Source organism: Streptomyces sp. NPDC025806, from assembly GCF_055558275.1.
Genome location: NZ_JBVHMU010000001.1, coordinates 613,908 through 669,628, shown reverse-complemented (window position 1 = coordinate 669,628; position 55,721 = coordinate 613,908). Strand labels below are relative to the sequence as shown.

At 70.5% G+C, this 55,721-nt stretch carries 52 protein-coding genes (2 of these 52 cut by a window edge); 20 read left to right on the top strand and 32 right to left on the bottom strand.

Features of this window, described 5'->3' with window-relative positions:
* From ACZ4E1_RS03030 to ACZ4E1_RS02975, 12 genes are all read right to left on the bottom strand, one after another.
* A protein-coding gene (locus ACZ4E1_RS03030; protein ID WP_467535204.1) for a SigE family RNA polymerase sigma factor crosses the window boundary here: on the bottom strand, positions 1-186 show its 5' portion. The gene continues 393 nt to the left of window position 1, outside the view; the window shows 186 of its 579 coding nt (coding positions 1-186); it begins with the start codon at positions 184-186; its stop codon lies beyond the left edge, outside the window.
* A gap of 167 nt (positions 187-353) precedes the next feature.
* A complete protein-coding gene (gene dapD / locus ACZ4E1_RS03025; RefSeq protein ID WP_467535202.1) occupies positions 354-1,343 on the bottom strand; it encodes a 2,3,4,5-tetrahydropyridine-2,6-dicarboxylate N-succinyltransferase in 990 nt (329 codons plus the stop codon).
* Between the two features lie 54 nt (positions 1,344-1,397).
* On the bottom strand, positions 1,398-1,961 hold the full coding sequence (locus ACZ4E1_RS03020) for a TetR/AcrR family transcriptional regulator (RefSeq protein ID WP_467535200.1): 564 nt from the start codon (positions 1,959-1,961) through the stop codon (positions 1,398-1,400).
* Positions 1,961-2,281: a DMT family transporter gene (locus ACZ4E1_RS03015; protein ID WP_188339613.1), complete on the bottom strand. Its 321-nt coding sequence runs from the start codon at positions 2,279-2,281 to the stop codon at positions 1,961-1,963. Before ACZ4E1_RS03015 ends, ACZ4E1_RS03020 begins: the two co-directional genes overlap by 1 nt.
* 155 nt (positions 2,282-2,436) lie before the next feature.
* Positions 2,437-2,775 (bottom strand): metal-sulfur cluster assembly factor, encoded by a 339-nt coding sequence (locus ACZ4E1_RS03010; protein WP_467535198.1) that lies wholly within the window; start codon positions 2,773-2,775, stop codon positions 2,437-2,439.
* Positions 2,772-3,230 (bottom strand): Fe-S cluster assembly sulfur transfer protein SufU, encoded by a 459-nt coding sequence (sufU, locus tag ACZ4E1_RS03005; RefSeq protein ID WP_399131315.1) that lies wholly within the window; start codon positions 3,228-3,230, stop codon positions 2,772-2,774. The genes ACZ4E1_RS03010 and sufU overlap by 4 nt, the downstream gene beginning before the upstream one ends.
* A 16-nt stretch (positions 3,231-3,246) precedes the next feature.
* A complete protein-coding gene (locus ACZ4E1_RS03000) occupies positions 3,247-4,503 on the bottom strand; it encodes a cysteine desulfurase (protein ID WP_399131316.1) in 1,257 nt (418 codons plus the stop codon).
* Entirely contained in the window at positions 4,500-5,264 is a 765-nt protein-coding gene (gene sufC, locus ACZ4E1_RS02995) for a Fe-S cluster assembly ATPase SufC (protein WP_399131317.1), read from the bottom strand. Before sufC ends, ACZ4E1_RS03000 begins: the two co-directional genes overlap by 4 nt.
* Positions 5,265-5,271: 7 nt before the next feature.
* The gene (locus ACZ4E1_RS02990; protein WP_015661280.1) at positions 5,272-5,589 is read right to left on the bottom strand and encodes a non-heme iron oxygenase ferredoxin subunit; all 318 of its coding nucleotides are present in this window, start codon (positions 5,587-5,589) and stop codon (positions 5,272-5,274) included.
* Positions 5,589-6,770: a Fe-S cluster assembly protein SufD gene (gene sufD, locus ACZ4E1_RS02985; protein WP_467535194.1), complete on the bottom strand. Its 1,182-nt coding sequence runs from the start codon at positions 6,768-6,770 to the stop codon at positions 5,589-5,591. The genes ACZ4E1_RS02990 and sufD overlap by 1 nt, the downstream gene beginning before the upstream one ends.
* 60 nt (positions 6,771-6,830) lie before the next feature.
* Positions 6,831-8,255, bottom strand: coding sequence for a Fe-S cluster assembly protein SufB (gene sufB / locus ACZ4E1_RS02980; protein ID WP_467535193.1), 1,425 nt, complete (start codon positions 8,253-8,255; stop codon positions 6,831-6,833).
* Positions 8,252-9,016: a helix-turn-helix transcriptional regulator gene (locus ACZ4E1_RS02975; RefSeq protein WP_467535191.1), complete on the bottom strand. Its 765-nt coding sequence runs from the start codon at positions 9,014-9,016 to the stop codon at positions 8,252-8,254. The genes sufB and ACZ4E1_RS02975 overlap by 4 nt, the downstream gene beginning before the upstream one ends.
* Before the next feature lie 194 nt (positions 9,017-9,210).
* Here ACZ4E1_RS02975 and ACZ4E1_RS02970 point away from each other — a divergent pair, with 194 nt between their 5' ends.
* From ACZ4E1_RS02970 to ACZ4E1_RS02955, 4 genes are all read left to right on the top strand, one after another.
* Positions 9,211-10,008, top strand: coding sequence for an AAC(3) family N-acetyltransferase (locus tag ACZ4E1_RS02970; RefSeq protein WP_467535189.1), 798 nt, complete (start codon positions 9,211-9,213; stop codon positions 10,006-10,008).
* A 132-nt stretch (positions 10,009-10,140) separates the two neighbouring features.
* Positions 10,141-11,064 (top strand): ABC transporter ATP-binding protein, encoded by a 924-nt coding sequence (locus ACZ4E1_RS02965; RefSeq protein ID WP_467535187.1) that lies wholly within the window; start codon positions 10,141-10,143, stop codon positions 11,062-11,064.
* Positions 11,061-11,828: an ABC transporter permease gene (locus ACZ4E1_RS02960; protein WP_467535185.1), complete on the top strand. Its 768-nt coding sequence runs from the start codon at positions 11,061-11,063 to the stop codon at positions 11,826-11,828. Before ACZ4E1_RS02965 ends, ACZ4E1_RS02960 begins: the two co-directional genes overlap by 4 nt.
* A gap of 91 nt (positions 11,829-11,919) precedes the next feature.
* Entirely contained in the window at positions 11,920-12,945 is a 1,026-nt protein-coding gene (locus ACZ4E1_RS02955; RefSeq protein ID WP_467535183.1) for a COX15/CtaA family protein, read from the top strand.
* Positions 12,946-12,997: 52 nt separating this feature from the next.
* Here ACZ4E1_RS02955 and ACZ4E1_RS02950 read toward each other — a convergent pair whose 3' ends face one another.
* From ACZ4E1_RS02950 to ACZ4E1_RS02940, 3 genes are all read right to left on the bottom strand, one after another.
* A complete protein-coding gene (locus ACZ4E1_RS02950; protein ID WP_467535182.1) occupies positions 12,998-14,122 on the bottom strand; it encodes an amidohydrolase family protein in 1,125 nt (374 codons plus the stop codon).
* Positions 14,123-14,244: 122 nt separating this feature from the next.
* Entirely contained in the window at positions 14,245-14,577 is a 333-nt protein-coding gene (locus ACZ4E1_RS02945; RefSeq protein ID WP_188339598.1) for a hypothetical protein, read from the bottom strand.
* A gap of 94 nt (positions 14,578-14,671) precedes the next feature.
* Positions 14,672-15,625, bottom strand: a complete 954-nt coding sequence (locus ACZ4E1_RS02940) for a heme o synthase (protein ID WP_467535181.1) — start codon at positions 15,623-15,625, stop codon at positions 14,672-14,674.
* A gap of 372 nt (positions 15,626-15,997) precedes the next feature.
* Between ACZ4E1_RS02940 and tkt the strand changes: the two genes are divergently transcribed.
* From tkt to pgl, 5 genes are read left to right on the top strand one after another with little or no spacing between them, the layout of a single operon-like run.
* Entirely contained in the window at positions 15,998-18,085 is a 2,088-nt protein-coding gene (gene tkt, locus ACZ4E1_RS02935) for a transketolase (protein WP_467535180.1), read from the top strand.
* 34 nt (positions 18,086-18,119) lie between these two features.
* Positions 18,120-19,238: a transaldolase gene (tal, locus tag ACZ4E1_RS02930; protein ID WP_467535178.1), complete on the top strand. Its 1,119-nt coding sequence runs from the start codon at positions 18,120-18,122 to the stop codon at positions 19,236-19,238.
* A gap of 4 nt (positions 19,239-19,242) precedes the next feature.
* Complete coding sequence (gene zwf / locus ACZ4E1_RS02925; protein ID WP_467535176.1) at positions 19,243-20,772, top strand: glucose-6-phosphate dehydrogenase; 1,530 nt, start codon at positions 19,243-19,245, stop codon at positions 20,770-20,772.
* The gene (opcA, locus tag ACZ4E1_RS02920) at positions 20,769-21,827 is read left to right on the top strand and encodes a glucose-6-phosphate dehydrogenase assembly protein OpcA (protein ID WP_467535174.1); all 1,059 of its coding nucleotides are present in this window, start codon (positions 20,769-20,771) and stop codon (positions 21,825-21,827) included. The genes zwf and opcA overlap by 4 nt, the downstream gene beginning before the upstream one ends.
* Positions 21,824-22,603 (top strand): 6-phosphogluconolactonase, encoded by a 780-nt coding sequence (gene pgl, locus ACZ4E1_RS02915; protein ID WP_467535173.1) that lies wholly within the window; start codon positions 21,824-21,826, stop codon positions 22,601-22,603. The genes opcA and pgl overlap by 4 nt, the downstream gene beginning before the upstream one ends.
* 58 nt (positions 22,604-22,661) lie before the next feature.
* On the opposite strand, the gene ACZ4E1_RS02910 is transcribed toward pgl, so the two are convergent.
* From ACZ4E1_RS02910 to uvrC, 11 genes are all read right to left on the bottom strand, one after another.
* Complete coding sequence (locus ACZ4E1_RS02910) at positions 22,662-23,168, bottom strand: DUF2087 domain-containing protein (protein ID WP_467535171.1); 507 nt, start codon at positions 23,166-23,168, stop codon at positions 22,662-22,664.
* A gap of 56 nt (positions 23,169-23,224) precedes the next feature.
* Positions 23,225-24,880, bottom strand: a complete 1,656-nt coding sequence (gene pgi / locus ACZ4E1_RS02905) for a glucose-6-phosphate isomerase (RefSeq protein WP_467535169.1) — start codon at positions 24,878-24,880, stop codon at positions 23,225-23,227.
* 155 nt (positions 24,881-25,035) lie between these two features.
* Positions 25,036-25,371 carry an RNA polymerase-binding protein RbpA gene (locus tag ACZ4E1_RS02900; protein WP_003976875.1) on the bottom strand — a complete coding sequence of 112 codons (336 nt, stop codon included), beginning with the start codon at positions 25,369-25,371 and terminating at the stop codon, positions 25,036-25,038.
* Between the two features lie 230 nt (positions 25,372-25,601).
* Complete coding sequence (gene secG / locus ACZ4E1_RS02895) at positions 25,602-25,832, bottom strand: preprotein translocase subunit SecG (RefSeq protein ID WP_018533286.1); 231 nt, start codon at positions 25,830-25,832, stop codon at positions 25,602-25,604.
* Positions 25,833-25,956: 124 nt separating this feature from the next.
* Entirely contained in the window at positions 25,957-26,745 is a 789-nt protein-coding gene (gene tpiA, locus ACZ4E1_RS02890; protein WP_467535167.1) for a triose-phosphate isomerase, read from the bottom strand.
* Positions 26,746-26,751: 6 nt separating this feature from the next.
* The gene (locus ACZ4E1_RS02885; RefSeq protein WP_467535165.1) at positions 26,752-27,963 is read right to left on the bottom strand and encodes a phosphoglycerate kinase; all 1,212 of its coding nucleotides are present in this window, start codon (positions 27,961-27,963) and stop codon (positions 26,752-26,754) included.
* Positions 27,964-28,092: 129 nt separating this feature from the next.
* Positions 28,093-29,100: a type I glyceraldehyde-3-phosphate dehydrogenase gene (gap, locus tag ACZ4E1_RS02880; protein WP_467535163.1), complete on the bottom strand. Its 1,008-nt coding sequence runs from the start codon at positions 29,098-29,100 to the stop codon at positions 28,093-28,095.
* Between the two features lie 696 nt (positions 29,101-29,796).
* Positions 29,797-30,792, bottom strand: coding sequence for a DNA-binding protein WhiA (gene whiA, locus ACZ4E1_RS02875; protein WP_467535161.1), 996 nt, complete (start codon positions 30,790-30,792; stop codon positions 29,797-29,799).
* Complete coding sequence (locus ACZ4E1_RS02870) at positions 30,783-31,820, bottom strand: gluconeogenesis factor YvcK family protein (RefSeq protein ID WP_467535159.1); 1,038 nt, start codon at positions 31,818-31,820, stop codon at positions 30,783-30,785. Before ACZ4E1_RS02870 ends, whiA begins: the two co-directional genes overlap by 10 nt.
* Entirely contained in the window at positions 31,817-32,827 is a 1,011-nt protein-coding gene (gene rapZ, locus ACZ4E1_RS02865; protein ID WP_467535157.1) for an RNase adapter RapZ, read from the bottom strand. Before rapZ ends, ACZ4E1_RS02870 begins: the two co-directional genes overlap by 4 nt.
* A 35-nt stretch (positions 32,828-32,862) precedes the next feature.
* A complete protein-coding gene (uvrC, locus tag ACZ4E1_RS02860) occupies positions 32,863-34,938 on the bottom strand; it encodes an excinuclease ABC subunit UvrC (RefSeq protein WP_467535155.1) in 2,076 nt (691 codons plus the stop codon).
* Positions 34,939-35,025: 87 nt separating this feature from the next.
* Here uvrC and ACZ4E1_RS02855 point away from each other — a divergent pair, with 87 nt between their 5' ends.
* A complete protein-coding gene (locus ACZ4E1_RS02855) occupies positions 35,026-36,057 on the top strand; it encodes a LacI family DNA-binding transcriptional regulator (protein ID WP_467535153.1) in 1,032 nt (343 codons plus the stop codon).
* A gap of 150 nt (positions 36,058-36,207) precedes the next feature.
* On the opposite strand, the gene ACZ4E1_RS02850 is transcribed toward ACZ4E1_RS02855, so the two are convergent.
* Positions 36,208-37,803, bottom strand: coding sequence for a glycoside hydrolase family 32 protein (locus ACZ4E1_RS02850; protein WP_467535426.1), 1,596 nt, complete (start codon positions 37,801-37,803; stop codon positions 36,208-36,210).
* 241 nt (positions 37,804-38,044) lie between these two features.
* Between ACZ4E1_RS02850 and ACZ4E1_RS02845 the strand changes: the two genes are divergently transcribed.
* The 3 genes from ACZ4E1_RS02845 to ACZ4E1_RS02835 are packed head-to-tail and all read left to right on the top strand — an operon-like array spanning position 38,045 to position 41,309.
* Positions 38,045-39,460 carry an ABC transporter substrate-binding protein gene (locus tag ACZ4E1_RS02845; protein WP_467535151.1) on the top strand — a complete coding sequence of 472 codons (1,416 nt, stop codon included), beginning with the start codon at positions 38,045-38,047 and terminating at the stop codon, positions 39,458-39,460.
* Positions 39,457-40,386: a carbohydrate ABC transporter permease gene (locus ACZ4E1_RS02840; protein WP_467535149.1), complete on the top strand. Its 930-nt coding sequence runs from the start codon at positions 39,457-39,459 to the stop codon at positions 40,384-40,386. Before ACZ4E1_RS02845 ends, ACZ4E1_RS02840 begins: the two co-directional genes overlap by 4 nt.
* 23 nt (positions 40,387-40,409) lie before the next feature.
* The gene (locus tag ACZ4E1_RS02835) at positions 40,410-41,309 is read left to right on the top strand and encodes a carbohydrate ABC transporter permease (RefSeq protein ID WP_467535147.1); all 900 of its coding nucleotides are present in this window, start codon (positions 40,410-40,412) and stop codon (positions 41,307-41,309) included.
* A gap of 77 nt (positions 41,310-41,386) precedes the next feature.
* Here ACZ4E1_RS02835 and ACZ4E1_RS02830 read toward each other — a convergent pair whose 3' ends face one another.
* Together ACZ4E1_RS02830 and ACZ4E1_RS02825 are read right to left on the bottom strand one after the other, a co-directional pair.
* Complete coding sequence (locus ACZ4E1_RS02830; RefSeq protein ID WP_467535145.1) at positions 41,387-41,818, bottom strand: Rieske (2Fe-2S) protein; 432 nt, start codon at positions 41,816-41,818, stop codon at positions 41,387-41,389.
* Positions 41,819-42,690: 872 nt separating this feature from the next.
* Complete coding sequence (locus ACZ4E1_RS02825) at positions 42,691-44,115, bottom strand: glycoside hydrolase family 32 protein (protein ID WP_467535143.1); 1,425 nt, start codon at positions 44,113-44,115, stop codon at positions 42,691-42,693.
* A gap of 274 nt (positions 44,116-44,389) precedes the next feature.
* Between ACZ4E1_RS02825 and ACZ4E1_RS02820 the strand changes: the two genes are divergently transcribed.
* Positions 44,390-45,775 (top strand): oligosaccharide MFS transporter, encoded by a 1,386-nt coding sequence (locus ACZ4E1_RS02820; RefSeq protein ID WP_467535142.1) that lies wholly within the window; start codon positions 44,390-44,392, stop codon positions 45,773-45,775.
* Between the two features lie 128 nt (positions 45,776-45,903).
* Positions 45,904-46,845: a carbohydrate kinase family protein gene (locus tag ACZ4E1_RS02815; protein WP_467535141.1), complete on the top strand. Its 942-nt coding sequence runs from the start codon at positions 45,904-45,906 to the stop codon at positions 46,843-46,845.
* A 204-nt stretch (positions 46,846-47,049) separates the two neighbouring features.
* Here the strand turns inward: ACZ4E1_RS02815 and uvrA are convergent, their stop codons facing one another.
* Complete coding sequence (uvrA, locus tag ACZ4E1_RS02810) at positions 47,050-50,091, bottom strand: excinuclease ABC subunit UvrA (protein ID WP_467535139.1); 3,042 nt, start codon at positions 50,089-50,091, stop codon at positions 47,050-47,052.
* Between the two features lie 288 nt (positions 50,092-50,379).
* Here uvrA and ACZ4E1_RS02805 point away from each other — a divergent pair, with 288 nt between their 5' ends.
* From ACZ4E1_RS02805 to ACZ4E1_RS02785, 5 genes are all read left to right on the top strand, one after another.
* Positions 50,380-51,105 carry a maleylpyruvate isomerase family mycothiol-dependent enzyme gene (locus ACZ4E1_RS02805; RefSeq protein ID WP_467535138.1) on the top strand — a complete coding sequence of 242 codons (726 nt, stop codon included), beginning with the start codon at positions 50,380-50,382 and terminating at the stop codon, positions 51,103-51,105.
* A gap of 9 nt (positions 51,106-51,114) precedes the next feature.
* Positions 51,115-51,771, top strand: a complete 657-nt coding sequence (locus tag ACZ4E1_RS02800) for an MBL fold metallo-hydrolase (protein WP_467535136.1) — start codon at positions 51,115-51,117, stop codon at positions 51,769-51,771.
* A gap of 137 nt (positions 51,772-51,908) precedes the next feature.
* Complete coding sequence (locus ACZ4E1_RS02795) at positions 51,909-52,781, top strand: ABC transporter substrate-binding protein (RefSeq protein WP_467535424.1); 873 nt, start codon at positions 51,909-51,911, stop codon at positions 52,779-52,781.
* Entirely contained in the window at positions 52,778-53,659 is an 882-nt protein-coding gene (locus tag ACZ4E1_RS02790; protein WP_467535134.1) for an amino acid ABC transporter permease, read from the top strand. The genes ACZ4E1_RS02795 and ACZ4E1_RS02790 overlap by 4 nt, the downstream gene beginning before the upstream one ends.
* On the top strand, positions 53,656-54,408 hold the full coding sequence (locus tag ACZ4E1_RS02785; RefSeq protein WP_467535133.1) for an amino acid ABC transporter ATP-binding protein: 753 nt from the start codon (positions 53,656-53,658) through the stop codon (positions 54,406-54,408). The genes ACZ4E1_RS02790 and ACZ4E1_RS02785 overlap by 4 nt, the downstream gene beginning before the upstream one ends.
* Before the next feature lie 40 nt (positions 54,409-54,448).
* Here ACZ4E1_RS02785 and aroQ read toward each other — a convergent pair whose 3' ends face one another.
* A complete protein-coding gene (gene aroQ, locus ACZ4E1_RS02780) occupies positions 54,449-54,922 on the bottom strand; it encodes a type II 3-dehydroquinate dehydratase (RefSeq protein WP_467535131.1) in 474 nt (157 codons plus the stop codon).
* A gap of 84 nt (positions 54,923-55,006) precedes the next feature.
* Positions 55,007-55,721, bottom strand: partial view of a calcium:cation antiporter gene (locus ACZ4E1_RS02775; RefSeq protein WP_467535129.1) — the 3' portion only. 386 nt of this gene lie beyond the right edge of the window; only the last 715 of its 1,101 coding nucleotides appear in the window; the start codon falls outside the window, past its right edge — the gene reads right to left on this strand; it ends in the stop codon at positions 55,007-55,009.

The window sequence follows — 55,721 nt, the reverse complement described above, 5'->3', positions numbered from 1 at the left end:
CGGGTCCTCCACCCTGTGCCAGCGTCCGGCGACCTTGATGAGCGCGTTCTGCAGCAGGTCCTCGCCGGCGTGCCGGTCGCCTCCGCTGAGCAGGACGGCGGTCTTCAGCAGCGCGGACGAGCGGTTCGCCACGAACTCCCGGAAACTCTCCGCGCCGCGGCGGTCCGGGTCCCTGTCTGCGTCCATCGCCACCTTCAATTCCCCCACCCATGTGATGCCTCTGCCCTTGATGACGACCGCGGCCGTCCCCCGCTATGCCCCCCGGCCCGAAGAAATTTTCCCCGAGCCGCACGGGACGCACGACGGCCCGCGCCGAGTCCCGGCGCGGGCCGCTGTGGTCAGGCGTGACGGTGTCAGTTGTGGCTGTGCAGGACCTCGTTGAGGCCGCCCCAGACCGCGTTGTTCGGGCGGGCCTCGACGGCGCCGGTGACCGAGTTGCGGCGGAAGAGGATGTTCGAGGCGCCGGACAGGTCGCGGGCCTTGACGATCTCGCCGTCGGGCATGGTGACGCGGGTGCCGGCCGTGACGTACAGACCGGCCTCCACGACGCACTCGTCGCCGAGCGCGATGCCGACGCCGGCCTCGGCGCCGACGAGGCAGCGCTCGCCGATGGTGATGCGGACGTTGCCGCCGCCGGAGAGGGTGCCCATGGTGGAGGCGCCGCCGCCGATGTCGGAGCCGTCGCCGACGACGACACCGGCGGAGATGCGGCCCTCGACCATCGAGGTGCCGAGGGTGCCCGCGTTGAAGTTCACGAAGCCCTCGTGCATGACGGTCGTGCCCTCGGCGAGGTGCGCGCCGAGGCGGACGCGGTCGGCGTCGGCGATGCGCACGCCCTTGGGGGCGACGTAGTCGGTCATGCGGGGGAACTTGTCGATGCTGGTCACCGCGAGGTGCAGGCCCTCGGCGCGGGCGTTGAGGCGGACCGTCTCGACGGCGTCGACCGCGACGGGGCCGAGCGAGGTCCAGGCCACGTTGGCCAGCAGGCCGAAGAGGCCGTCGAGGCTCTGGCCGTGCGGCTTGACGAGGCGGTGGCTGAGCAGGTGCAGGCGCAGGTACGCGTCGTGCGCGTCCAGCGGCTTGTCGTCGAGGGAGGAGATGACCGTGCGCACGGCCACGACCTCGACACCGCGGCGGGCGTCGGGCCCGATCGCCTTCGCGGCGCCCTCGCCGAGCAGCTCGACGGCCTTCTCGGCGGTCAGCCGCTCGGAGCCGGCCGGGCCGGGCTCGGCGACCAGCTCGGGGGCGGGGAACCAGGTGTCGAGAACGGTGCCGTCGGTGGTGACGGTGGCGAGGCCTGCGGCGACGGCGCCGGTGGTACGCGTAGCAGTCGTGTCGGTCATGGGCCCAACTTAATCGGCGCGGCCCCGCGGAGGCGAACCGGTGCCCCGCCCGTCTCAGCTGCCGGGCGCACCGGCGGCGCGGGGCGGAATCAGCCGGTCCAGCATCGTGCGCGCGAAGCCCGGGTCGTAGGTCCCGTCGGTCAGCAGGACCTGGAGGCAGATGCCGTCCATGAGGGCGACGAGGGCACGGGCGGTGACGGGGTCGGTCCGCTCGGCGATGACCTCGGCGAGGCCCGTGCACCACTCGGCGGCGACGGGGCGCAGGGCGGGGCGGCGCAGGGCCGCGAGATACAGCTCGTACTCGAGCTCGACGCCGACCCGGTCGCCGGCCAGCCAGTCGCCGAGGACGTCGGCGAGTTCCGCGGCGAGGTCGGTGCGCGGGTCCTGGAAGGCACCGTGCGTGGCGACGACCTTGGCGAAGCCCTCGTTGGCCTGCCGCAGGGCGGCGACGAGCAGCTCGTCGAGGGTGCGGAAGTGGTAGGTGGTCGAGCCGAGCGGCACGTCGGCCTCGGCGGCGACGGTGCGGTGGCTGAGCCCGGCGATGCCCTTGGCGCCGACGACCCGGATCGCGGCGTCGATGATCCGCTGGCGGCGCTCGGGGTCGTAGCGGCGGGCCATCAGTGCGCCCCGCCCAGGTTGAGCAGCACGACCCCGCCGATGACGAGGGCGATCCCGGCGACCTTCGCCGCGGTCAGTCCCTCGCCGAGGAAGATCATGCCGATCGCGGCGATGACGGCCGTGCCGACACCGGCCCAGATCGCGTAGGCGGTGCCGATCTGCACGGTCTTGAGGGTCTGCGCGAGCAGCGCGAACGCGACGACGTATCCGGTGACGGTGATGAGCGAGGGCCAGAGCCTGCTGAACCCTTCGCTGTACTTCATGGCCGTCGTGGCGGCCACTTCGGCGGCTATCGCGCCGGCGAGCAGTACGTAACCCATGTGTACGAGGGTACACATGGGTTACGTACGGGCGTACACAAGATAGGCCGGGCCGGGAAACGCCGGACGGGCCCGGCTCCCTCGATGAGGGAACCGGACCCGTCCGGAAAGCACGTACGGATCAGCCGTCGAAGCCGATCGGACGACGGAGCCGATCAGACGTTGAAGCCGAGCGCGCGGAGCTGCTCGCGGCCCTCGTCCGTGATCTTGTCCGGGCCCCACGGCGGCATCCAGACCCAGTTGATCCGGAGCTCGTTGACGATGCCGTCGGTGGCGGACTTCGCCTGGTCCTCGATGACGTCGGTCAGCGGACAGGCCGCGGACGTCAGCGTCATGTCGATCGTCGCGATGTTCGCGTCGTCGATGTGGATGCCGTAGATGAGGCCCAGGTTGACCACGTCGATGCCCAGCTCGGGGTCGACGACGTCGTACAGGGCTTCCTTGACCTCCTCCTCGGAGGCCGGCTTCATCTCCACAGCCGTGTTGTCACTCATGCGGTCTTCGCCTCCTCCGCGAAGGCCTGGGCCGTCGCGTCCTTCCACGCCATCCAGCTCAGGAGGGCGCACTTGACCCGGGCGGGGTACTTGGAGACCCCGGCGAACGCGACCGCGTCCTCCAGGAGCTCCTCCATCGTGTCGTCCGGCTCGATCTGTCCCTTGGACTGCATCAGCTCCAGGAAGGTCTCCTGGATCTTCCGCGCGTCCGCGAGCTCCTTGCCGACCAGCAGGTCGTTCAGCACCGAGGCCGAGGCCTGGCTGATGGAGCAGCCCTGGCCCTCGTAGCTGACGTCCTCGATGGTCTCGCCCGTGTACTTCACGCGCAGGGTGATCTCGTCGCCGCACGTCGGGTTGACGTGGTGCACCTCGGCGTCGCCATCCCGAAGACCGCGCCCGTGCGGGTGCTTGTAGTGGTCCAGGATGACTTCCTGGTACATCGAATCCAGCTTCACGTTCCCAGCCAGCCCCTCAGCCGAAGAAGTTCCGTACGTGCTCCAGGCCGTCGACCAGAGCGTCGATCTCGCCGGGCGTGGAGTACAGATAGAACGACGCTCGCGTGGTCGCAGGAATTCCGTACCGCAGGCAGACCGGCCGCGCGCAGTGGTGGCCGACCCGGACCGCGATGCCCTGCTCGTCGAGGACCTGGCCCACGTCGTGCGGGTGGATGTCACCGAGCGTGAAGGAGATCGCGGCGGCCCGGTCCTCGGCCGTGGCCGGACCGATGATCCGCAGGTCGGGGACCTCCTGCAGCCGCTTCACCGCGTACTCGGTGAGCGCCTGCTCGTGGCGCAGGATGTTGTCCATGCCGATCGAGTTCAGGTAGTCGATCGCCGCGCCCAGACCGATGGCCTGGGAGATCGGCGGCGTGCCCGCCTCGAACTTGTGCGGCGCCGGCGCGTACGTCGACGAGTGCATCGACACGGTCTCGATCATCTCGCCGCCGCCGAGGAACGGCGGCAGGTCCTCGAGCAGCTCCTGGCGGCCCCACAGGACGCCGATGCCGGTCGGGCCGCACATCTTGTGGCCGGTGAAGGCCACGAAGTCGGCCTGCAGCGCCTGCACGTCGAGCGGCATGTGCGGCGCGGCCTGCGAGGCGTCGATGAGGACCAGCGCGCCCACCTCCTGGGCGCGGCGCACGATGGCCTCGACCGGGTTGTGGGTGCCCAGGATGTTCGACACGAGCACGAAGGAGACGATCTTCGTCTTCTCGGTGATGACCTCGTCGATGTTGCTCAGGTCGAGACGGCCGTCGTCCGTCAGACCGAACCACTTCAGCTTCGCGCCGGTGCGCTGCGAGAGCAGCTGCCACGGAACGATGTTGGAGTGGTGCTCCATCTCCGTGATCACGATCTCGGTCTCGTGATCGACCTTGTACGGCTCGTCGGCCCAGCCCAGCATGTTGGCGACGAGGTTGAGCGACTCCGAGGCGTTCTTCGTGAAGATGACCTCGTCGCGGCTCGGCGCGTTGATGAACGCGGCGACCTTGTCGCGCGCGCCCTCGTACAGCGCCGTGGCCTCCTCGGCCAGCACGTGCACGCCGCGGTGGACGTTGGCGTTGTGCTGCTCGTAGTACTCGGTCAGGACGTCGAGGACCTGGCGCGGCGTCTGGCTGGTCGCCGCGTTGTCCAGGTACACGAGCTTCTTGCCGTCGTGGAGCACCCGGTCGAGGATCGGGAAGTCCTTGCGGATCGCCTCGGTGTCGAGGAGGCCCGGCAGCTGTGTCACGCGGATACGCCACCCTTCACGTACTTGTCGTAGCCCTCGGCCTCGAGCTGGTCGGCGAGCTCGGCACCGCCGGACTCGACGATCCGGCCACCCGCGAAGACGTGGACGTGGTCGGGCTTGATGTAGCGCAGGATGCGCGTGTAGTGCGTCACCAGGAGGGTGCCGACCTCGCCGTTCTCACGGACGCGGTTGATGCCCTCGGAGACGATGCGCAGCGCGTCGACGTCCAGGCCGGAGTCGGTCTCGTCGAGGATCGCGATCTTCGGCTTGAGGAGCTCCAGCTGGAGGATCTCGTGGCGCTTCTTCTCACCGCCGGAGAAGCCCTCGTTCACGTTGCGCTCGGCGAAGGAGGGGTCCATGGAGAGCTTCTCCATGGCCTCCTTGACCTCCTTGACCCAGGTGCGCAGCTTGGGGGCCTCGCCGCGCACGGCCGTGGCCGAGGTGCGCAGGAAGTTGGAGACGGAGACACCGGGGACCTCGACCGGGTACTGCATGGCGAGGAACAGGCCGGCGCGGGCGCGCTCGTCGACGGACATCTCCAGGACGTCCTCGCCGTCGAGCGTGACGGTGCCCTGGGTGATCGTGTACTTCGGGTGACCCGCGAGGGAGTAGGCGAGGGTCGACTTGCCGGAGCCGTTCGGGCCCATGATGGCGTGCGTCTCGCCCTGCTTCACGGTGAGGTCGACGCCCTTGAGGATCTCCTTCGTGGCGTTGTCGGCCTCGACGGTGACGTGCAGGTCTCGGATTTCAAGCGTTGCCATGGGTGCCTCAGGACTCCTGGGTGAGGGAGACGAGCACGTCGTCCCCTTCGATCTTTACGGGGTATACGGGGACGGGGCGCGTCGCGGGAAGGCCGGACGGCTTGCCGGTGCGGAGGTCGAACGCGGAGCCGTGCAGCCAGCACTCGATCTGGCAGTCCTCCACCTCGCCCTCGGAGAGCGACACGTTCGCGTGCGAGCAGATGTCGTGGATCGCGAACACCTCGCCCTCGGTGCGGACGACCGAGACCGGCGTGCCGTCGAGTTCCACCCGCTTCGGGGTGTCCTCCTCCAGCTCGCTCAGTCCACAGGCGCGTACGTAGGTCATCAGACCGTGGCCTCCAGCTCGGCCTCGATCTTCTCGAGCAGCCGCGCCTCGATGTCCTCGACGCCGATCTGCTGGACCAGCTCGGCGAAGAAGCCGCGCACGACCAGGCGGCGCGCCTCGTCGGCCGGGATGCCGCGGGCCATCAGGTAGAAGAGCTGCTCGTCGTCGAAGCGACCGGTGGCGGAGGCGTGACCGGCGCCGACGATCTCGCCGGTCTCGATCTCCAGGTTCGGCACGGAGTCGACGCGGGCGCCGTCCGTCAGCACCAGGTTCCGGTTCATCTCGTACGTGTCCGTGCCCTCGGCGGCGGCCTCGATGAGGACGTCACCGATCCACACGGCGTGCGCCTGCTCGCCCTGCAGCGCGCCCTTGTACACGACGTTCGACTTGCAGTGCGGGGTGTTGTGGTCGACCAGGAGGCGGTGCTCCTGGTGCTGGCCGGCGTCGGTGAAGTAGAGGCCGAGCAGCTCGGCCTCACCGCCGGTGGCCGCGTACTGCACGCGCGGGTGCAGACGGACGACGTCACCGCCGAAGGTCACGACGACGGACTTGAAGGTGGCGTCACGGCCCACGAGCGCGTTGTGCTGCGCGACGTGCACGGCCTTGTCGTCCCAGTCCTGGACGGAGACGACGGTCAGCTTCGCGCCGTCGCCGAGCAGGTAGTCGACGTTGGCGGCGAGCACGGCGTCACCGGTGTGGTCGAGGACGACGACGGCCTCGGCGAAGGCGCCCAGCTCGATGACCTGGTGGCCGAAGGCGACACCGCCCTCGCCGTGCACGGCGATGCGGATGGGCTCGGCGAGCACCGTCTCCTTGGGCACGGTGACGACGGACGCCTGCTCGAAGGCCGAGTAGGCCTGCGCGGCGATCCGGTCGACGGGCGTGCCGGCCTTGCCGACGCGGGCGTCGTCCCGGCCGACAGTCTCGACGGTGACACCGGCCGGCGCCTCCACGTCGACCTTGATGCCGGTGCCGGTCGCGACGGCGGTGCCGTCGTGCAGCCCGCGCAGCCGCTCCAGCGGCGTGAACCGCCACTCCTCCTCGCGGCCGTGCGGGACCGGAAAGTCCTGCACGTCGAAGGACGGGGGCGCGCTCATGCGCGTGGCGACGGTCGACTCGGCGGCCACCGCGATGGTTCCGGCGGTGGTCGAACCGGCCGGGATGTTCTGAGCCTCAGCCATGGCTGTCGTAGCGCTCGCTTTCTTACGGGTAAGTGGCTTGACGAGAGACGGCGGCGGGCGTCAGCCCACCGAGCCTTCCATCTGCAGCTCGATCAGCCGGTTGAGCTCGAGCGCGTACTCCATGGGCAGTTCCTTGGCGATCGGCTCGACGAAGCCGCGCACGATCATCGCCATGGCCTCGAACTCGCTCAGGCCGCGGCTCATCAGGTAGAAGAGCTGGTCCTCGGAGACCTTGGAGACGGTCGCCTCGTGGCCCATCGACACGTCGTCCTCGCGGACGTCGACGTACGGGTACGTGTCGGAGCGGGAGATGGTGTCGACGAGCAGCGCGTCGCACAGCACGTTCGACTTCGATCCGGCCGCGCCCTCACCGATCTCGACGAGACCGCGGTACGAGGTACGGCCGCCACCGCGGGCCACCGACTTCGACACGATGTTGGACGAGGTGTTCGGCGCCATGTGGACCATCTTGGAACCGGCGTCCTGGTGCTGGCCCTCGCCCGCGAAGGCGATGGACAGCGTCTCGCCCTTGGCGTGCTCGCCCATCAGGTAGACGGCCGGGTACTTCATGGTGACCTTGGAACCGATGTTGCCGTCGATCCACTCCATGGTCGCGCCCTCGTACGCCACGGCGCGCTTGGTGACCAGGTTGTAGACGTTGTTCGACCAGTTCTGGATCGTCGTGTAGCGGCAGCGGGCGCCCTTCTTCACGATGATCTCGACGACCGCGGAGTGCAGCGAGTCCGACTTGTAGATCGGCGCGGTGCAGCCCTCGACGTAGTGGACGTAGGCGTCCTCGTCGACGATGATCAGCGTCCGCTCGAACTGGCCCATGTTCTCCGTGTTGATACGGAAGTAGGCCTGGAGCGGGATCTCGACGTGCACGCCCTTCGGCACGTAGATGAAGGAGCCGCCGGACCACACCGCCGTGTTCAGCGCGGCGAACTTGTTGTCGCCGGCCGGGATGACGGTGCCGAAGTACTCCTTGAAGAGCTCCGGGTGCTCCTTCAGGGCGGTGTCGGTGTCGAGGAAGATGACGCCCTGCTCCTCCAGGTCCTCACGGATCTGGTGGTAGACGACCTCGGACTCGTACTGGGCCGCGACACCGGCGACGAGGCGCTGCTTCTCCGCCTCCGGGATGCCGAGCTTGTCGTACGTGTTCTTGATGTCCTCGGGCAGGTCCTCCCAGGACTCCGCCTGCTTCTCCGTCGAGCGCACGAAGTACTTGATGTTGTCGAAGTCGATGCCGGAGAGGTCCGAGCCCCAGTTCGGCATGGGCTTCTTCTCGAAGAGCTTCAGGCCCTTGAGGCGCAGCTTCGTCATCCACTCGGGCTCGGACTTCTTGCCCGAGATGTCCTTGACGACGTCCTCGTTGATGCCGCGCTTGGCAGAGGCACCGGCCGCGTCGGAGTCCGCCCAGCCGTATTCGTACTTGCCCAGGCCCTCGAGCTCGGGGTGGGCCGTCTCCTCGATGGGGAGAGTCATGCGGGGTTCCTCCCGGCGGTGCTTGCAGATGCGTTGGTGATGGTCTTGGGGGCGCCCTTGGGGATGAACGTCGTGCAGACGCCGTCCCCGTGGGCGATGGTGGCCAGTCGTTGTACGTGGGTGCCGAGCAGTCGGGAGAACATCTCGGTCTCCGCCTCGCAAAGCTGCGGGAACTGCTCCGCCACGTGGGCGACCGGACAGTGGTGCTGGCAGAGCTGCTCGCCGTGTTGCGGGAGGGGCGCGCTGCGCGCAGTGGCAGCGTACCCGTCGGCGCTCAGCGCCCTGGCCAGGGCCTGGGCCCGCTCCTCGGGCTCCACCGCCTCTACGGCCGCCTTGTACGGCGCGGCCTGCGCGGCGATCCGGGCCCGGGCGAACGCGACGACCGCCTCGTCACCACCGGCCTGCTCCTGGATCCAGCGCAGGGCGTCGGCGGCGAGCTTGTCGTAGGACTGGTCGAAGGCGTCCCGGCCGCAGTCCGTCAGGGCGAACACCTTGGCGGGCCGGCCGCGGGTGCGCGCACCGTAGACCCGCTGCTCCTTGGCCTCCACGACATCGTCGGCGACGAGGGCGTCGAGGTGGCGACGGACGGCGGCCTGGGTGAGGCCGAGGCGCCCGGCGAGGTCGGCGACGGTGGAGGGGCCGTGGTCCAGGATGGATCGCGCGACCCGGTTGCGCGTCGATCGATCGCTACGAAACCCGGTCGCGAGCTCCTCGTGAGGGGCCCCCGCAGGAGCCTCCTGAGCCTCGCCGACGTTTTTCACAACGCCATTGTTGCGTAATTCCTCAGAGCCTGACAAGCGGCGTGGTGACGAGCACACGGTGCCGTGCATCACTTAGGTTTGCCTAAGTGGACACGTGGCGTGACCTGCGGAAACGATCTTTGATCGATCAACCGCGCGGCTCCCGCCCGGAAATCCCCTGGTCCGCGGCGCCGCCGGCGCGCAGACTGCCGATCATGCCCGCACCCCTGCCGACCGGCCCTCTCGTCACCCGCGACTCCCTCACCGCCGACCTGCGCACGCTCGGCGTCGAGCCCGGCGAGATCCTCCTGGTCCATACGTCTCTCTCCCGTCTCGGATGGGTCAACGGCGGCGCCGTGACCGTCGTACGCGCCCTGCTCGACGCCCTCGGCCCCGAAGGCACGCTCGCCGTGCCCACGCAGTCCGGTGACCTCACCGATCCGTCGATCTGGAGCAATCCGGCCGTCCCCGCCGACTGGTGGCCCACCATCCGCGCGACCATGCCCGCCTACGACCCCCGGACCACGCCCACCCTCGGCGTCGGCGTCGTCCCCGAGGCCGTGCGGACCTGGCCCGGCGCCCTGCGCAGCGCGCATCCCCAGACCTCCTTCGCCGCGCTCGGCGCCCGCGCCGCCGAGATCGTCGAGGGGCACGCCACCGACTGCCGGCTCGGCGACCGCAGCCCGCTCGCCCGCCTGGAGGAGCGGGGCGCGCGGGTGCTGCTGCTCGGCGCCGGGTTCGACGCGTGCACCAGCTTCCACCTCGCCGAGTACCGCCTCCCCTCCCCCGCGACCGAGGACGCGGGGCGCCCCGGCCCGGCCGGCTGGGAGCACGTCACCGAGGTCACCATCTCCAGCGAGCGCTTCGACGAACTCGGCGCCGCCTTCGAGCAGGACTCACCCCTGGTCACCCAGGGCCACGTCGGCGCCGCCGAGGCCCGACTCTTCCCGGTCGCCGACGCCGTCGCCTACGCGACGAAGTGGCTCGCCCAGAACCGCCCGGCCACCCCCTGACGGCCCCTGCCCGTCACACCCCCCTCTCCTCGATCCCCTCCGGTCCCGCCCGCTCCCGCCCGATCCCGTCCGGTCCCCCTCCGAGCGCCCCAGCGGCGGGGGCCGTCAGCACCGTCCTTAGACTTGGCCACCATGCGAAGCGAGCCTGTCGTCCACCTCACCGGACTGGTGAAGCGGTACGGAAGCAAAACCGCGGTCGACGGCCTCGACCTCACGACAGCCCCCGGCATCACGGCTGTCCTCGGCCCCAACGGCGCCGGCAAGACGACCACCGTCGAGATCTGCGAGGGCTACCGCAGGCCCGACGCCGGCACCGCCCGGGTCCTCGGCCTCGACCCCGTCAAGCAGGCCTCCCAGCTGCGCCCGCGCATCGGCGTGATGCTGCAGTCCGGCGGCGTCTACTCCGGCGCCCGCGCCGACGAGATGCTCCGCCACGTCGCCAGGCTGCACGCCCACCCGCTCGACGTGGACGCCCTGATCGAGCGTCTGGGTCTCGGCAGCTGCGGCCGCACCACCTACCGGCGCCTGTCCGGCGGTCAGCAGCAGCGCCTCGCTCTCGCGATGGCCGTCGTCGGCCGGCCCGAACTGGTCTTCCTCGACGAACCCACCGCCGGCCTCGACCCGCAGGCCCGCCGCGCGACCTGGGACCTGGTCCGCGACCTGCGGGCCGACGGCGTCTCGGTCATCCTCACCACGCACTACATGGACGAGGCCGAGCAGCTCGCCGACGACGTCGCGATCGTCGACGCCGGCCGCGTCATCGCCCAGGGCTCCCCGGAGCAGCTGTGCCGCGGCGGCGCCGAGAACACCCTGCGCTTCTCCGGCCGCCCCGGCCTCGACGTGGCCTCCCTCCTCAAGGCTCTGCCCGCCGGCTCGGCGGCCGCCGAGCTCACCCCGGGCTCCTACCGCGTCTCCGGCAAGGTCGACCCCCAGCTCCTGGCGACGGTCACCTCCTGGTGCGCCCAGCACGGCGTGATGCCCGACAAGATCTCCGTCGAGCGGCACTCCCTCGAAGACGTCTTTCTGGAACTGACCGGCAAGGAGCTGCGCGGATGAGCGCCGGTACGTACACGCCCGCCCCGGGAGCCGCCCCGCTCCCCCGCATGATCGCCGCACAGGCCGCGCTCGAGACGAGGATGCTGCTGCGCAACGGCGAACAGCTGCTGCTCACGGTCGTCATTCCCACCCTCCTGCTGGTTCTGTTCTCGTCCGTCGACATCGTCGACACCGGTTCCGGCAAGGCCGTCGACTTCCTGACCCCCGGCATCCTGGCGCTCGCCGTCATGTCGACGGCCTTCACCGGGCAGGCCATCGCGACGGGCTTCGAGCGCCGCTACGGCGTCCTCAAGCGGCTCGGCGCCTCGCCGCTGCCCCGCTGGGCCCTGATGACGGCCAAGACGCTCTCGGTCCTGGTCACCGAGGTGCTCCAGGTCGCCCTGCTCGTCGCCATCGCGTTCGGCCTCGGCTGGTCACCCCACGGCAATCCGTTCGCCGTGCTGCTCCTCCTCGTGCTCGGTACGGCCGCCTTCTCGGGGCTCGGTCTGCTGATGGCCGGCACCCTCAAGGCGGAGGCCACGCTCGCCGCCGCCAACCTCGTCTTCCTGCTGCTGCTCGTCGGCGGCGGGGTCATCGTGCCGCTCGACAAGTTCCCGGACGCCGCGCAGTCCGTGCTCGGCCTGCTGCCGATCTCGGCGCTGTCCGACGGCCTGCGGGACGTCCTCCAGCACGGAGCGGGCATGCCCTGGGCCGACCTGGGGATCCTCGCCGTCTGGGCCGTCGCCGGGCTCGGTGCGGCGGGCCGCTTCTTCCGCTGGGAGTGAGCCGCGCGGCCGGCCGGCACCCCTGGATCCGGCCGCCGTCCCGCAGAACCGAGAGACACCTCACGTCCGGTTCGCACCCCCTCGTGAACAGATGCACAAGGGCGGCGCCTACGATGGGCCCGTGCCAAAGCTGACTCGCGCCGACGCCGCGCAGGCGGTGCGCAACCCGCTCGCCTTCATCGCCGCCCGCTGGACTCCGACCCAGCAGATCGTGCAGCGCGCGACCATGTCCGCCGTCGTCATGACCGTCCTCATCGTCGTGACCGGCGGGGCCGTACGTCTGACCGGCTCGGGCCTCGGCTGCCCGACCTGGCCCAAGTGCACCGACCAGTCGCTGACCGCCACGAGCGAGATGGGCTTCCACGGAGCCATCGAGTTCGGCAACCGCATGCTCACCTATGTGCTGTGCGCCGCGGTCGGCTGGGCCATCATCGCGGCCCGCTCGCAGAAGCCGTGGCGCCGCTCGCTGACCCGGCTGGGCTGGACCCAGTTCTGGATCGTCATGGGCAACGCCGTGCTGGGCGGCATCGTCGTCCTCGTCGGCCTCAACCCGTACACGGTGGCGGCCCACTTCATCCTCACCACCGCCCTCCTCACCGTCGCCGTACTGATGTGGCAGCGCAGCCGCGAGGGCGACGGCGAGCCGCGTCCGCTGGTCGGCCAGTCGGTCAAGCAGCTGGTCTGGTTCATGATCGCGGCGTCCGGCGCGCTCATCGCCGTCGGCACCGTCGTCACCGGCGCGGGCCCGCACGCGGGTGACTCCAGCGACGTCAAGCGGATGCCGCTGGACTGGGAGACGGTCACCAAGGCGCACGCGGTGCTGGCCTGGATCGTGGTGACGCTGACCTTCGCCCTGTGGTTCGTCCTCAAGGCGGTCGACGCCCCCCGCGGGCCGCTGCACCGCACCCGCGACCTGTTCCTGATCCTGCTGGCCCAGGGCGTCATCGGCTACGTCCAGTACTTCACGGACCTCCCCGAGATCCTCGTCGGCCTGCACATGCTGGGCTCGGCCCTGGTGTGGATCGGCGTCCTGCGCGTCATCCTCTCCCTGCGCGAGCGCCCCCAGACGGCGGTGGACCTCCCGGCCCAGGCCGACCCCGAGCTGTCCTCCGTCTGACCCCGCGGCGCTCGGCGCGAGCGGCACGAAAGGCACCTCACCCGGGACTCGGTCAGCCGGCTGCGTCCGTAGTGTCGAGCCCGTACACCCGCCGCGCCGTGCCCGCGGAGATCATCCCCGCCACCCGGTGGGCGTCCGTCGCCGACCACGCGCCGTCGGCCACCCAGCCCCCGAGCACCCGGCCCAGCGCCTCACGGAACGAGCGGGCGCCCACGACGTGCAGCTCGGGGATTCCCCGGGCCCCGCTGGAGAAGAGCAGCTTGCCGAACGGGGCCAGTTCGAGGATCTCCGCGAGCACACCGGCGGCCCGCGCCCCCGTCCGGGCCAGCGCCGGCCCCAGATCCGCGTAGACGTGCGGGAAGACCCCGGCCAGATGCGCCGCGTGCCGGTGGTACGGGTAGCCGTGCAGCAGGACGAGGTCGGTGCCGAGCCCGGCCGTGGCCCGCGCGAAGTCCGCCAGGAGGACCGGGTCGGTGCGGTCGATGCGCAGCCCGGCGTCGCCGAGCCCCGCGTGCAGTTGGAGCGGTCGTCCTGTCGCCACGGCGATCCAGAGCAGATGCCGCAGCAGTACCGGATCGGTGAGGGGGCCGCCGACCGTGCGGGCGGTGAGCCAGCGGCCCACCGCTCCCCGCACCTCGCCGGGCCCGGGCGGCTGCGGAGCCAGGGCCAGGCCGTGGCGTACACCGGCGACGGAGGTGAAGGCGACCGCTTCGGCGGCGGCTCCGTGCACCGACTCGGCCAGGTTCGCGAGGAAGGACTCGACGGATCCGGAGGTGTCCGCGACCTGCTCGGCCAGCAGTTCGAGGCGGACGATCTCGTGGGCCTCGGCGGCGCCGGTGGAGGCCATCTCGGCGGGCCCGGTGAGGTCGTCGGGCAGGCCGGTGTCGACGAGATACGTGGTGATGCCGCTGCCGCGCAGCAGCCTGCGCCCCGCTTCCAGGACGCCGAGTTCGCGCCGTCTGGCCAGGTAGCGGGCGGGCGCGCAGTGGGGTTCCAGGCCGAGCAGCGGCGGGCACCAGCGGCGGACCGCGAACCCGGTCTGGGTGTCGAAGAAGGTGGTGCCGGGGGCGGGCGGTCCCTCGCCCCGGGCGAGATGGGCCTCGAACGTGCCGAGGCCCAGTTCCGTGCGCAGCACTCCGTGGCAGTACTGATCCACCAGGGTCGGCGTTTCGATCATCCGGGGCTCCCCGTATGCGGACCGCGCTTCTCACCGCGCTTCTACAGTCCTAACGGGTGAACGGGCGCCTGGTGTTGCTCGACCACCGGTCGCACACCTGCGCCCATGACCACCGGACGGGTTCAGCCGATCTGCATGCCGGCCATGCGCTTCCACTCGTACGGGCCGGTCTCGACCTTGGCGGCGAAGTCGCCGTCGAAGTCCTCGTGGAGGGTGATCCCGGCCTTCTCGACGGCCTTCTGCGCGACCTCGTAGGTGTCGGCCACCAGGTTGCCCCAGCCGCCGTCGCCTCCGACGAGCGCGATGCGCGTGCCGTGCTCGCCGATGTACGCGAGCTGTCCCTCGGCGCCGCCGTGCGCCTTGGCGAACGCGCCGATCTGCTTGGCCAGCTTGGCCGCCCGGCGCTCGTCCTTCGCCGCCCGACCGGGCGCCTCAACCGCTTGAGTCTCTGCCATGAGCAGGATGCTACCGGCGAGTAGCCAAACAGGCGATGGGTGGGGCGCGTGGCTTAGGCCACGCGCCCCACCCATCGGAGCACAGGAAGGCGGGTCAGCGCAGGAACGGGTCCACGGCCACCGCCACGAAGAGCAGCGACACATAGGTGATGGACCAGTGGAAGAGGCGCATCTCCTTGAGCTTGCCCCCGGTGACCTCGGCCTTGGCGCGGTTCTGCAGACCGTGCGCCTCCCAGAGCCAGAAGCCGCCCGAGAGGAGCGCGACCACCGTGTAGAACCAGCCCGTGTAGCCGAGCGGCGTCAGCAGCAGCGACACCGCGACCATCACCCAGCTGTAGATGACGATCTGCTTGGCCACCACCTTGTTGGAGGCGATGACGGGCAGCATCGGCACGCCCACGCGCGCGTAGTCGTCCTTCACCTTCATGGAGAGCGGCCAGTAGTGCGGCGGCGTCCAGAAGAACATGACGAGGAAGAGGATGACCGGCGCCCAGGACATCGAGTTCGTGACCGAGGACCAGCCGATGAGGACCGGAAGGCAGCCGGCGATGCCGCCCCACACGATGTTCTGCGACGTGCGGCGCTTCAGGATCATCGTGTAGACGACCACATAGAAGAGGAGCGCGCCCAGAGAGAGCCACGCGGACAGCCAGTTGACCGCGAAGCCGAACAGGAGCGTGGAGATCACCGCGAGGGAGACGCCGAAGACCAGGCACTCCTTCGGGCTCACCATGCCGGTGACCAGAGGACGCTGCGACGTGCGCTCCATGAGAGCGTCGATGTCGCGGTCGTACCACATGTTCAGCGCGTTGGCGCCGCCCGCGGAGAGGTAGCCGCCGAGGCAGGTGACGAGCACCAGCTTCAGGTCCGGCACACCCTGCTCGGCGAGGAACATCACCGGAACGGTGGTGATGAGCAGAAGCTCGATGATCCGCGGCTTGGTCAGCGCCACGAACGCCTTGACACGGGCCCCGATCGGCCGTCGGCCTTGGCTGCTGCTCGTCCCGAGCGCTCCCGCTGGACGGGATTCGACGGCCGTCACGCACACCCCTGACAGAGACTCCAGCGAGCCCCCGTTGCGGACCCCTTGAAGTGAAGTCCCGGTAAAGGCTCGCGCGTACCACGCCACTGTAGACGTTGCCTATACCCGGCCCTTCGCGGGGGTCGGGTCGTGTTGGGCCGCATGCCGTAAGGAGAGCGTGTCGACACAGAGAGAAGGGGAGTTGATCGAGCCCTCGTTCGAGCGGCCCTCTTTTCACCTGAGAAGCCCCGCGGATCCCTGCCAGGAGGCGGACCCGACAGAGTCCCGGCAGTCTGTAATGACTCGAAAAAATGCGTGTTCCAGCAAGGGTAGGCTCGACAACGCCCGGTGAGACCGACATCACCGGCATTGACCTGTGGAGAGGAGCCCTGACTCAGGGTGAGCACCAAGCCGACCACCACTGACCTCGAGTGGACCGATGTGGACCAGCGGGCCGTTGACACCGCTCGCGTCCTGGCCGCCGACGCCGTACAGAAGGTCGGCAACGGCCATCCCGGTACGGCGATGAGCCTGGCACCGGCCGCGTACACCCTCTTCCAGAAGGTGATGCGGCACGACCCGGCGGACGCCGACTGGGTGGGCCGCGACCGCTTCGTGCTGTCCGCGGGCCACTCGTCCCTGACCCTCTACATCCAGCTGTACCTGGCCGGTTTCGGCCTGGAGCTGGACGACCTCAAGGCCTTCCGCACCTGGGGCTCCAAGACTCCGGGCCACCCGGAGTACGGCCACACGACCGGTGTCGAGACGACGACCGGCCCGCTCGGCCAGGGCGTCGCCAACGCAGTGGGCATGGCGATGGCCGCCCGCTACGAACGCGGTCTGTTCGACCCGGAGGCGCCGCAGGGCACCTCTCCGTTCGACCACTACATCTACGCGATCGCCGGTGACGGCTGCCTCCAGGAGGGCATCTCCGCCGAGGCGTCCTCGCTCGCGGGCCACCAGCGCCTCGGCAACCTGATCCTGCTGTGGGACGACAACCACATCTCGATCGAGGGCGACACCGAGACGGCGGTCTCCGAGGACACCGTCAAGCGCTACGAGGCCTACGGCTGGCACGTCCAGCGGGTCGAGCCGAAGGCGGACGGCGACCTGGACCACGCGGCGATCTTCGCGGCGATCCAGGAGGCCAAGAAGGTCACCGACCGGCCGTCCTTCATCGCGATGCGCTCGATCATCGCCTGGCCCGCCCCGAACGCGCAGAACACCGAGGCCGCGCACGGCTCGGCGCTCGGCGCCGACGAGGTCGCCGCCACCAAGCGCGTCCTGGGCTTCGACCCCGAGCAGAGCTTCGAGGTCGCGGACGAGGTCATCGGGCACACCCGCAAGGCGCTGGACCGCGGCGCCCAGGCCAAGGCCGAGTGGGAGAAGTCGTTCCAGGAGTGGCGCACGGGCAACCCGCAGCGCGCCGCCGAGTTCGACCGCATCCAGGCGGGCGAGCTGCCGGCCGGCTGGGAGGAGAAGCTCCCGGTCTTCGAGGCGGGCCAGGGTGTCGCGACGCGTGCCGCGTCCGGCAAGGTCCTCCAGGCGCTCGGCCCGGTGATCCCCGAGCTGTGGGGCGGCTCCGCCGACCTGGCGGGCTCGAACAACACGACGATCGACAAGACGTCGTCGTTCCTCCCCGCGGACAACCCGCTCCCCGAGGCCGACCCGTACGGCCGCACGATCCACTTCGGCATCCGCGAGCACTCCATGGCCGCGGAGATGAACGGCATCGCGCTGCACGGTCACACGCGCATCTACGGCGGCACCTTCCTGGTGTTCTCCGACTACATGCGCAACGCGGTCCGTCTGTCGGCCCTCATGTCGCTGCCCGTCACCTACGTGTGGACGCACGACTCGATCGGCCTCGGCGAGGACGGCCCGACGCACCAGCCGGTCGAGCACCTCGCCGCGCTGCGCGCCATCCCGGGTCTGAACGTCGTGCGCCCGGCCGACGCCAACGAGACGGCCATCGCCTGGCGCGAGATCCTGCGCCGCGGCAAGAAGCAGTACGGCGTCTCCAAGCCGCACGGTCTGGTGCTGACCCGTCAGGGCGTGCCGACGTACGAGCCGAACGAGGACACCGTCAAGGGTGGCTACGTGCTCGTCGAGGCGTCCAAGGAGACGCCGGACCTGATCCTGATCGCCACCGGTTCCGAGGTGCACCTCGCCGTCGAGGCGCGCGAGACCCTGGAGGCGGAGGGTGTCGCCACGCGCGTGGTGTCGATGCCGTCCGTGGAGTGGTTCGAGGAGCAGGACCAGGGGTACCGGGACAGCGTCCTGCCGCCGTCGGTGAAGGCGCGGGTCGCGGTCGAGGCAGGCATCGGCCTGACCTGGCACAAGTACGTCGGGGACGCGGGCCGCATCGTTTCCCTGGAGCACTTCGGTGCTTCGGCGGACGGCAAGGTCCTCTTCCGCGAGTTCGGTTTCACTGCGGAGAACGTGGTGGCCGTGGCCCGGGAATCCCTCGACGCGGCCCAGCGCTGACGCTCGTACACGACCTGTAGGAGATGCAATTTCCATGACAGACGCACTGAAGCGCCTCTCCGAGGAGGGCGTCGCGATCTGGCTGGACGACCTGTCGCGCAAGCGGATCACGTCCGGCAATCTGGCCGAACTGATCGACCAGCAGCACGTCGTGGGCGTCACCACCAATCCGTCGATCTTCCAGAAGGCGATCTCGAGCGGTGACGGTTACGAGCAGCAGCTCACCGACCTCGCCGCCCGCAAGGTCACCGTCGAAGAGGCCCTCCGCATGATCACGACGGCGGACGTCCGTGACGCCGCCGACATCCTGCGCCCGGTCTTCGACGCGACGGGCGGCCAGGACGGCCGGGTGTCGATCGAGGTCGACCCGCGGCTCGCGCACAACACGCAGGCGACCGTCGCCGAGGCCAAGCAGCTCGCCTGGCTGGTGGACCGGCCGAACACGCTGATCAAGATCCCGGCGACCAAGGCGGGCCTGCCCGCGATCACCGAGACGATCGGCAAGGGCATCAGCGTCAACGTGACGCTGATCTTCTCGCTCGAGCGCTACCGCGAGGTGATGGACGCCTACCTCTCCGGTCTGGAGAAGGCCAAGGCGGCCGGCCTGGACCTGTCGAAGATCCACTCCGTGGCGTCCTTCTTCGTGTCCCGTGTGGACACCGAGATCGACAAGCGGATCGACGCGATCGGCACCGACGAGGCCAAGGCCGCGCGCGGCAAGGCCGGTCTGGCCAACGCGCGCCTCGCCTACGAGGCCTACGAAGAGGTGTTCTCCGGCGACCGCTGGGCCGCGCTCGACAAGGCGCAGGCCAACAAGCAGCGCCCGCTGTGGGCCTCCACCGGCGTGAAGGACAAGGCGTACAAGGACACCCTGTACGTCGACGACCTGGTCGCCCCGGGCACGGTGAACACGATGCCGGAGGCCACGCTGGACGCGACGGCCGACCACGGCCGGATCACCGGCAACACGATCGCGGGCACGTACGACCAGTCCCGCGCGGAGCTGGCGGCCGTCGAGAAGCTGGGGATCTCGTACGACGAGGTCGTGCAGCTCCTCGAGGACGAGGGCGTCGAGAAGTTCGAGTCGGCCTGGAACGATCTGCTCGCTTCTACCGAGGCGGAGCTGAAGCGCCTCGCCCCTTCGGAGGGCTGATCCCTTGACCGCACACGGAGCCAATCCGCTCCGTGACGCCGCAGACCGACGGCTCCCGCGCATCGCGGGGCCGTCGGGTCTGGTGATCTTCGGTGTCACGGGCGATTTGTCACGTAAAAAGCTGATGCCTGCCGTTTATGACCTCGCGAACCGTGGTCTGCTGCCGCCGGGCTTCTCCCTGATCGGGTTCGCCCGCCGTGAGTGGCAGGACGAGGACTTCGCGCAGGAGGTGCACGACGCGGTCAAGCAGCACGCGCGTACGCCGTTCCGCGAGGAGGTCTGGCAGCAGCTCATCCAGGGGATGCGGTTCGTCCAGGGCAACTTCGACGACGACGAGGCGTTCGAGCAGCTCAAGTCGACGATCAACGACCTCGACAAGTCGCAGGGCACGGGCGGGAACTTCGCGTTCTACCTCTCCGTACCACCCAAGTTCTTCCCGCAGGTCGTGCAGCAGCTGAAGAAGCACGGCCTGGCGGACGCACCGGAGGGCTCCTGGCGCCGCGCGGTCATCGAGAAGCCCTTCGGCCACGACCTCGCGTCGGCCAAGGAGCTGAACGCGATCGTGCACGAGGTGTTCGACCCGGACCAGGTGTTCCGGATCGACCACTATCTGGGCAAGGAGACGGTCCAGAACATTCTGGCGCTGCGCTTCGCCAACCAGATGTTCGAGCCGATCTGGAACCGCAGCTATGTGGACCACGTGCAGATCACGATGGCCGAGGACATCGGCATCGGTGGCCGCGCGGGCTACTACGACGGCATCGGCGCCGCCCGTGACGTCATCCAGAACCACCTGCTCCAGCTGATGGCGCTGACCGCGATGGAGGAGCCCGCCTCCTTCGACGCGGACGCGCTCGTCGCCGAGAAGGCCAAGGTGCTCGGCGCGGTCCGGCTGCCGAAGGAACTGGGCCGCGACACGGTGCGCGGCCAGTACGCGGCCGGGTGGCAGGGCGGCGAGAAGGCCGTCGGCTATCTCCAGGAAGACGGCATCGACCCCAAGTCGAAGACCGACACCTACGCGGCGATCAAGCTGGAGGTGGACAACCGCCGCTGGGCGGGCGTCCCCTTCTACCTGCGCACCGGCAAGCGCCTGGGCCGCCGCGTCACCGAGATCGCGGTCGTCTTCCAGCGCGCCCCGCACTCCCCCTTCGACCACACGGCGACGGAGGAGCTCGGGCAGAACGCGATCGTGATCCGCGTCCAGCCGGACGAGGGCATCACGGTGCGCTTCGGCTCGAAGGTGCCGGGCACGTCGATGGAGATCCGCGACGTCTCGATGGACTTCGCCTACGGCGAGTCGTTCACCGAGTCGAGCCCGGAGGCGTACGAGCGGCTGATCCTGGACGTCCTGCTGGGCGACTCCAACCTCTTCCCGCGCACGGAGGAGGTCGAGCTGTCCTGGAACATCCTCGACCCGATCGAGCAGTACTGGGACACGCACGGCAAGCCGGCCCAGTACCCGGCCGGCACGTGGGGGCCCGCCGAGGCGGACGAGATGCTCGCACGAGACGGACGGAGCTGGCGCCGGCCATGAAGATCGACCTCACGGACACCACCTCCAGCAAGATCAACAAGGCGCTCGTGCAGGGCCGCCGCGCCATCGGCACCCCTGCCGTCGGCATGGTCCTGACCCTCGTCATCGTCACCGACGAGGAGAACGCCTACGACGCGCTGCGGGCGGCCAACGAGGCGTCGCGCGAGCACCCCTCGCGCACCCTGGTCGTCATCAAGCGCGTCTCGCGCACCCCGCGCGACCGCACCACGTCGCGACTGGACGCCGAGGTGCGCGTCGGCGCCGACGCGGGCACCGGCGAGACCGTCGTCCTGCGCCTGTACGGCGAGGTCGTCCACCACGCGCAGTCGGTGGTCCTGCCGCTGCTCCTGCCGGACGCCCCGACGGTCGTCTGGTGGCCGGTGGACGCCCCGCTGGACCCCGCGAAGGATCCGCTGGGGGCGCTGGCCCAGCGCCGCGTCACGGACACGTACGCGACCGAGCAGCCGGTGCAGGAGCTGGAGGCCCGCGCGGCGGCCTACTCCCCCGGCGACACGGACCTGTCCTGGACCCGGATCACGCCGTGGCGCTCCATGCTCGCCGCCGCGCTCGACCAGGTCAGCTGCGAGGTCACCTCGGTCGAGGTCGAGGGCGAGGAGTTCAATCCGAGCTGCGAGCTGCTCGCGATGTGGCTCGCGGACCGGCTCGACGTGCCGGTGCGCCGCACGCAGTCCTCGGGCCCCGGGCTCACCTCGGTGCGCATGGAGTCGTCCTGCGGGCCGATCGTGCTCGACCGGGCCGACGGCACCCTCGCCACGCTCTCCATACAGGGGCAGCCGGACCGCGCGGTCGCGCTCAAGCGCCGCGAGACGTCCGAGCTGATCGCCGAGGAGCTGCGCCGCCTCGACCCGGACGACACGTACGCCGCCGCGCTGCGCTACGGGGTCGCCCGGCTCGCGGATCCGGCGGACGAGCCCGCTGACGGGCCCGTGGCGGAGCAGGCTCCGGCCGACGGGGGACCCGTACGGAAGAGGGCCGCGCCCTCGGGCAGGGCGGCCACGAAGAAGGCTCCGGCCAAGAAGGCGGCGGCGAAATGAGCGCGGCACCCCAACTCGTCGTCCACCGCGACAAGGAGCTGATGGCGCAGGCAGCAGCGGCCCGGCTGATCACCAAGATCGTCGATGCCCAGAGCGCCCGCGGCTCCGCCTCCGTCGTGCTGACCGGCGGCCGCAACGGCAACGGACTGCTGGCCGCCCTGGCCGCCGCGCCCGCGCGGGACGCGATCGACTGGAGCCGGCTCGACCTGTGGTGGGGCGACGAGCGCTTCCTGCCGGACGGCGACCCCGAGCGCAACTACACGCAGGCGCGCGAGGCGCTCCTGGACAGCGTGCCGCTCGACCCGCGCCGCGTGCACCCCATGCCGGCGTCGGACGGCCCGTTCGAGGCCGACGCGGCGGCCGAGGCCTACGCGGCCGAACTGGCCAACGCGGCCGGTCCCGAGGACCACGGGGAGGTGCCGACCTTCGACGTGCTGATGCTCGGCGTCGGCCCGGACACCCATGTGGCCTCGCTCTTCCCCGAGCTGCCCGCGGTCCGCGAGAGCGAGCGCATGGTCGTCGGCGTGCACGGCGCGCCCAAGCCGCCGCCCACCCGGATCACGCTCACGCTGCCGGCGATCCGCTCCGCGCGCGAGGTGTGGCTGCTCGCGGCCGGTGAGGACAAGGCGAACGCCGCCGCGATCGCCCTGTCGGGCGCGGGTGAGGTCCAGGCGCCGGCGGCCGGCGCGTACGGCCGCTCGCGCACGCTGTGGCTGCTCGACGCGGCGGCGGCCTCGCAGCTGCCGCCCTCGCTGTACCCGCCGGCGATCGCCTGACGGTGACACCGTCGTCGAGGCCCCGCGCCCCTCGGAGTCCGCTCCGGGGCGCGGGGCCTCACGCGTGCTGCGGCACCCGGTAGTCGGAGCCGTCCTTCGCGCGGACGAGGAGGCCGTCGATGACGCAGTAGCGGCGCAGGGCCGCGGTGTCGTCGTGGACGGTGCGCAGCGCCTCGTTGACCTCGGTCTCGCTGTAGGTGCGGTCCGCCTCGAAGAGGGTGTCCGTGAGGTGCACGAGCAGGTCGTGCCGCACGGTGGGGCGGACCGGGATCGCGGTGAGGCGGCCTCGCGCGAAGAAGCCGGCGAGGTGCCGCGGGACGCCCGTGGCGGAGTCGGCGGTGCGGGCCCTGCGGAAGACCTCGGGTCCGGCGCGCAGCGAACCGTCGTCGAGGCGCTCGACCAGGCCCGCCGTGAGGAGTCTGCCCAGGTGACGGCGGGCCGCCGGGGATTCGGCCTCGCTCGGCGGGAGGTCGTCGAGCACGATCCGTGCGTACAGCTTCAGTCGTTCGGCGTCGGCCAGGGCCGACATGAGGTGGTCCACGGAAGTGCCTCCCGGCAGGGTCACGGACCCGCAGTCTGGCCCGCCGGACGGCACTCGCGCACCCGATTAACCCAACTCCGTCAGCGCCCGCGCAGTTCCCGGTACTTGGCGACCAGGGCCTTGGTCGAGCCGTCGAGTCCGGGGACGTCCGCGCCCTCGGTCAGGGCCGGTTCGACGCGCTTGGCGAGGACCTTGCCGAGTTCCACGCCCCACTGGTCGAAGGAGTCGATGTTCCACACCGCTCCCTGGACGAACACCTTGTGCTCGTACAGGGCGACGAGCTGGCCGAGCACGGACGGGGTCAGTGACGTGGCCAGGATCGTCGTGGTGGGGTGGTCGCCCTTGAACGTCTTGTGCGGGACCAGTTCCTCGGGCACGCCCTCGGCGCGCACCTCGTCCGGGGTCTTGCCGAAGGCCAGCGCCTGGGTCTGGGCGAAGAAGTTGGCCATGAGCAGGTCGTGCTGGGCGACGAGGCCGGGCTCCAGATCGGCGACGGGCTCGGCGAAGCCGATGAAGTCGGCGGGGATCAACTTCGTGCCCTGGTGGATCAGTTGGTAGTAGGCGTGCTGTCCGTTGGTCCCCGGGGTGCCCCAGACGACCGGCCCGGTCTGGTACGTCACGGCCTCGCCGTCCCGCTGCACCGACTTGCCGTTCGACTCCATGTCGAGCTGCTGGAGGTACGCGGTGAACTTGGACAGATAGTGCGAGTACGGCAGCACGGCGTGCGACTGGGCGCCGTGGAAGTTGCCGTACCAGATGCCGAGAAGGCCCATCAGGAGCGGCACGTTGGACTCGGCGGGCGCGGTGCGGAAGTGCTCGTCGACGAGGTGGAAACCGTCGAGCATCTCGCGGAACGCGGCGGGGCCGATCGCGATCATCAGCGACAGGCCGATGGCGGAGTCATACGAATAACGTCCGCCGACCCAGTCCCAGAACTCGAACATGTGGGACGTGTCGATGCCGAACTCGGCGACCTTCTCCGCGTTCGTCGACAGAGCGACGAAGTGCTTCGCGACGGCGTCCTGGCCGGCCCTCAGTCCGGTCAGCAGCCAGTTGCGAGCCGAGGTCGCGTTCGTGATCGTCTCGATCGTGGTGAACGTCTTCGAGGCGACGATGAAGAGGGTCTCGGCGGGGTCCAGGTCGCGCACCGCCTCGTGGAGGTCGGCACCGTCCACGTTGGACACGAAACGGACCGTCAGGTCGCGGTCGGTGAAGGAGCGCAGCGCCCCGTAGGCCATCGCCGGACCGAGGTCGGAGCCGCCGATGCCGATGTTGACGACGTTCCGGATGCGCTTGCCGGTGTGGCCCGTCCACTCCCCCGACCTGACCCGGTCGGCGAAGGCGGCCATCTTGTCGAGGACGGCGCGCACGCCCGGCACCACGTTCTCCCCGTCGACCTCGATCACGGCACCGGCCGGGGCGCGCAGCGCGATGTGCAGGACGGCACGGTCCTCGGTGAGGTTGATCTTCTCGCCGCGGAACATGGCGTCGCGGAGGCCGAAGACGTCGGTCGCGGCAGCGAGGTCGCGCAGCAGGCGCAGCGTCTCGTCGGTCACGAGGTGCTTGGAGTGGTCGATGTGCAGGTCGCCGACCTCGAGGACGGAGCGTGTCCCGCGCTCCGGGTCGGCGGCGAACAGCTCGCGCAGCCGGACCTCGCCCAGCTCCTCACGGTGCTTGACCAGCGCCTGCCACTCGGGCGTCTGGGTCGGTGCTGCCTGCTTGTCGGACGCGTTCATGTCTGACTTCAGCCTTCTCTCGTACCCGCGTGCGTGTGATGCCCCGCAACTGTCGACCAACCTAGTTGATCAGGGCGGTCCGGGCCTTCCGGCGGCGCGCTCGGCGGCATGCGAAGAGGCCGGGCACCCTGTCGGTACCCGGCCCGTACGGCTGGTCAGATCTCGCCCCGCAGTTTCGCGAGCGCCTCGGCGAGGATCGCCTCGCCGTCCGCGTCGCTGCGCCGCTCCCGGACGTACGCGAGGTGCGTCTTGTAGGGCTCGGTGCGCGGCGGGTCCGGCGGGTTGTCCCGGTCCTGTCCGGCCGGGAATCCGCACCGCGGACAGTCCCAGGTCTCCGGCACCTGCGCGTCGGAAGCGAAGCTCGGCTGCGTCTCGTGCCCGTTGGAGCACCAGAAGGAGATGCGCAGGCGTGGCGCGGACTCGCCGCGCTCGGCCTCGCCCATCGGCCCCGCCCCGACCCGACTTCCTCGGATCGCGTTGCCACTTGCCACGGTCGTAACTCCCTGCCTGATGGTGCCGCGAAGCGTGTCGGCTCGCTTCGCCGCGGAGCGCCTCAGTCTACGTAAGGCCCAACGCGCGTCCAGTGATTGGAGTTACATCCCCTCGCACAGACGCAATGCCCCATGATAGGCCGCGCCGTTGAGCGCGCACCCTACATGGGGCATTGCGTGAGGAATGTGAGATGCCGACCCGGTCGGGCCGAAGCCCGGGTGACCGAAGGTCAGTTGTTGATCTTCATCAGGATGCCGAGCACGACGATGCACGCGAACCAGAGCAGACCGATCACGATCGTGATCCGGTCCAGGTTCCGCTCGGCGACCGAGGAGCCGCCCACGGAGGACTGCATGCCGCCACCGAACATGTCGGAGAGACCGCCGCCCTTTCCCTTGTGCATCAGCACAAGGAGCATCAGCAGCAGGCTGAAGACGATCAGGGCGATCGAGAACCCCATAACCACAGCTGGACCAACTTCCTCGGACTTGTCAGGCGGACGGGGCCGGGTGGCAGCCACCCGGCCCCGCAAGGGTACGACGTAACGCCGCTAGCGCATACTCACCAGTCGCGCCGGGGCGCGATCACTGCTCGCGGAACCGGACGATCTTGACGAACTCGTCGGTGTCCAACGCGGCACCGCCCACGAGGGCACCGTCGATGTCCGGCTTCGCCATGATCTCCGCGACGTTACCGGACTTGACCGAGCCGCCGTACTGGATACGGATCTTGTCGGCCGCGTCCTGCGAGTACAGCTCGGCGAGCTTGGCACGGATCGCCGCGCAGACCTCCTGCGCGTCGTCGGCGCCGCAGACCTTGCCGGTGCCGATGGCCCACACGGGCTCGTAGGCGATGACGATGGTCTCGGCCTGCTCGGCGGGCAGGTCCTTGAGGCCGCCCTCGACCTGGGCGAGCGTGTGCGAGACGTGGTCGCCCGCCTCCCGCACGTCCAGCTCCTCGCCGACGCACAGGATCGGGGTCAGGCCGTGCTTGTAGGCGGCCTTCACCTTCGCGTTGACGATCTCGTCCGTCTCGGCGTGGTACTGCCGGCGCTCGGAGTGGCCGATCGCGACGTACGTGCACTTGAGCTTCGCGAGCATCGCGCCCGAGATCTCGCCGGTGTAGGCACCGGAGTCGTGCGCCGAGAGGTCCTGGGCACCGTACTTGATCTTGAGCTTGTCGCCGTCGACGAGCGTCTGCACGGAGCGCAGGTCGGTGAACGGCGGCAGGACGGCGACCTCGACGGCCTCGTAGTCCTTGTCGGCGAGCGCGAAGGCGAGCTTCTGGACGTGCGCGATGGCCTCGAGGTGGTTGAGGTTCATCTTCCAGTTGCCCGCCATCAGCGGCGTGCGGCCCTCTACGGGTGCAGTCATACGGGGTCAGTCCTCCAGTGCGGCGAGACCGGGAAGCGTCTTGCCCTCGAGGTACTCGAGGGAGGCGCCGCCGCCGGTCGAGATGTGGCCGAAAGCGTTCTCGTCGAAGCCCAGGGTACGGACGGCCGCGGCGGAGTCGCCGCCGCCCACCACGGTGAAGCCCGGGGAGTCGATGAGGGCCTGGGCGATCGCCTTGGTGCCCTCGGCGTAGTCGGGGTGCTCGAAGACGCCCATCGGGCCGTTCCAGAAGACGGTCTGGGCGTCCGCGAGCTTCGAGGCGTACAGCTTGCGCGTCTCGGGGCCGATGTCCAGGCCCTCCTCGTCGGCCGGGATGGCGTCCGCGGCGACGGTGGTGGGGTTGGCCGGGGTCTTTTCCTTGAGGTCGGGGAACTCGCCCGAGACCAGGACGTCCACCGGGAGCACGAGCTCCACGCCGTTCTTCTCGGCGCGCTCCATGTACTCGGTGACGGCCGGGATCTGGTCCTCCTGGAGGAGGGAGATGCCGACCTCGTAGCCCTTGGCCTTCAGGAAGGTGTACGCCATGCCGCCGCCGATGAGGAGACGGTCGGCCTTGCCGAGCAGCTGGTCGATGACGGCCAGCTTGTCGGAGACCTTGGCGCCGCCGAGCGCGACCACGTAGGGGCGCTGGACGTCGTCGGTGAGCTTCTTCAGGACGCCGACCTCGGTGGCGATGAGGTAGCCGGCGTAGTGGGGCAGCCGCTTCGGCAGGTCGTACACGGAGGCGTGCTTGCGGTGGACGGCACCGAAGCCGTCGCCCACGTAGACGTCGGCCAGGGCGGCGAGCTGGTCGGCGAACTCGCCGCGCTCGGTGTCGTCCTTGCTCGTCTCGCCCGCGTTGAACCGCAGGTTCTCGATGACGGCGACCTGGCCGGGCTCCAGCCCGTTGACCGCGTCGTGGGCGGCCGGGCCGACCGTGTCCTGGGCGAAGGCGACCGGCTTGCCGAGGAGCTCCGCAAGGCGCTCGGCGGCGGGCAGGAGCGAGAACTGCGGGTCCGGGGCACCCTTGGGGCGGCCCAGGTGCGAGGCGACGATCACCTTCGCGCCGGCGTCGGCGAGGGCCTTGACGGTGGGCAGGACGGCGCGGATGCGGCCGTCGTCGGTGATCAGGCCGTCGGCCAGCGGCACGTTGAGGTCGGCGCGGACGAACACCCGCTTCCCGTCGACCGATTCGGCGAGAAGTTCCTCAATGGTCTTCATGACTCGTTTCCTTGTGAGGGCTGAGGCTTGAGGCTGACGCGCGAAGGGTCCGGACGGTCGCGCGGCGTCGCGCGGGTCCGGACCCTTCGCTCACATCTGAGTGCCTTGCTGCTCTAGAACCTTAGAGGCTCAGAGCTGACTGCCGACGAAGACCGTCAGGTCGACGAGGCGGTTCGAGTAGCCCCACTCGTTGTCGTACCAGCCGATGATCTTGACCGTCTTCCCCTCGGCCATGGTCAGCAGGGAGTCGAAGGTGCAGGAGGCGGGCGTCGAGACGATGTCCGAGGACACGATCGGGTCGGCCGTGTAGTAGAGCTTGCCCTCGAGGGGGCCCTCCTGGGAGGCCTTCTCGAACGCGGCGTTGACCTCGTCCTTGGTGACCTCGCGGTCCAGCTCGACGACCAGGTCGGTGACCGAGCCGGTCGGGACCGGGACGCGCATGGCGAGACCGTCGAGCTTGCCCTTGAGCTGCGGGAGGACCAGGGCGGTCGCCTTGGCGGCACCGGTCGTGGTCGGGATGATGTTCTCCGCGGCGGCGCGGGCGCGGCGCAGGTCCTTGTGCGGGAAGTCCAGGATGCGCTGGTCGTTCGTGTACGCGTGGACGGTCGTCATCAGACCCTTGACGATGCCGAAGTTCTCGTCGAGGACCTTCGCCATCGGCGCCACACAGTTCGTGGTGCACGACGCGTTGGAGATGACGTCGTGCTTCGCCGGGTCGTACTTGTCCTCGTTGACGCCCATCACGATCGTGATGTCCTCGTCCTTGGCCGGGGCCGAGATGAGGACCTTCTTGGCGCCACCGGCCAGGTGCTTGGCGGCGTCCTCGCGCTTGGTGAAGATGCCGGTCGACTCGATGACGACGTCGACGCCCAGGTCGCCCCACGGGATGTCGGCGGGGTCGCGCTCCGACAGCACCTTGATGGTGTGCTCGCCGACGGTGATCGTGTCGGCCGTGTGGGACACGGGCTGCTTCAGCGTGCCGAGGATCGTGTCGTACTTGAGCAGGTGTGCGGTCGTCGCGGTGTCACCCAGGTCGTTGACAGCCACGATCTCGATGTCCGCACCCTGCTCGAGAAGTGCGCGGAAGTAATTGCGACCGATGCGGCCAAAGCCGTTGATGCCTACGCGGATCGTCACGAACCGATCTCCTCGTTGGTACGCCGGTTTTCGACGCCGGCGAGTTGTATGGGATGTCCCCGACCGCCTCCGACCCTACCTCCCATAAGCGATCTGAGTGACATCGAGCGCAGCTATAGCGGATACCGAGATACTTACTCACCAGTAACGTTCGAGTGGCGCTATTTCCGGGGATATTTTTCGGCCCCCGAGTCGCTAATTGAGCGCACACCCATTCCGATGAGCGCTTTTTCCAGCGGTGCGCCGTCGGCGCGGGCCGCCCGTAGACCGCCCGTGCGCCACACGGCCGTCCGGCGCATCACGGGTTGCGGATTTCACGGTTCCGGTGAAGCGGACGTGACACACAGGCGACGGACCGGAGTTCCTCGGGAACGGGATCGAGTACCGGAGGACCACGGACCGGGCCCCGCCAATTCGCCACCCCCGGGCACCCTTCCCCGAACTGGCCTTAAGGCGCCGCAAAGCGCCACTGAGGCCCCATGGGCCACTCTCATCACGCCGCTATTCCGTCGCATCTGAAGTAATCCCCGCTCACTTGCGCACCAAAGGGTGAACCGGCGATCGGCGCACACGTGACACCTCGCAAAGTTCGCAGACGCGAATCAGCGGGCGGGGCTCGGGAACGCGAAAGCCGGTGGCGGCGCCCTCGTGGGGCGCCGCCACCGGCTCGTGGAGCTTCGGGTCAGCGGGAGAGGCTCAGCCCGCCAGGTTGTCCGCCATGTCCATCTCCTCGGTCAGGTTCGACTCCGTACCCGGGATGCCGAGGTCCTGCGCGCGCTTGTCCGCCATGGCGAGCAGCCGGCGGATCCGGCCCGCGACCGCGTCCTTGGTGAGCGGCGGGTCGGCGAGCGCGCCCAGCTCCTCCAGGGAGGCCTGCTTGTGCTCCATGCGCAGCCGGCCGGCCGCCGCGAGGTGCTCGGGCACCTCGTCGGCGAGGATCTCCAGGGCGCGCTGCACGCGGGCCCCGGCGGCGACGGCGGCCCGGGCCGAACGGCGCAGGTTCGCGTCGTCGAAGTTCGCCAGCCTGTTCGCCGTGGCGCGGACCTCGCGGCGCATCCGCCGCTCCTCCCAGGCCAGCACCGACTCGTGGGCTCCCATACGGGTGAGCAGGGCGCCGATCGCGTCGCCGTCACGGACGACGACGCGGTCCACGCCGCGCACCTCACGGGCCTTCGCCGCGATGGACAGCCGGCGGGCGGCGCCGACCAGGGCCAGCGCGGCCTCCGGGCCCGGGCAGGTCACCTCGAGCGAGCTGGAACGGCCCGGCTCCGTCAGCGAGCCGTGCGCCAGGAACGCCCCGCGCCAGGCCGCCTCGGCGTCGCAGGTGGCCCCCGAGACCACCTGCGGCGGAAGACCGCGGATCGGGCGGCCTCGGCCGTCCACGAGCCCCGTCTGCCGGGCCAGCTGGTCGCCGCCCGCCACCACCCGCACGACGAAACGCGAGCCGCGGCGCAGCCCGCCGGGTGCCATCACAATCAATTCGGAACTGTGTCCGAAGATCTCGAGAATGTCGCGCTTGAGCCGCCGGGCGGCCATCGCGGTGTCCAGCTCCGCCTCGATCACGATGCGGCCGCTCACCAGGTGAAGGCCGCCGGCGAACCGCAGAATGGCCGACACCTCGGCCTTCCTGCAGCAGGTCCGGGTGACGGGGAGCCGGGCAATCTCGTCCTTCACCGCTGCCGTCATCGCCATGGGCCGATCCTTCCATGCATCCGAAAAATACGGTCGTACGCGGCGGCCAACAGCTCCGGATCGTGCCTCGGAGTTCCGTCGGGCCTGGCCACCGGCGCCAGCTCGACCGCGGCACCGAAGCGCTCCTTGGCGGCGTCGGTGAGGGACTCACGATCGGGCACGGCGGCCTCGTCGGCCAGCACCACGTCCAGGGCGAGTTTAGGGGCGTGTCGTCCCAAAACCTCCAAATGACGCTGCGGTGAGAACCCTTCGGTTTCTCCGGGCTGCGGCGCGAGGTTCAGCGAGAGGACCCGGCGGGCCTTCGTCTCGACCAGCGCGTCCAGCAGTTCCGGCACGAGCAGGTGCGGGATCACCGAGGAGAACCAGGACCCCGGGCCGAGCACCACCCAGTCCGCGTCGAGCACCGCGGCGACCGCCTCCGGGACGGCCGGCGGGTCGTGCGGCACCAGGTGCACGGACTGGACCTCGCCCGGCGTGAGCGCGACCGTGGCCTGTCCGCGGACGGTGTCGATGTCGTCCGGGCGGCCCGGGTCGTGCCCCTTGACCAGGGCCTGGAGCTCCAGCGGCACCGCGGACATGGGCAGCACGCGCCCCTGCGCGCCGAGGAGCTTGCCGACCAGGTCGAGGGCCTGCACATGGTCCCCGAGCTGCTCCCACAGGGCGACGATCAGGAGATTGCCGACCGCGTGCCCGTTCATCTCCCCCGGCGACTGGAAGCGGTGCTGGATGACGCGGGACCAGGTCTGGCCCCAGTCGTCGTCACCGCACAGGGCCGCGAGGGCCTTGCGCAGGTCGCCGGGCGGCAGCACGCCGAGCTCGTCGCGCAGGCGCCCGCTGGACCCGCCGTCGTCGGCGACCGTCACGACCGCCGTGAGGTCACCCGTGATGCGGCGCAGGGCGGCCAGCGACGCGGACAGACCCATGCCCCCGCCGAGGGCGACGACCTTGGGCGTCGCGCCCCTGCGGCGGGCCGGCGTCGTGCGTCTGCTGCGCAGCCGGCTGGTGAGCCGCAGCGTACGTCCCGTCATTCGCGGCCCATGTCCCGGTGGACGACCACGGTCTCCACACCCTGCGCGGCGAGGCGGGCGGCGAGCTTCTCCGAGGTGGCGACGGAGCGGTGCTTGCCACCGGTGCAGCCGACGGCGATGGTCACGTAGCGCTTGCCCTCGCGGCGGTAGCCCGCCGCGATCAGCTGGAGCAGCTCCGTGTAGCGGTCGAGGAACTCCTTGGCGCCGGGCTGCGAGAAGACGTAGTTCGACACCTCCTCGTTGAGGCCGGTGAAGGGGCGCAGCTCCGGGACCCAGTGCGGGTTCGGAAGGAAGCGCATGTCGACGACGAGGTCGGCGTCGACCGGCAGGCCGTACTTGAAGCCGAACGACATGACGGTGGCCCGCAGCTCGGGCTCCTCCTCGCCCGCGAACTGGGCGTCCATCTTGGCGCGCAGCTCGTGCACGTTCAGGCTGGAGGTGTCGATGACGAGGTCGGCGTCACCGCGCAGCTCGCGCAGCAGCTCGCGCTCGGCGGCGATGCCGTCGACGATGCGGCCGTCGCCCTGGAGCGGGTGCGGGCGGCGCACCGACTCGAAGCGGCGCACGAGGGCCTCGTCCGAGGACTCCAGGAAGACGATGCGCCGCGTGACGTTCTTGGACTCGAGGTCGGCGAGGGACTCGCGGAGGTTGTCGAAGAAGCGCCGGCCGCGGACGTCGACGACGACGGCGATCCGCGCGACGTTGCCCTGGGACCGGGCGCCGAGCTCCACCATGGTGGGGATCAGGGCCGGCGGCAGGTTGTCGACGACGAACCAGCCGAGGTCCTCCAGGCACTTCGCCGCCGTGGAGCGGCCCGCGCCGGACATTCCGGAGATGATGACCAGCTCGGGGATGGCGGCCTCGGGGACGCCGGGCGCCTCCACGTGGTGGGCCGCGCCGGGCGTGTCGGTACCGGAGGTGTCGGTCGCGGAGGTCTCGGTGGCGGGGTTCTCCGTACCGGGGGTGTCCGCCCCGGTCTTGTCGTCGCTGGCGCCTGGGGTGCTCATGTCCGCTCCGCGCTCGTTCTGTGGGTGGTGCTCGCTCATGGTTCCTGCCCCCGTCGTTCTTCCGAGGTTCCCGCGGTGACGGGACCCTCGCCGATCGGCGCGTCCGTCGCGCCGGCCGGTGTGTGCTCTTCGTCTTCCAGGATCTCTCCGGTGGCCGTGTTCACCGCGGGTGCCGCCGGTGCCGCTTGCGCGAAGGCCGCGAGGATCGTCTCGGCCGTCTTGCGGCCTATGCCCGGGACCTCGCAGATCTGGTCGATTGTGGCGGACCGTAGCCGCTTCACCGAACCGAAGTGCTTGATCAGTGCCTGCTTGCGCGCGTCGCCGAGTCCCGGCACGTCGTCCAGGGGGCCCGCCTTGAACCGCTTGGCCCGCTTGCTGCGCTGGTAGGTGATCGCGAAGCGGTGCGCCTCGTCACGGACGCGCTGCAGCAGGTACAGGCCCTCGCTGGTGCGGGGCAGGACCACCGGGTCGTCCTCCCCGGGCACCCAGACCTCTTCGAGGCGCTTGGCGAGGCCGCACACCGCGATGTCGTCGATGCCCAGCTCGTCCAGGGCCCGCTGGGCCGCCGCGACCTGCGGCTGACCGCCGTCCACGACGACGAGCTGCGGCGGGTAGGCGAACCTCTTCGGCCGGCCGTCGTCCTCCGTGAGCCGGGACTCGACCGGGCCCTCGCCGTCGTCCAGCTCGGTGTCGGACCACTCGCCGGACTTCTCCTGGGCGGCCAGGTAGCGCTTGAAGCGCCGGGTGATGACCTCGTGCATGGAGCGGACGTCGTCCTGCCCCTCGAAGCCCTTGATCTGGAAGCGGCGGTATTCGCTCTTGCGTGCGAGGCCGTCCTCGAAGACGACCATGGACGCGACGACGTCGTCTCCCTGGAGGTGCGAGATGTCGTAGCACTCGATGCGCAGCGGGGCGCTGTCCAGGTCGAGGGCCTCGGCGATCTCCTCCAGGGCGCGCGAGCGCGTGGTGAGGTCGGAGGCGCGCTTCGTCTTGTGGAGGGCCAGCGCCTGCAGAGCGTTGCGGTGCACGGTCTCCATGAGCGCCTTCTTGTCGCCGCGCTGCGGGATGCGCAGGGACACGCCGGATCCGCGGCGCTCGGTGAGCCAGGTCTGGATGGGCTCCAGAGGGTCGGGCAGCGCCGGGACGAGCACCTCCTTGGGGACCGCGTCCCCGCTCTCCTCCCCGTAGAGCTGCTGGAGCGCGTGCTCCACGAGGTCGCCGCTGGTGACGGCCTCCACCTTGTCGGTGACCCAGCCGCGCTGGCCGCGCACGCGTCCGCCGCGTACGTGGAAGATCTGGACGGCCGCCTCCAGCTCGTCCTCGGCCAGGGCGATGAGGTCGGCGTCGGTGGCGTCGGCGAGGACGACGGCGCTCTTCTCCATGGCCTTGCGGAGCGCCTCGATGTCGTCGCGCAGGCGGGCCGCCCGCTCGTACTCCATCTCCTCCGCGGCCGCCGTCATGTCCTTCTCCAGGCGGCGGAGGTACGTGCCGGTGCGGCCGGCCATGAAGTCGCAGAACTCCTCGGCCAGTTCGCGGTGCTCGTCCGGGCTGACACGGCCGACGCAGGGGGCGGAGCACTTGCCGATGTAGCCGAGCAGGCAGGGGCGTCCGGTGCGGGCCGCGTTCCTGAACACGCCCGCGGAGCAGGTGCGGACGGGGAAGACGCGCAGGAGGAGGTCGACCGTGTCGCGGATGGCCCAGGCGTGGCCGTAGGGGCCGAAGTAGCGGACGCCCTTCTTCTTCTGGCCGCGCATCACCTGGACGCGGGGGAACTCCTCGTTCATCGTCACGGCGAGGTACGGGTAGCTCTTGTCGTCGCGGTACTTGACGTTGAACCGGGGGTCGTACTCCTTGATCCAGGAGTACTCCAGCTGGAGCGCCTCGACCTCCGTGGACACCACCGTCCACTCCACGGACGCGGCCGTGGTGACCATCGTGCGGGTGCGCGGGTGCAGGTTCGCCAGGTCCTGGAAGTAGCTCGCCAGGCGCTGGCGCAGGCTCTTCGCCTTTCCGACGTAGATCACCCTGCGGTGCTCGTCGCGGAACCTGTACACCCCTGGGGAGTCGGGAATCTGTCCCGGCTGGGGGCGGTAGCTGGAGGGGTCGGCCATGTCAGACACCCTACTGTCGGGCACGGACATCACCGGGGCAGACTAGGGAGCGCCCCGTGATCCCCGCCGCTGAAGGAGAACCCCCGCGTGAAGCGTCCGACCGCCCGTGACGTGGCGGAGCTGGCCGGTGTGTCCCGTGCCGCCGTGTCCTTCGTCTTCAGCGGACGCGCCCAGGGCAACCTGTCGGCCGAGACGCAGCGTCGCATCCGTGCGGCCGCCGACGAGCTCGGCTACCGGCCCGACGAGGTGGCGCGGTCGCTCCGCGGACGGCGTACCGGGGTGATCGGGATGCTCAGCGACGAGATCGCCACCAGCCCGTTCGCCGGCCGGATGGTGCTGGGCGCGATGGAGGCGGCACGCGCGCGTGGGCATCAGATTCTGCTCCTGGAGTCGCGCCGGGACCCGGCCGCGGAGGCCGAGGCGATCGCCGAGCTGCGGGCCCGCCGGGTCGACGGTCTGGTGTACGCCTCGATGGAGCTGCGCACGACGGACGTGCCGGCGGGGGTCGATCCGGCACGGACGGTGCTCGCCAACTGCCTGCCGCGCGAGGCGGGTTCGTACGCGGCCGTGGTGGCCGACGAACGGGCGGGCGGGCGCCGCGCGGTGGACGCGCTGATCGCTGCGGGGCACCGTGACATCGCGCTGCTGGGCGGGGCGGTGGGCAACATCGCGGCGGAGGATCGCGCACGTGGTTTCACCGACGGGCTGGGCGCGGCCGGCCTGGAGGTGCGCGAGGCGTGGATGCTGCGGGCCGGCTGGCAGATCGACGAGGGCTACGCGGCGGCGCTGCGAGTGCTCGGGGAGCGGGAGCGGCCCACGGGGGTCGTGTGCGCGAACGACCGGGTGGCGGCCGGGGTGCTGCTGGCGGCGGCCCGGCTGGGCATCGCGGTCCCGGAGGCGCTGTCGGTGGTGGGCTACGACGACCAGGACCACATGGCGGACCGGCTCGTCCCGGCGCTCACCACGGTCGCCCTCCCCCATCACGCGATGGGGGCGGCGGCGGTGGACGCGCTGCTCGACGCGGTCGAGCGGGACGAGCCGGTGGCCGCGGGCGACGTGGTGCGGCTGCCGTGCCCCCTGGTCGAGCGGGCGTCGGTGGCGAAGCCCGGCGGAGCCTGAGCCGGCTCCGGACCGCCCCCTCGGCTGCCGAGAGGCACGTCATACGTGACACGGGGCGACCGGCGATCAGCGGCTCGGTCCGTCATACGTACAACGGCGCTCGTCGAGCCGGGCGCCCGGCACCCGGGTGGCCGGGCCGGGGCCCGGGTGTCACCCGAGGTCGTACGTGATGACCCTCAGGTCCTCGAAGACGGCCGGGCCGCCGGAGGCGTAGAGCGCGATGCGGTCGTCGCCGGGCAGCGGGAAGGCCTGGTGGGTGTGGACGTGCCGGCCGTCGCCGACGAACAGTTCGACCGTGGTGCGGTCGACGAAGACGCGCACGTCGAGGGAGCCGGCGGCGGCGTCGACGGGGGTGTGGGTCTCGGCGGGGCCGCCCGGGGTGATGGTGCCGCCGCGATTGACGTAGGCGAAGCCGCCGGCGACGTACACGCCGACGTCGATGTGGCGCAGCCCGCCGGGCGCCTTGCGGAGCTGGAAGCCGAGGTTCTCGGTCGTGCCGGGTGTCCAGCGGAGCCGGGCGCGGATCTCGTAGGCGGGGCCGGTGACGTCGAGAGTCTTGCTGCCGTCGACCCTGACATCGCCGAGCTTCTTCGTGCCGGTGGCGTAGCGGTCGAGGGCGGGGGCGGGCTTTGAGGCCAGGTGGTAGGTGCCGTCGTCCGCGCGTTCCAGGGTGAGTTCGCGGGTGAGGGAGTCGGTGCCGTTGAAGCCGTCCGCGACGAGGGTCGGGGTGTTGTGCGGGTAGGTCCAGTTGTTGGTCCAGGCGAAGGCGTACCGGGCGGCGGGGTCGACGGTGCCGTCGGCGGCGCGCTTCTCGCAGGTGACGGCGGCGTAGAAGTCGGGTCCGTGGTCGAGCCACTGCGGTTCGGTGGCGTCGGGGCTGAAGGTGGCGCCGTCGAAGTCGCCGGTCCAGTAGGCGTACGTGGCGGGCAGGCCGCGCTGCGTGCCGTTGGCGGAGGCGGCGAGGATCCAGTGGGTGGTTCCGTCCGCGGCCCGGATCTCGAACAGGTCCGGGCATTCCAGGGTGCCGAGGTCGTCGCGGGTGAAGCCGCTGCGGTACGTCCATGAGCGCAGGTCGGCGGAGGTGTACAGGCCGATCTTGTGCCCTTCGGCGAGGGCCGCGACCCAGCGTCCGCGGGCCTCGTCCCAGAGCACCTTGGGGTCGCGGAAGTCCTTGCCGCCGGGGTTGGGGAGCACCGGGTCGACGCTGTGGGAGGTGAAGGTGCGGCCGTGGTCGGTGGAGTACCAGAGGTACTGGGCCTGGGAGGCGGTGCCCGCGTCGGGCTCCATGGTGATCAGGGCGATGACGGCGCCCGCGCCGTACCCGGCGGTGTTCTTCTCGTCGACGACCGCGCTGCCCGACCAGACGTCACCGGCGGGGATGGCGTCCTTGGGGACGGCGACCCCCTCGTCCCGGTACCGGACGAGGTCGGTGCTGGTGGCGAGCCGCCAGGCGGTGCCCTCGGATCCGGTGAGGTAGTCGGCGTTGTAGAGGTAGTAGTACAGGTACTGGCCGTTCACCCAGATCGGGCGCTGCGGATCGTTCTTCCAGTTGTCGGGAACGGTGAAGTGGTAGTCGGCGCGGAAGCTGCCGAGGCCGGCCGCTTTCGGTGCCGCGGCGGCGGGCCGGGACGGCAGCGCGGCGGCGGCGAGGGCGGTGGAGCCGGCGGACAGCAGCGCGGCGCGCCGGCTCAGCGAGCGCGCGGCGCCGGTGTTCCCGGCCGCGCCTTTCCCGTTTCTCGCGGGCATGTCCTGCGCGGGCACGTCTCGTGCGGGCATGGCGGACCGACCTTTCGTCCAAGGGCGTGTTCGAGCGGAGAGGCAGAGGGAGGGGAGGGGGAGGACGGGCGCAACCCTAACTCGTGATAGGTCTTGCCGCGCAAGGGTCTTCGGGCATTTCGAAGAAGCCCGCGCAGCCCTCTTGACGGCGCCGTCGACGCCCTTCCATCATCCGGAGGCCAGCCAACTATCACGAGTTAGGCCTCTCGGTATGACCCGCAGTCAACTCCCGCCGAGCCGTCGCACCCTGTTGCGCGCCGGTGGCTGGTCCCTGGCCGCCGGCGGTCTCGCCGCCACGGCGGCGAGCTGGGACCGGCTGACCGCCGCCGACATACCCGGGCGCGACGGTTCGATGCTCACCGTCGCGGTCCTCGGCGCGGCGATCGACCCGACCATGCAGAAGGTGCTGGCCGACGGCTTCCAGAAGCTGCACCCGGACATCCCGGTGCGGCTGCTGGCCGTCCAGGCCAAGGACTGGAACGACTTCTTCGCCAAAATCCTCACGCAGATCGCCGCGGGCCGGGCGCCCGACGTGGTGTACGTCGCGACCGAGGGCGTCCAGCTGTTCGCCGACCGCCTCGGCGTCCCGCTCGACGCGCGCGTGAAACGGGACGCCGCCGCACTCAAGGAGTACTTCGCCGACGTCCACCCGTCGCTCGTCGAATCGATGATGTACGAGGGCTCGCTGTACCAGCTGCCCGTCGAGTTCAACGCCGCGGACATGTATCTGAGCACCACCGTCCTCCGGCGCACCGGTGTCGAACTCCCGCCGGACGACTGGGACCGCGACGACTTCACACGGCTGCTGCGCGCCATGAAGCGCAAGGGCGGGGCGCAGTTCACGCCGTTCTACTGGACCAACCGCCTGTGGGGCGGGGTCGTCCCCTGGCTGTTCGTCAACGACACCAACATCCTGCGCGAGTCCAGGGCTCCGGGCGGGGAATGGCTGTGGAACTCCTTCTACGACGCGCGGCAGCGCGCGGGCCGCGGCGGGGGCTTCCGCTGGACGACGCCGACCGCCACGGCCGACCGCACCGTCGAGACGTACGAGTATCTCGCCGGTCTCGTCCGAGACGGACTCTGCTCACGGCCCGAGGGCGGCAGCGGCACGAACCTTGTCGGCGCCTTCTCCACCGGCCGGGTCGGCGCAACGCCCGCCGGCGGCTTCTGGGCGGGCGGACTGCACCAGGCGGGCGTGGCGCGCGACGCGTACGACGCCACCTACTTCCCTCGCTGGCGGACGCAGCGCCACCAGTTCGGCGGGGCGGGCTACGCGATCCTGCGCACCTCCCGGCGCCAGGACGAGGCCTGGGAGTTCGTGAAGTACTCGACCCGCAAGGACGTCATGGCCTCGCTGTTCGCTGCGAACACGACAACTCCGGCGCGCCGTTCCCTGCTCACCGCGCGGCGGTACGCGCGGACGGGCCCCGCCCACTGGGACGTCTTCTACGACACCTTCGACCGCTTCCCCACGACCGGCCCGATCCCCGCGCCGCCGCAGGTGGCCGCCGTGGAACTCGCCCTGACCAAGCACACCGCCACCGCTCTCGACTCGCCGCGCAAGGTCGCGCCGGCGCTGCGGGCGATGCAGGCGGACCTGGAGCGCGCCATGGAGCGTGGAATATGAGAAGCCGTACGAGGGGCCGCGCCGCGGACAGGGGCGCGAGGGACCGTGGGTCGCAGCGGCGGCAGCAGTGGACCGCCTGGCTGTTCCTGGCGCCGACCGTGATCGGCGTCGTCGTGTTCACCGTGGTGCCGATCGCGGGCTCTGTCGCGCTGTCGTTCTTCCGGTGGAACGTGATCGACCCGGCGCGCTACACCGGCCTGGACAACTACCGCGCCCTGGCGACCGATTCCTCGGTCCGTGCCTCGTTCGGCAACACCCTGCTGTTCATGGTGTTCGCCGTCTCGCTGCAACTGCTCATCGCGCTCGTGCTGGCGCTGGCCCTGCAGGGCAGGATGCCGAACTGGGTGCGGCAGGCGCTGCGTTCCGCGTTCTTCTTCCCGCTCGTGCTGAGTGCGGCCTCGGTGTCCGTGGTGATGAAGTACCTGTTCAACCAGGACTTCGGGGTCGTGAACTGGCTGCTCGGACAGGCCGGCGCGTCGCCCGTGCCCTGGCTGACGGACGAGACGTGGGCGCTGGCCGCCGTGGTCCTCGTCTACGTGTGGCAGCAGTTCGGCTTCTCGTTCCTCCTGTTCGTCGGCGGACTGGCGAACATCCCGAAGGAGCTCCACGAGGCCGCCGCCGTCGACGGCGCGACCGGACTGCGCAAGCATCTGCGGATCACGCTGCCGCTACTCTCCCCCACCTTCCTGGTGGCCTCCGTGGTCGGTGTGATCAACGCGCTGCAGGTCTTCGAGCAGCCGTACGTGCTCACGGACGGCGGGCCGGGCGACTCGACCCGGACGGTGGTGATGGTCCTCTACCAGACCGCCTTCGAGGAGCTCCGATTCGGCGAGGCCTCGGCGATCGGCGTCGTCCTGTTCGCCCTGATTCTCGTCGTCACGGCGCTGCAGTTCCGGCTCAGCCGCCGCTTCGTGCACTACCAGTGACTGGTTGGAGAGGTCGATCCGCGATGACCGCAGTTCCGTACACCGACAAGACGCGGCGCCCCGCGGGCGGCGGCGCCACCGCGCGCCTGGGCTCGCTCACCACCCGCCGCCTGGGCGTCCTCGGGCGCGTCGCCGGGCTCGCGCTCGTGGCGCTGCTGACCATCGGGCCCGTGGTGTGGACGGTGTCCACGTCCCTGCGCACGCCCGCCGAGTCCTTCGATCTGCCTCCGCGGATCATCCCGGCGCACGGCACGCTCGATGCCTACCGAGGTGTCTTCCAGCAGCTCGACGTCTGGCTGATCGTGCTGAACTCGGCGCTCGTGACGGGCCTGATCGCGGTCGGGCAGATGGTCTCGGCGGCGCTCGCCGGGTACGCCTTCGCCCGTCTCGACTTCCGCTTCAAGAAGCCCCTGTTCGGTCTGGTCCTCGCCACGATGATGGTGCCGGTCCAGATCACCGTCGTGCCGGTGTTCCTGATCCTCAAGGGGATGGGGCTGACGGACACGCTGCTCGGCCTGATCGTGCCGGCCGTTCCGACCGCCTTCGGCACGTTCCTGATGCGCCAGTACTTCCTGACGATGCCCAAGGAGCTCGGCGAGGCGGCGATGATCGACGGGGCCGGGCCCTGGCGGGTCTTCCGGACCGTGTACGCGCCCCTGGCCAGACCGGGTCTGGCGATCGTCGGCGTACTCGCCTTCAACTATCACTGGAACGAGTTCTTCCGGCCGCTGATCCTGGAGACCAGCAACGAGAACTTCACGATGCCGCTCGGCCTCGTCTCGCTCCAGGGCAACCTCGGCACCGGGTCGATCTCGGTGGTGCTCGCCGGGGTCGTGCTGTCGATGATCCCCGCGGTCGCCGTGTTCGTCATCGGTCAGCGCCCGCTCCGCGAGGGGATCACGTCCTCCGGCCTGAAGGGCTGAGGCCGCGCTGAAGGCTGAGGTCAAGGGCTGCGGGGGTCGGGGCCTCGGGCTGGGGCTCAGGGGGTTGAGGCCGAGGGTCAGGGCGAGACGATGAGCTTGCCGCCCTCGGCCTTCGCCTTGAGCTCGGTGAGCGGCACGGTCGCCGGCGCGTGCAGCACCTCGCCGGTGGTGGCGTCGAACTTGCTGCCGTGGCAGTTGCACGTCAGCTCCGTGCCCTTCAGCATCCGGATCGGGCACCCCGCGTGCGTGCAGACGGTGCTGAACGCCTTGTAGGTCCCGTCCTCGGCCCGGCTCACCACCACGTTCTCGTCGTTGTAGAGCTTCGCCCCGCCCTTGGGGACGTCCTCGGCACTGCCGAGGTCGACGGGCGCGGTGGGGGCAGCCGCCGCGCCGCCGTCCTCCGGGGAGCACGCGGTCAGCCCGAGCCCGACCGTCCCCGCTACGGCCACCCCGCGCAGAGCGGTACGGCGGGACAGGCGTGCGCTGCGGGACAGGGGCGTGCCGGGCATCTGGGCTCCACGGTCGGTGACGGTGCGATCGAGACGCACCCCACCGCCCGGCCGACCTGGCCGCCCTTTCAGGCTCCACGTACCGACGGGAACGGGGGGTACGGATGTGACGATACCGGCGGCGAACGGAACACCCGACGGGCCCCCGGGTGACCTGCGCGACATGCCTGCGGGGCGGGGCGGCGGGGCCATTGCGGCGGGCTCGGCGCCGAGCTGGCCGGCAGGGCGGCTGGGATATCGCGCGGAACAGGGGCCCGGAGCCCTGCGGCCCAGCACGCAGAACAGGGCGGCGGATCGGCTGCGGCCCCGCAGCACAGGGCAGGACGACCTCCGGGGTAGCTGCCGCCCGGAACGGAACAGGTCTAGCGGGGTCCAGGTCGACGGGGTCCGGGCCAGCGGGATCCGGGGCGGAGAGTCCCGGGCCAATGGGGTCCGGGCCAGCGGGCTCCGGCCGGCAGGGGCCGGGCCGATGAGGCCGACTGACGAGCGGCACGGAAGGAACCTCCGAGTGGGGGCACTCCGCGCGGTTGCCCTTCGCCTCGCTGCACGCCCCCCCGGACATCCACTCCGGGATCTGCCTCAGACCGGCCAGAAACGTCCCCGGTCAACGCCCGTCCGCGCGTCCACCGGGCTGAACCCCCACACAACGCAACGGCCCCGGCCTGCCGAACCCGAGGGCCCCGCCCCGCTCGATGCCGCCGGTAACCGCGCCACGCCGCCCCCAGCGCCCCCGACACCCACCACGCCAACTCCCTCAGCCCCGCCGGGAGCACACCCGGTCAACGCCCATCCGAGCCTCCCCTGACCTGAGCCCCTGACGTACACAGGACCGAGCGGCCCCGCCCCTTTCGAGCGGGAGCCCCCTCCCCTACTCACACCCCCTCCGCGACCGCCTCCCACGCGGACACCGAGGCGCTCCCCGCGCCCTGCACCACGTCCACCGACAGCGGGCCGGCCGGAGCGGGGTACACCTTTTCCGTCAGCACCACCCGGTCGTCCCAGAACGCCTCGATCAGCGGCCCGTCCACGAACACCCGCAGCCGTCCGCCCGTACCGCCCGACGCCGCCGCCACCACCGAGGAGGCGCGGGGGTACGGGTGCGTGCCCGAGGCCGGCGTCGCCGAACGGTCCAGCGTGAGGGAGCCCCGGGTCGGGTTGACCCGCAGCTCGGCCCCGGTCCCCAGCCGGATCGCGAGCTCGGTGTCGGGCTGCGTGACAGCGAGGTCGACCTGCACCTCGTACGCCGCCGGCAGCTCCTCCCCCACCGCGACGGCCCGCCCGCGCAGCCCCGCCAGCTCCCGCGCGGGCGCCACCCGCAGCGCGCCGTCCGGATGGGCGCCGACCTCTCTCGGATACGTGAGGCATCCGGCCCAGCCCGCCGCGACGGACTCGGCCTCGGTCCGCGACTCCCAACTCCAGCCCCACACAAGGGTTCTGTCGTTCTCGACGAGCGCGGTGGGCGCGTAGCAGTCCCGGCCGTGGTCGAACAGGCCTCCCGCAGCGGGCTCGAACCGCAGCCCGCTCCCACCCTCCCCCTCGGCTCTCAGCTCACCGGTCAGGTACGCCGTCGCGTAGGTGATGTCGTCGATCCACAGGGAGAGCAGCAGCACCCAGCGCCCGTCGCCGGTCGGCAGCAGCGCCGGACACTCCCAGGCTGTCGCGGGCGCAGCGTGCCGTGCGGCTACAGGGTCGGCCGCGTCGAGCAGCGAACCGGCGTACGTCCACCGCGTCAGCGAGTCCACGCGGTAGAGGAGCACGTCGGGCCGCCCGCCCCGGTGCCCCGCGCCGACGACCGCCCAGCGCCGGCCCTCGTGCGTGAAGAGGTACGGGTCGCGGAACGCGATGAGGTCGAGGCCGGGCGGCGGGCCGGGGACGACCGGTTCCGGTTCGGCCTTGAACGAGCCGATCGTCGGGTCCGTGGCCCGGGCCAGCATCACGGAGCCGATGCCGTCGCGGCGGTTCATGCCGGTGTAGACGGCGGTCGGGACGCCGTCGTCCACGACCGCGCACCCGGACCAGGCGCCGAGCGCGTCGGGCGTGCCCGGCGTGGGGGCCAGCGCGACACCGTGATCCGCCCAGCGCACGAGGTCCGGGCTGGAGGCGTGCCCCCAGTGGATGTCGCCCCAGACCGCCTCGTGCGGGTTGTGCTGGAAGAACAGGTGGTAGCGGCCGTCGTGGAAGAGCGGGCCGTTGGGGTCGTTGCACCAGCGGCCGGCGGCGGGCCGCACGTGCAGACGCGGAACGTCGCGGTCGACGGCGACGGCGGGCGGGTACGGACGAGTGGCCCGGTCGGACATGCGCCTTCTCCTTGCTTCTGCTGACTCCTGCCGACTCCACCGAGTTCCGGCGAGGTCTTGATTTCGCGAACCTAACACGTGATAGTTATGCCGCCCTAGCACGTGACAGGAAAGGCGCCGGGGACTTCCGATCACCGCCCGCCGGAACACCGGGAACCACCCGGAACACCGCCACCCACCCCCGGTCGCAGTCCGCGGCCGTACCGGGACTCCAGGCGGAGCCATTCGTTCCGGCATCATGAACGGGCGCCACAGGCGCGAGGGAGCGCAGCACATGACCGACCAGACCACCGGGCAGGACCAGGGCCCGACCACAGGGCAGCACGGCGCCCGCGCGGCCGGCACCGGCCCGAGCCGCCGCCGGCTGAACTTCACGCTCGTCAGCGCGGCCCTGTTCATGTTCTTCGTGACCTGGTCGCTGTCCTGGTCACTCTTCTCCATCTGGCTGACCCAGGACATCGGCCTCTCAGCCGGCCGCAGCTCCCTCGTGATCAGCGCCAACGCCATCGGCTGCCTGATCACCATGCCGGTCTACGGCTACCTCCAGGACAAGCTCGGCCTGCGCAAGAACCTCCTGTACTGGGTCTCCGGCCTGATGCTCCTCGTGGGCCCCATGTACATCTACGTGTACGGGCCGCTGCTGAAGACCCAGTTCGCCCTCGGCCTGCTGGTCGGAGCCGCCTACCTCGCCATGGCGTTCGCCGTCGCCGTCGCCACACTGGAGAGCTACACGGAGCGCCTCGGCCGCTTCCACGGCTTCGAGTTCGGGCGCGCCCGCATGTTCGGCTCGCTGGGCTGGGCCGCCGCGACGTTCTTCGCGGGCCGGCTGTTCAACATCGATCCCCGTCTGAACTTCTGGGCCGCCTCCGTCTCGGCCGCCGTGTTCCTCGTCCTGATCGTCTCGATCCGGGTGACCGACGGGCGCCGCTCGGCCGCCGTGGAGGCCGCCGCCTCCTCCGTGTCGATGACCGACGTGCGGTCCCTGCTGCGCTACCCGGCCTTCTGGGGGCTGCTGCTCTTCGTGATCGCCGTGACCGCGACGTACAACACGTACGACCAGATGTTCCCCTCGTACTTCGCCTCGCTGTTCTCGACGGCCGGTGAGGGCAACCGGATGTACAGCGACCTCAACTCCGTGCAGGTCTTCCTCGAAGCCGGCGGCATGGCGCTCGCCCCCTTCCTCGTGAACCGGCTCGGCCCCAAGAAGTCCCTGCTGCTCTCCGGCTGCATCATGGCCGCCCGCATCGGCCTGTCCGGTCTCGTCACCGACCCGGCCGCCATCTCCGCGGTCAAGCTGATGCACGCCGCCGAGCTGCCGATCATGCTCATCGCGATCTTCAAGTACATCAACCTCCACTTCGAGTCGCGCCTGTCCTCGTCGATCTACCTGGTCGGCTTCCAGCTCGCCGCGCAGCTGGGCGCGGCCGTGATCTCGCCCCTGGCGGGCATCGGCTACGACTCCATCGGGTTCGCCCGCACCTATCTGCTGCTGGCCGGGGTCGTCGCCCTGTTCACCGCCCTCTCGGTGCTCACCCTGCGGCCCGACGCGAAAGCGCTCTCCGAGAGCGCGCTGCCCGATCCGGCCCTCGCCGCACCCGCCGCCCGCGAGAATCCGCCGGTACCGGGCAAGAGCGAGGCCCCGCTCCCCGCGAAGCTCTAGCCTGCCCACGGGTGGCACCCGCCCGTACCCCGCGGTGCCACCCGCCCCGCCCGACCTCCACACCGCCTCACCACGCCGCGCCACCGCGCGGCACCCCGCCCCACCCCGAACCACTGGGAGGAACCACCGTGATCGTCGTCGCCGGAGAGGCCCTGATCGACCTCGTCCCGCAGGGGCCGGACACCGGTACCGGGCCGGTCGGGGAACGGGGCCGGCTCCCCGATCTCGCTCCGCGCCTGGGCGGCGGCCCCTACAACACGGCGGTGGCGCTGGGCCGGCTCGGATCTCCTGTCGCCTTCTGTTCCCGCGTGTCCCGTGACGCGTTCGGCGAGGCCCTTCTCGGCGGACTGGGGGAAGCCGGGGTGGACGTCTCCCCCGTACAGCGGGGCGACGAGCCGACGACGCTGGCCGTCGCCTCCATCGACACCGACGGCTCCGCCGGGTACTCCTTCTACGTGGAGGGCACCGCCGACCGGCTGTTCGCGATGCCGGACGCCCTGCCCGCGGGGACGCGCGCGGTGTCGTTCGGCACCTGCTCGCTCGTGCTGGAGCCCGGCGCCACCGCGTACGAGGAGCTGATGCGGTCCGCCGCAGCCTCGGGGGTCTTCACGGCGCTCGACCCCAACATCCGGGCCGGTCTGATCCCCGACCCGGACGCCTACCGGGCCCGGTTCAAGAGCTGGCTGCCCTCGACGGCCCTGCTGAAGCTGTCCGAGGAGGACGCCCGGTGGCTGGGCGGCACCCCTCAGGAATGGCTGGCGGCGGGCCCGTCGGCCGTGGTCGTCACCAGGGGCGGCGAAGGCCTGACCGCCTTCACCCGGGACGGCGGCACCCACACCGTGCCGGGCGAGCGGGTGGACGTCGTGGACACCATCGGTGCGGGTGACACCGTCAACGCGGCGCTGCTGTACGGGCTTTCGGCGCTGGACGCCCTCTCCCCCGCCGCACTGGGGCAGTTGAGCGGTGACGACTGGGTCCGGCTGCTGCGCTTCGCCGCCCGCGCCGCGGCGATCACGTGCTCCCGGGCGGGGGCGGAGCCGCCGTACGCCGCCGAGGTCGGCTCCCTGTAGCCGCCCGTTGCCCGCACGCCCGCGCCCCTTTCCCCTCTCCTCCGCGCCCTCTCTCCCCCTCTCCCTCACTCTGCTGTTGTCAACGTGCGTCCGACGTCGGCCGGTTGATCAGTGAACGCACGGCGCCCCGCGGGGAGTTCCCGCGGGGCGCCACAATTTTCACGGAGCGTGACGATCTCGCCACGCATCCGCACTCTGTGTCATTCAGGCCTTGCGCGTCCGGCTCGTCGCCTTCTTCGCGGCGGCCTTGGTCGTCTTGGCCGCCTTGGCCGTCTTGGCCGGCTTGGCGGCGGTGGCCGTCTTCGCCGTCGCGGTCTTCTTCGCCGGAGTCTTGGCCGCCGCAGCCACGGCCTTCTTGGCCGTCTTGCGGGTCCGCGCCGCCGGCACCACCGCGTCACCGACCCGGTCGGCGCCCAGCACGTCCTGGAGGAACTTGCCGGTGTGGCTGGTCGGGACGGCCGCGACCTGCTCCGGGGTGCCCTCGGCAACGACCAGACCGCCGCCGTTGCCCCCCTCCGGGCCCATGTCGACGATCCAGTCGGCCGTCTTGATCACGTCGAGGTTGTGCTCGATCACGATGACCGAGTTGCCCTTGTCCACGAGGCCCGACAGGACCGTGATCAGCTTGCTGATGTCCTCGAAGTGCAGACCCGTGGTCGGCTCGTCGAGCACGTAGACCGTGCGGCCCGTGGAACGCTTCTGCAGCTCGCTCGCGAGCTTCACGCGCTGGGCCTCACCACCGGAGAGGGTCGGCGCGGACTGCCCGAGACGGACGTAGCCGAGGCCCACGTCGTTGAGCGTCTTCAGGTGACGGGCGATCGCCGGGACCGCCTCGAAGAAGCCGAGGGCCTCCTCGATCGGCATGTCCAGGACCTCGGCGATGGACTTGCCCTTGTAGTGGACCTCCAGGGTCTCGCGGTTGTACCGCGCGCCGTGGCAGACCTCGCACGGGACGTAGACGTCCGGGAGGAAGTTCATCTCGATCTTGATCGTGCCGTCGCCCGAGCAGTTCTCGCAGCGGCCGCCCTTGACGTTGAAGGAGAAGCGTCCGGGCAGATAGCCGCGCACCTTCGCCTCGGTGGTCTCGGCGAACAGCTTGCGGACGTGATCGAAGACGCCCGTGTACGTCGCCGGGTTGGACCGCGGGGTGCGGCCGATGGGCGACTGGTCGACGTGCACGACCTTGTCGACCAGGTCGTCGCCCTCGACCCGCGTGTGGCGGCCGGGGACGGACCGCGCGCCGTTGAGCTCGCGGGCCAGGTGCGTGTACAGGATGTCGTTGACCAGCGTCGACTTGCCGGAGCCGGAGACTCCGGTGACCGCCGTGAGGACGCCCAGCGGGAAGGACACGTCGATGTCCCGCAGGTTGTTCTCCTTGGCGCCGTGGACGGTCAGGCGGCGCGACGGGTCGACCGGCCGGCGGATGTCGGGAACCGGGATGGACCTCTTGCCCGACAGGTACTGGCCGGTCATCGATTCCGCGTTGCCCAGCAGCTCCTTCAAGGGGCCGCTGTGCACGACCTTGCCGCCGTGCTCGCCCGCGCCGGGGCCGATGTCGACGACCCAGTCGGCGACCTTGATCGTGTCCTCGTCGTGCTCGACCACGATGAGCGTGTTGCCCATGTCGCGCAGGCGGACGAGGGTCTCGATCAGCCGGTGGTTGTCCCGCTGGTGCAGGCCGATGGACGGCTCGTCGAGCACGTAGAGGACACCCACGAGGCCGGAGCCGATCTGCGTGGCGAGCCGGATGCGCTGGGCCTCGCCACCGGAGAGGGTGCCCGCCGCGCGGTTGAGCGACAGGTAGTCGAGGCCGACGTCGACGAGGAAGCGGAGCCGCTCGTTGACCTCCTTCAGGACGCGCTCGGCGATCTTCTTGTCGCGCGCGTTCAGCGTCAGCTGGGCCAGGAAGTCGGCGCAGTCGCTGATCGACATCGCCGAGACCTCGGCGATGGACTTCCCCATGACCGTGACGGCCAGGACGATCGGCTTCAGGCGCGTGCCCTCACAGGTGGGGCAGGGCACCTCGCGCATGTAGCCCTCGAAACGCTCGCGGCTCGAGTCCGACTCGGCCTCGCTGTGGCGGCGCTTCACGAAGGGGACGGCGCCTTCGAAGGGCGTCGTGTAGACCCGCTCGCGCCCGTACCGGTTGCGGTAGCGGACCTCGATCTGGGTCTTGTGGCCGTACAGGAGCGCCTTCCTGGCGCGCTGGGGCAGCCCGGCGAAGGGGATGTCCGTACGGAAGCCGAGGGCGTCCGCGAGTGCCCCGATGAGGCGGCCGAAGTAGTCCTTGGTGTGGCCGTGCGACCAGGGGTGGATGGCGCCTTCGTCCAGCGACTTGTCCTCGTCGGGGACGATCAGCTCCGGGTCCACCTCCATGCGCGTGCCGATGCCCGTGCAGTCGGGGCAGGCGCCGAAGGGCGAGTTGAACGAGAAGGAGCGGGGTTCGAGCTCCTCGAAGGACAGGTCGTCGTGCGGGCAGTACAGGTGCTCCGAGTACATGCGCTCGCGCTCCGGGTCGTCCTCGGGGAGGTCGACGAAGTCGAGCACGACCATGCCGCCGGACAGGCCGAGGGCGGTCTCCACGGAGTCGGTGAGGCGGCGCTTGGCGGATTCCTTCACCGTGAGGCGGTCGACGACCACCTCGATGGTGTGCTTCTCCTGCTTCTTCAGCGTGGGCGGCTCGGAGAGCTGGATCGTCGTGCCGTCCACGCGCGCGCGGGCGTAACCCTTGGTCTGCAGGTCGGCGAAGAGGTCGACGAACTCGCCCTTGCGCTCGCGCACGAGCGGCGACAGGACCTGGAAGCGGCTGCCCTCGGGCAGCTCGAGGACCTTGTCCACGATGGCCTGCGGCGACTGGCGGGCGATCGGGCGGCCGCACTGCGGACAGTGCGGCTTGCCGATGCGCGCGAAGAGCAGGCGCAGGTAGTCGTAGACCTCGGTGATGGTGCCGACCGTGGACCGCGGGTTGCGCGACGTGGACTTCTGGTCGATCGAGACGGCCGGCGAGAGGCCCTCGATGAAGTCGACGTCGGGCTTGTCCATCTGGCCGAGGAACTGGCGGGCGTACGAGGACAGCGACTCGACGTACCGGCGCTGGCCCTCGGCGAAGATCGTGTCGAAGGCGAGCGAGGACTTGCCCGAGCCGGACAGACCGGTGAAGACGATGAGGGAGTCGCGCGGAAGGTCGAGCGAGACGTTCCGGAGATTGTGCTCGCGGGCACCACGGACGATGAGACGGTCGGCCACGCCGGTCCGCACCTTTCTTGAGTGAAGTGACAGGGGCGGAGCCCCCGTCCCCCGAGGTCGGGCGTCCCGGGGCGGGCCGCGTCGCGAAGGACGCGGGAGGCCCGGGAGGACTGCCCTTACGAAGACTAGAGGGAGCCACTGACAACGCCGGTGGGATTCCCTGTCGGTAACAAACCCGGACCTTCAAGAATGCCCGACGCCGCCCGCGAGCTTATAGCACGTACATTCGATTTTGGCGTGGAGCAGGCGACCTTCACCCGAACGTGTGGCCCGACTATCGTCGGCGTCATGAGTGATCATGTGCGCGACCTGGTGTCTGTACGCGAGGCGACCGACCGGCTGCTCGCCGCGGTCGCCACCCTGGACAACGCCGCTGTGACCGAGCCGTCACGGCTTCCCGGCTGGAGCCGGGGTCACGTCCTCGCCCATCTCTCCCGGAACGCGGACGCGCTCGTCAACGTTCTCGCGGGCCTCCCCATGTACGCGAGCGCCGAGGCACGCGACGCCGACATCGTGCGGGACGCCCCGCGCGAGCTGCGCGATCAGGTGGCGGATCTGCGGGCGAGCGCCGAGCGCTTCCAGCGCAAGGGTGCCGAGGAGGCCGACTGGGCCCGCACCGTGGAGCTGCGCAACGGCGTCAAGGACGCGGCCGGAAACGTGCCGTTCCGCCGCTGGATCGAGGTGGACCTGCACCACGTGGACCTGGGGATCGGCTACGAGCTGGAGGACCTCTCGGCGGACTTCACCCAGCGAGAGATCAACTTCCTCGCCCGGCGCTTCCGCGACCACCCGGGCCTGCCTCCGATCCTGATCAAGCAGGACGACGGCCGGATGATCTCCACGGGAGCGGTGCAGAACCCCACCGTGGAGGAGATCGAGGACGGTGCGGTGCCGCCGCTCGGCATCGTCGTGCGCGGACGCCAGGCGGACCTTCTGGGCTGGCTCTCCGGCCGCCGGGACGGCAGCGCCCTGACCGTCGACCGGGGCACGCTGCCCGCACTGCCCCCGCTATAGGCTGAGCTCATGACGTACAGCGGAGCAGTGAAGGTCGGCGGCCCGGCGGACGTGCACGAGCTGCGGGACCTGATGATCTCCAAGGTCGCGGTCGGCCCGATGGACAACAACGCGTACCTGCTGCGCTGCCGGGCCACCGACCAGCAGCTCCTGATCGACGCGGCGAACGAGCCGGCGACCCTGCTGCGCCTCATCGGTGACGACGGCATCACCGCCGTCGTCACCACCCACCGGCACGGCGACCACTGGCAGGCCCTCGCGGAGGTCGTCGAGGCGACCGGCGCGCGCACGTACGCGGGGCGCGACGACGCCGAGGGCATTCCCGTGGCGACGGACGTGACCGTCGCCGACGGGGACGTGATCGAGTTCGGGAACGTGCGGCTCACGGCCCGCCACCTGGTGGGCCACACGCCGGGCTCCATCGCGCTCGTCTACGACGACCCGCACGGCCACCCGCACGTCTTCACGGGCGACTGCCTCTTCCCGGGCGGCGTCGGCAACACGTGGAAGGACCCGAAGGCCTTCGCAAGCCTCATCGACGACGTGGAGACGAAGCTCTTCGACGTGCTCCCCGACGAGACCTGGGTCTACCCGGGGCACGGCAACGACACGACGCTGGGCGCCGAGCGTCCGGGCCTTCCGGAGTGGCGCGCCCGCGGTTGGTGACTCCTGGGCGCGCACGCGCCCAAGGAGGAGCGGGCCTGCGGCCGTTCACAATGCAGCAACACCGTTCCACTATGCGGACAGTTACCGGCCTGATCTCGACAGGTGAGGCCGCGCACTGTCAGTCTCCCGCCATGCCCATGCCTCTCGCCCGGCGCGCCGCGCGCCTCGCCGTCTGCTCCGCCGTCGTCCTCGTCACCGCTTCGGCCTGCGCCCCCGAGCCCGAGAAGAAGGCCTCGGGGAACGCCACGACGGCCGCCTCCTGCGCTCCGGGCAAGCTGACCACCGTCGCCTCCGGCAAGCTCACCGTGGGCACGGACAAGCCCGCCTACGCCCCGTGGTTCGAGGACGACGACCCGGCCAACGGGAAGGGCTTCGAGTCCGCCGTCGCCTACGCCGTGGCGAAGCAGCTCGGCTACGACAAGGGCCAGGTGGCCTGGCAGACCGTTCCGTTCAACAGCTCCTTCGCCCCGGGCGCCAAGAAGTTCGACTTCGACATCAATCAGGTGTCGATCAGCGACCAGCGCAAGAAGGCCGTCGCGTTCTCGTCCGGCTACTACGACGTGCGCCAGGCCGTCGTCGCCCTGAAGACGTCCAAGGCGGCCAAGGCGAAGAGCGTCGCGGACCTCAAGAACGTGAAGCTGGGCGCCCAAGTGGGCACCACCAGCCTGGACTTCATCAACAACCTCGTGAAGCCCACCCAGAAGCCGGCCGTCTACCAGAAGAACGACTTCGCCAAGTCGGCCCTCAAGAACGGCCAGGTGGACGCCATCGTCGTCGACCTGCCGACCGCCTTCTACATCACGGGCGCCGAGGTCACCGACGCCGAAGTGGTGGGACAGTTCGAGAACACGACGGGCACGCCCGAGCGGTTCGGCCTCGTGCTCGACAAGGAGAGCACGCTGACGTCGTGCGTCTCCGGGGCCGTGGACAAGCTCCGCGACAACGGCACGCTCGCCTCCCTGGAGAAGAAGTGGCTCTCCGAAGCCGTCGACGCTCCGGTGCTCAAGTGACCGTCACCAAGGAGGCGTCCACCGTCGAGGACGCCTACGTACCCTCGGAGCGCCGCCTGGCGCGGGAGCGGCACAAGCGGGTTCGCGCGCGCCGGGCCACGGCCGTGGCGGCGCTGAGCACCCTGGTGACCGGCGCCGTGCTGTTCCTCGTCGTCGTCAACTCCCCCGGCTGGGAGCGGACGAAAGAGACGTTCTTCAGTGCGCACTACGCGCGCGTGGCGCTGCCCCAGGTCCTGGACGGGCTGTGGCTGAACGTGCGCCTTCTTGTGGTGTGCGGTGCGTGCGTGCTCGTCCTGGGGATGCTGCTGGCGCTCGCGCGGACGCTGCGCGGCCCGGTGTTCTTCCCGCTGCGCGCCCTGGCGACGGCGTACACGGACTTCTTCCGCGGACTGCCGCTCATCATCTGCCTGTTGCTGGTCATCTTCGGGGTGCCCGCGCTGCGCCTCCAGGGTGTGACGACGGATCCGGTACTGCTGGGCGGCACCGCGCTGGTGCTCACGTACTCGGCGTACGTCGCCGAGGTCTTCCGGGCCGGCATCGAGTCCGTGCACCCCTCGCAGCGGGCCGCCGCGCGCTCCCTGGGGCTCAGCAACCGGCAGACGCTGCGCCACGTCGTCATCCCTCAGGCGGTGCGCCGCGTCGTGCCGCCCTTGCTGAACGACCTGGTGTCGCTCCAGAAGGACACCGGTCTGGTCTCCATCGGCGGGGCGGTGGACGCCGTGTACGCGGCGCAGATCATCGCGAGCAAGGACTTCAACTACACGCCCTATGTAGTGGCGGGCCTGGTGTTCGTCGCCCTCACGATCCCCATGACCCGGTTCACCGACTGGGTGACGGCCCGGATGGACCGGCGCCGGGCGCAAGGAGGTCTCGTATGACCGAGCCGGTGCTGCGGATGGAGTCCGTCCGCAAGACCTTCGGCGAGACGGTGGTGCTGCGGGACGTCGACCTGGACGTCCCGCAGCACACCGTGACCGCCCTGATCGGCGCGTCGGGTTCCGGCAAGTCGACCCTGTTGCGCTGCGCCAATCTCCTGGAGGAGATCGACGACGGGGCGATCTGGCTGGACGGCGAGGAGATCACCGACCCGCGCGCGGACGCGGACGCCGTGCGCCGGCGGATCGGGGTGGTCTTCCAGGCCTACAACCTGTTCCCGCACATGACCGTCCTGGAGAACGTGACGCTCGCGCCGCGCCGGGTGCACGGCGTCTCCCGGAACGAGGCCGAGGAGCAGGCCAGGGGGCTCCTGGAGCGACTCGGGCTCGGGGCGAAGGCGACGGAGTACCCGGACCGGCTCAGCGGCGGCCAGCAGCAGCGTGCGGCGATCGTGCGGGCCCTGGCCGTACGTCCCCGGCTGCTGCTGCTCGACGAGATCACCGCGGCCCTGGATCCCGAGCTCGTCGGTGAGGTCCTGGACGTCGTGCGCGACCTCAAGGGCGAGGGCATGACCATGGTGCTGGCGACGCACGAGATGAGCTTCGCGCGCGAGGTCGCCGACCAGGTGTGCTTCCTGGACGGCGGCGTGGTCCTCGAACGGGGGGCTCCCCAGGAGGTGTTCGAGGACCCGCAGGAGGAACGGACGCAGAAGTTCCTGCGCCGCATCGTGGAGGCGGGCCGTCTGAACTGAGCGCTGCGCGCGCGTGCCTCCGGCGTTCCCGCAGCCCCGCTCAGGCCCCCGCGGCGCCGGGAGCGGCGAGGGCGGCGACGCGCTCCACGCCGAACGCGTAGCCCTGTACGCCGCATCCCGCGATCACGCCGTCGGCGCGCAGCGACACGTAGGAGTGGTGCCGGAACTCCTCGCGCTGGTGGATGTTGGAGATGTGGACCTCGATCACGGGCAGTCCGTCGCAGGTGTTGAGCGCGTCGAGGATCGCGACGGAGGTGTGCGAGTAGGCGGCCGGGTTGATGACGATGCCGACGTGGTGTTCGCGGGCCTCGTGGATCCAGTCGACGAGTTCACCCTCGTGGTTGGACTGGCGGAAGTCGACGGTGGCGCCGTGCGCGGCGGCCGCCTTGACGCACAGGGCCTCGACGTCGGCGAGCGTGTCCCGGCCGTAGATCTCGGGCTGCCGCTTGCCGAGCAGGTTCAGGTTGGGGCCGTTGAGCACCATGATCGGGGCGGTGGCGAGGGTGTGCGGCACGAGGACCTCCGTACGTCGGGCGTTTGCTCCCTGTGGGTCTATCACGCGGGCGCTCCGCCCAACGGGGCGTATCGGTCCGCGGGATCAGGGGGTGACGGCGAGTTCCACGTAGGCGGCGAGGATGACGAGGTGGACGCCGCCCTGGAGCGGAGTCGCCCTGCCGGGGACGACGGTCAGCGTGCTGACGATCAGGGTGAGCGCGAGGAGCACCATGTGCGTGGCGCCGAGGCCGAGGACGAGGGGGCCCGACAGCCAGAACGAGGCGATGGCGACGGCGGGGACGGTCAGGCCGATGCTGGCCATCGCGGAGCCGAGCGCGAGGTTGAGGCTGGTCTGCACGCGGTCGCGGCGGGCCGCGCGGAGGGCCGCGATGGTCTCCGGGAGCAGGACGAGCAGCGCGATGATCACGCCGACGACGGCGTGCGGCATGCCGGCCGCCTCCACGCCGTGCTCGATCGTCTTGGAGACGCCCTTGGCGAGGCCCACCACGCCGACGAGGGCGAGGGCGAGCAGCCCGAGGCTGGTCAGGGCGGTGCGGGTGGTCGGCACGTCGGCGTGGTCGTCCGCGTCGATGACCTCGCCGTGCTTGGTGATCGGCAGGAAGTAGTCGCGGTGGCGGACGGTCTGCGTCGCGACGAAGAGTCCGTAGAGGACGACCGCTGCGACGGCCGCGAAGACCAGTTGCGAGGTGGAGAACTCGGGGCCGAGCTTGCTGGTGGTGAAGGTCGGCAGGACCAGGCACAGGGTCGCGAGCGTGGCGACGGTGGCGAGTGCTCCTCCGGTGCCCTCGGACTGGAAG

What these genes read in the sequence shown, in the direction of transcription:
- ACZ4E1_RS02785 (WP_467535133.1), top strand. Translation starts at nt 53,656, where the DNA reads ATGACCGAGCCGGTGCTGCGGATGGAGTCCGTCCGCAAGACCTTCGGC.
- ACZ4E1_RS03020 (WP_467535200.1), bottom strand. Translation starts at nt 1,961, where the DNA reads ATGGCCCGCCGCTACGACCCCGAGCGCCGCCAGCGGATCATCGACGCC.
- sufD (WP_467535194.1), bottom strand. Translation starts at nt 6,770, where the DNA reads ATGGCTGAGGCTCAGAACATCCCGGCCGGTTCGACCACCGCCGGAACC.
- ACZ4E1_RS02990 (WP_015661280.1), bottom strand. Translation starts at nt 5,589, where the DNA reads ATGACCTACGTACGCGCCTGTGGACTGAGCGAGCTGGAGGAGGACACC.
- ACZ4E1_RS02840 (WP_467535149.1), top strand. Translation starts at nt 39,457, where the DNA reads ATGAGAAGCCGTACGAGGGGCCGCGCCGCGGACAGGGGCGCGAGGGAC.
- pgi (WP_467535169.1), bottom strand. Translation starts at nt 24,880, where the DNA reads ATGAACGCGTCCGACAAGCAGGCAGCACCGACCCAGACGCCCGAGTGG.
- ACZ4E1_RS02805 (WP_467535138.1), top strand. Translation starts at nt 50,380, where the DNA reads ATGAGTGATCATGTGCGCGACCTGGTGTCTGTACGCGAGGCGACCGAC.
- ACZ4E1_RS02795 (WP_467535424.1), top strand. Translation starts at nt 51,909, where the DNA reads ATGCCTCTCGCCCGGCGCGCCGCGCGCCTCGCCGTCTGCTCCGCCGTC.
- sufB (WP_467535193.1), bottom strand. Translation starts at nt 8,255, where the DNA reads ATGACTCTCCCCATCGAGGAGACGGCCCACCCCGAGCTCGAGGGCCTG.
- ACZ4E1_RS03010 (WP_467535198.1), bottom strand. Translation starts at nt 2,775, where the DNA reads ATGAGTGACAACACGGCTGTGGAGATGAAGCCGGCCTCCGAGGAGGAG.
- ACZ4E1_RS02800 (WP_467535136.1), top strand. Translation starts at nt 51,115, where the DNA reads ATGACGTACAGCGGAGCAGTGAAGGTCGGCGGCCCGGCGGACGTGCAC.
- ACZ4E1_RS02850 (WP_467535426.1), bottom strand. Translation starts at nt 37,803, where the DNA reads ATGCCCGCGAGAAACGGGAAAGGCGCGGCCGGGAACACCGGCGCCGCG.
- ACZ4E1_RS02870 (WP_467535159.1), bottom strand. Translation starts at nt 31,820, where the DNA reads ATGACGGGACGTACGCTGCGGCTCACCAGCCGGCTGCGCAGCAGACGC.
- sufC (WP_399131317.1), bottom strand. Translation starts at nt 5,264, where the DNA reads ATGGCAACGCTTGAAATCCGAGACCTGCACGTCACCGTCGAGGCCGAC.
- opcA (WP_467535174.1), top strand. Translation starts at nt 20,769, where the DNA reads ATGAAGATCGACCTCACGGACACCACCTCCAGCAAGATCAACAAGGCG.
- ACZ4E1_RS02960 (WP_467535185.1), top strand. Translation starts at nt 11,061, where the DNA reads ATGAGCGCCGGTACGTACACGCCCGCCCCGGGAGCCGCCCCGCTCCCC.
- ACZ4E1_RS02945 (WP_188339598.1), bottom strand. Translation starts at nt 14,577, where the DNA reads ATGGCAGAGACTCAAGCGGTTGAGGCGCCCGGTCGGGCGGCGAAGGAC.
- uvrC (WP_467535155.1), bottom strand. Translation starts at nt 34,938, where the DNA reads ATGGCCGACCCCTCCAGCTACCGCCCCCAGCCGGGACAGATTCCCGAC.
- ACZ4E1_RS03015 (WP_188339613.1), bottom strand. Translation starts at nt 2,281, where the DNA reads ATGGGTTACGTACTGCTCGCCGGCGCGATAGCCGCCGAAGTGGCCGCC.
- tpiA (WP_467535167.1), bottom strand. Translation starts at nt 26,745, where the DNA reads ATGACTGCACCCGTAGAGGGCCGCACGCCGCTGATGGCGGGCAACTGG.
- ACZ4E1_RS02835 (WP_467535147.1), top strand. Translation starts at nt 40,410, where the DNA reads ATGACCGCAGTTCCGTACACCGACAAGACGCGGCGCCCCGCGGGCGGC.
- dapD (WP_467535202.1), bottom strand. Translation starts at nt 1,343, where the DNA reads ATGACCGACACGACTGCTACGCGTACCACCGGCGCCGTCGCCGCAGGC.
- ACZ4E1_RS02965 (WP_467535187.1), top strand. Translation starts at nt 10,141, where the DNA reads ATGCGAAGCGAGCCTGTCGTCCACCTCACCGGACTGGTGAAGCGGTAC.
- ACZ4E1_RS02955 (WP_467535183.1), top strand. Translation starts at nt 11,920, where the DNA reads ATGCACAAGGGCGGCGCCTACGATGGGCCCGTGCCAAAGCTGACTCGC.
- ACZ4E1_RS02885 (WP_467535165.1), bottom strand. Translation starts at nt 27,963, where the DNA reads ATGAAGACCATTGAGGAACTTCTCGCCGAATCGGTCGACGGGAAGCGG.
- ACZ4E1_RS02830 (WP_467535145.1), bottom strand. Translation starts at nt 41,818, where the DNA reads ATGCCCGGCACGCCCCTGTCCCGCAGCGCACGCCTGTCCCGCCGTACC.
- ACZ4E1_RS02950 (WP_467535182.1), bottom strand. Translation starts at nt 14,122, where the DNA reads ATGATCGAAACGCCGACCCTGGTGGATCAGTACTGCCACGGAGTGCTG.
- ACZ4E1_RS02845 (WP_467535151.1), top strand. Translation starts at nt 38,045, where the DNA reads ATGACCCGCAGTCAACTCCCGCCGAGCCGTCGCACCCTGTTGCGCGCC.
- pgl (WP_467535173.1), top strand. Translation starts at nt 21,824, where the DNA reads ATGAGCGCGGCACCCCAACTCGTCGTCCACCGCGACAAGGAGCTGATG.
- ACZ4E1_RS02820 (WP_467535142.1), top strand. Translation starts at nt 44,390, where the DNA reads ATGACCGACCAGACCACCGGGCAGGACCAGGGCCCGACCACAGGGCAG.
- tal (WP_467535178.1), top strand. Translation starts at nt 18,120, where the DNA reads ATGACAGACGCACTGAAGCGCCTCTCCGAGGAGGGCGTCGCGATCTGG.
- whiA (WP_467535161.1), bottom strand. Translation starts at nt 30,792, where the DNA reads ATGGCGATGACGGCAGCGGTGAAGGACGAGATTGCCCGGCTCCCCGTC.
- ACZ4E1_RS02825 (WP_467535143.1), bottom strand. Translation starts at nt 44,115, where the DNA reads ATGTCCGACCGGGCCACTCGTCCGTACCCGCCCGCCGTCGCCGTCGAC.
- ACZ4E1_RS02970 (WP_467535189.1), top strand. Translation starts at nt 9,211, where the DNA reads ATGCCCGCACCCCTGCCGACCGGCCCTCTCGTCACCCGCGACTCCCTC.
- secG (WP_018533286.1), bottom strand. Translation starts at nt 25,832, where the DNA reads ATGGGGTTCTCGATCGCCCTGATCGTCTTCAGCCTGCTGCTGATGCTC.
- rapZ (WP_467535157.1), bottom strand. Translation starts at nt 32,827, where the DNA reads ATGAGCACCCCAGGCGCCAGCGACGACAAGACCGGGGCGGACACCCCC.